53 protein-coding genes, 1 pseudogene and 1 riboswitch (2 of these 55 cut by a window edge) are annotated in these 57,671 nt (G+C 62.6%); of the genes and pseudogenes, 27 read left to right on the top strand and 27 right to left on the bottom strand.

Features of this window, described 5'->3' with window-relative positions:
- From ACFQ6H_RS13280 to def, 3 genes are all read left to right on the top strand, one after another.
- Positions 1–1,093, top strand: partial view of a phytanoyl-CoA dioxygenase family protein gene (locus ACFQ6H_RS13280; RefSeq protein ID WP_378646509.1) — the 3' portion only. It extends 92 nt beyond the left edge of the window; the window shows 1,093 of its 1,185 coding nt (coding positions 93–1,185); its start codon lies off the left edge, out of view; it ends in the stop codon at positions 1,091–1,093.
- Between the two features lie 61 nt (positions 1,094–1,154).
- Positions 1,155–1,472 (top strand): hypothetical protein, encoded by a 318-nt coding sequence (locus ACFQ6H_RS13275; RefSeq protein WP_378646507.1) that lies wholly within the window; start codon positions 1,155–1,157, stop codon positions 1,470–1,472.
- 133 nt (positions 1,473–1,605) lie between these two features.
- Entirely contained in the window at positions 1,606–2,181 is a 576-nt protein-coding gene (gene def, locus ACFQ6H_RS13270; protein ID WP_378636339.1) for a peptide deformylase, read from the top strand.
- 35 nt (positions 2,182–2,216) lie between these two features.
- On the opposite strand, the gene iri is transcribed toward def, so the two are convergent.
- The 4 genes from iri to ACFQ6H_RS13250 all read right to left on the bottom strand — a co-directional run bounded on the left by iri (position 2,217) and on the right by ACFQ6H_RS13250 (position 7,175).
- Positions 2,217–3,644, bottom strand: a complete 1,428-nt coding sequence (iri, locus tag ACFQ6H_RS13265; protein ID WP_378646505.1) for a rifampin monooxygenase Iri — start codon at positions 3,642–3,644, stop codon at positions 2,217–2,219.
- Positions 3,645–3,765: 121 nt separating this feature from the next.
- Complete coding sequence (locus ACFQ6H_RS13260) at positions 3,766–5,151, bottom strand: MFS transporter (protein WP_378646503.1); 1,386 nt, start codon at positions 5,149–5,151, stop codon at positions 3,766–3,768.
- A gap of 30 nt (positions 5,152–5,181) precedes the next feature.
- Positions 5,182–6,330 (bottom strand): Gfo/Idh/MocA family protein, encoded by a 1,149-nt coding sequence (locus ACFQ6H_RS13255; protein ID WP_378646501.1) that lies wholly within the window; start codon positions 6,328–6,330, stop codon positions 5,182–5,184.
- Between the two features lie 107 nt (positions 6,331–6,437).
- Positions 6,438–7,175, bottom strand: a complete 738-nt coding sequence (locus tag ACFQ6H_RS13250; protein ID WP_283303395.1) for a GntR family transcriptional regulator — start codon at positions 7,173–7,175, stop codon at positions 6,438–6,440.
- A 201-nt stretch (positions 7,176–7,376) separates the two neighbouring features.
- Between ACFQ6H_RS13250 and iolC the strand changes: the two genes are divergently transcribed.
- From iolC to ACFQ6H_RS13210, 8 genes are read left to right on the top strand one after another with little or no spacing between them, the layout of a single operon-like run.
- A complete protein-coding gene (gene iolC, locus ACFQ6H_RS13245) occupies positions 7,377–8,381 on the top strand; it encodes a 5-dehydro-2-deoxygluconokinase (protein WP_378646499.1) in 1,005 nt (334 codons plus the stop codon).
- The gene (locus ACFQ6H_RS13240) at positions 8,374–9,273 is read left to right on the top strand and encodes a hypothetical protein (RefSeq protein ID WP_021332504.1); all 900 of its coding nucleotides are present in this window, start codon (positions 8,374–8,376) and stop codon (positions 9,271–9,273) included. Before iolC ends, ACFQ6H_RS13240 begins: the two co-directional genes overlap by 8 nt.
- A 21-nt stretch (positions 9,274–9,294) precedes the next feature.
- Positions 9,295–10,167, top strand: coding sequence for a 5-deoxy-glucuronate isomerase (gene iolB, locus ACFQ6H_RS13235; RefSeq protein WP_378646497.1), 873 nt, complete (start codon positions 9,295–9,297; stop codon positions 10,165–10,167).
- A gap of 14 nt (positions 10,168–10,181) precedes the next feature.
- Entirely contained in the window at positions 10,182–12,137 is a 1,956-nt protein-coding gene (gene iolD, locus ACFQ6H_RS13230; RefSeq protein ID WP_378646495.1) for a 3D-(3,5/4)-trihydroxycyclohexane-1,2-dione acylhydrolase (decyclizing), read from the top strand.
- A gap of 52 nt (positions 12,138–12,189) precedes the next feature.
- Positions 12,190–13,095, top strand: coding sequence for a sugar phosphate isomerase/epimerase family protein (locus tag ACFQ6H_RS13225; RefSeq protein WP_378534265.1), 906 nt, complete (start codon positions 12,190–12,192; stop codon positions 13,093–13,095).
- A 26-nt stretch (positions 13,096–13,121) separates the two neighbouring features.
- A complete protein-coding gene (locus ACFQ6H_RS13220) occupies positions 13,122–14,162 on the top strand; it encodes a Gfo/Idh/MocA family protein (protein WP_378646493.1) in 1,041 nt (346 codons plus the stop codon).
- Positions 14,163–14,165: 3 nt separating this feature from the next.
- Entirely contained in the window at positions 14,166–15,050 is an 885-nt protein-coding gene (locus tag ACFQ6H_RS13215) for a sugar phosphate isomerase/epimerase family protein (RefSeq protein WP_378646491.1), read from the top strand.
- A 24-nt stretch (positions 15,051–15,074) separates the two neighbouring features.
- Positions 15,075–16,580: a CoA-acylating methylmalonate-semialdehyde dehydrogenase gene (locus ACFQ6H_RS13210; protein ID WP_378545140.1), complete on the top strand. Its 1,506-nt coding sequence runs from the start codon at positions 15,075–15,077 to the stop codon at positions 16,578–16,580.
- Positions 16,581–16,642: 62 nt separating this feature from the next.
- On the opposite strand, the gene ACFQ6H_RS13205 is transcribed toward ACFQ6H_RS13210, so the two are convergent.
- The gene (locus ACFQ6H_RS13205; RefSeq protein ID WP_019747666.1) at positions 16,643–17,215 is read right to left on the bottom strand and encodes a dihydrofolate reductase family protein; all 573 of its coding nucleotides are present in this window, start codon (positions 17,213–17,215) and stop codon (positions 16,643–16,645) included.
- A 120-nt stretch (positions 17,216–17,335) separates the two neighbouring features.
- The gene (locus ACFQ6H_RS13200) at positions 17,336–17,734 is read right to left on the bottom strand and encodes a hypothetical protein (protein WP_378646489.1); all 399 of its coding nucleotides are present in this window, start codon (positions 17,732–17,734) and stop codon (positions 17,336–17,338) included.
- Between the two features lie 103 nt (positions 17,735–17,837).
- Between ACFQ6H_RS13200 and ACFQ6H_RS13195 the strand changes: the two genes are divergently transcribed.
- A complete protein-coding gene (locus ACFQ6H_RS13195; protein ID WP_378646487.1) occupies positions 17,838–19,148 on the top strand; it encodes a D-alanyl-D-alanine carboxypeptidase family protein in 1,311 nt (436 codons plus the stop codon).
- Here ACFQ6H_RS13195 and yhjD read toward each other — a convergent pair.
- The 7 genes from yhjD to ACFQ6H_RS13160 all read right to left on the bottom strand — a co-directional run bounded on the left by yhjD (position 19,145) and on the right by ACFQ6H_RS13160 (position 25,787).
- Positions 19,145–20,179 carry an inner membrane protein YhjD gene (gene yhjD / locus ACFQ6H_RS13190; protein ID WP_378447719.1) on the bottom strand — a complete coding sequence of 345 codons (1,035 nt, stop codon included), beginning with the start codon at positions 20,177–20,179 and terminating at the stop codon, positions 19,145–19,147. The two genes, ACFQ6H_RS13195 and yhjD, sit on opposite strands and share 4 nt — an antisense overlap.
- A 51-nt stretch (positions 20,180–20,230) precedes the next feature.
- Positions 20,231–21,265, bottom strand: a complete 1,035-nt coding sequence (trpS, locus tag ACFQ6H_RS13185; protein ID WP_378545155.1) for a tryptophan--tRNA ligase — start codon at positions 21,263–21,265, stop codon at positions 20,231–20,233.
- Between the two features lie 26 nt (positions 21,266–21,291).
- Positions 21,292–21,786 (bottom strand): barstar family protein, encoded by a 495-nt coding sequence (locus tag ACFQ6H_RS13180; protein ID WP_378646485.1) that lies wholly within the window; start codon positions 21,784–21,786, stop codon positions 21,292–21,294.
- Positions 21,786–22,334, bottom strand: coding sequence for a ribonuclease domain-containing protein (locus tag ACFQ6H_RS13175; RefSeq protein WP_378646483.1), 549 nt, complete (start codon positions 22,332–22,334; stop codon positions 21,786–21,788). Before ACFQ6H_RS13175 ends, ACFQ6H_RS13180 begins: the two co-directional genes overlap by 1 nt.
- Before the next feature lie 8 nt (positions 22,335–22,342).
- Positions 22,343–23,188 carry an exodeoxyribonuclease III gene (locus ACFQ6H_RS13170; protein WP_378646481.1) on the bottom strand — a complete coding sequence of 282 codons (846 nt, stop codon included), beginning with the start codon at positions 23,186–23,188 and terminating at the stop codon, positions 22,343–22,345.
- 36 nt (positions 23,189–23,224) lie between these two features.
- Entirely contained in the window at positions 23,225–24,364 is a 1,140-nt protein-coding gene (locus ACFQ6H_RS13165; protein ID WP_378646534.1) for an MFS transporter, read from the bottom strand.
- Positions 24,365–24,563: 199 nt separating this feature from the next.
- Entirely contained in the window at positions 24,564–25,787 is a 1,224-nt protein-coding gene (locus ACFQ6H_RS13160; protein ID WP_378447725.1) for an NADP-dependent isocitrate dehydrogenase, read from the bottom strand.
- Between the two features lie 305 nt (positions 25,788–26,092).
- Positions 26,093–26,233: riboswitch (SAM riboswitch) on the top strand.
- 143 nt (positions 26,234–26,376) lie between these two features.
- Between ACFQ6H_RS13160 and ACFQ6H_RS13155 the strand changes: the two genes are divergently transcribed.
- From ACFQ6H_RS13155 to ACFQ6H_RS13140, 4 genes are all read left to right on the top strand, one after another.
- Positions 26,377–27,702 (top strand): bifunctional o-acetylhomoserine/o-acetylserine sulfhydrylase, encoded by a 1,326-nt coding sequence (locus ACFQ6H_RS13155; RefSeq protein ID WP_378646479.1) that lies wholly within the window; start codon positions 26,377–26,379, stop codon positions 27,700–27,702.
- Positions 27,699–28,835 carry a homoserine O-acetyltransferase gene (locus ACFQ6H_RS13150; RefSeq protein WP_378646477.1) on the top strand — a complete coding sequence of 379 codons (1,137 nt, stop codon included), beginning with the start codon at positions 27,699–27,701 and terminating at the stop codon, positions 28,833–28,835. Before ACFQ6H_RS13155 ends, ACFQ6H_RS13150 begins: the two co-directional genes overlap by 4 nt.
- 118 nt (positions 28,836–28,953) lie before the next feature.
- Entirely contained in the window at positions 28,954–30,783 is a 1,830-nt protein-coding gene (locus tag ACFQ6H_RS13145) for a DEAD/DEAH box helicase (protein ID WP_378646475.1), read from the top strand.
- Positions 30,783–31,358: a hypothetical protein gene (locus ACFQ6H_RS13140; RefSeq protein WP_378646473.1), complete on the top strand. Its 576-nt coding sequence runs from the start codon at positions 30,783–30,785 to the stop codon at positions 31,356–31,358. The genes ACFQ6H_RS13145 and ACFQ6H_RS13140 overlap by 1 nt, the downstream gene beginning before the upstream one ends.
- A gap of 5 nt (positions 31,359–31,363) precedes the next feature.
- On the opposite strand, the gene ACFQ6H_RS13135 is transcribed toward ACFQ6H_RS13140, so the two are convergent.
- On the bottom strand, positions 31,364–31,648 hold the full coding sequence (locus tag ACFQ6H_RS13135) for a DUF3017 domain-containing protein (protein WP_230812347.1): 285 nt from the start codon (positions 31,646–31,648) through the stop codon (positions 31,364–31,366).
- 5 nt (positions 31,649–31,653) lie between these two features.
- The gene (locus ACFQ6H_RS13130) at positions 31,654–32,511 is read right to left on the bottom strand and encodes a bifunctional methylenetetrahydrofolate dehydrogenase/methenyltetrahydrofolate cyclohydrolase (RefSeq protein ID WP_378545179.1); all 858 of its coding nucleotides are present in this window, start codon (positions 32,509–32,511) and stop codon (positions 31,654–31,656) included.
- Between the two features lie 31 nt (positions 32,512–32,542).
- Here ACFQ6H_RS13130 and ACFQ6H_RS13125 point away from each other — a divergent pair, with 31 nt between their 5' ends.
- Both ACFQ6H_RS13125 and ACFQ6H_RS13120 read left to right on the top strand, forming a co-directional pair.
- Positions 32,543–33,055: a GNAT family N-acetyltransferase gene (locus ACFQ6H_RS13125; protein WP_378545182.1), complete on the top strand. Its 513-nt coding sequence runs from the start codon at positions 32,543–32,545 to the stop codon at positions 33,053–33,055.
- Positions 33,056–33,087: 32 nt separating this feature from the next.
- Positions 33,088–33,363 (top strand): DUF1905 domain-containing protein, encoded by a 276-nt coding sequence (locus tag ACFQ6H_RS13120; RefSeq protein ID WP_347872009.1) that lies wholly within the window; start codon positions 33,088–33,090, stop codon positions 33,361–33,363.
- 6 nt (positions 33,364–33,369) lie between these two features.
- On the opposite strand, the gene ACFQ6H_RS13115 is transcribed toward ACFQ6H_RS13120, so the two are convergent.
- On the bottom strand, positions 33,370–33,990 hold the full coding sequence (locus ACFQ6H_RS13115) for a pentapeptide repeat-containing protein (protein WP_003940770.1): 621 nt from the start codon (positions 33,988–33,990) through the stop codon (positions 33,370–33,372).
- A gap of 33 nt (positions 33,991–34,023) precedes the next feature.
- Complete coding sequence (locus ACFQ6H_RS13110) at positions 34,024–34,707, bottom strand: excalibur calcium-binding domain-containing protein (RefSeq protein ID WP_378646471.1); 684 nt, start codon at positions 34,705–34,707, stop codon at positions 34,024–34,026.
- A 135-nt stretch (positions 34,708–34,842) separates the two neighbouring features.
- Here ACFQ6H_RS13110 and ACFQ6H_RS13105 point away from each other — a divergent pair, with 135 nt between their 5' ends.
- Positions 34,843–35,307 (top strand): tRNA (cytidine(34)-2'-O)-methyltransferase, encoded by a 465-nt coding sequence (locus tag ACFQ6H_RS13105; protein WP_019747649.1) that lies wholly within the window; start codon positions 34,843–34,845, stop codon positions 35,305–35,307.
- A gap of 6 nt (positions 35,308–35,313) precedes the next feature.
- Here ACFQ6H_RS13105 and ACFQ6H_RS13100 read toward each other — a convergent pair whose 3' ends face one another.
- The 3 genes from ACFQ6H_RS13100 to ACFQ6H_RS13090 form a co-directional block, all read right to left on the bottom strand.
- Complete coding sequence (locus tag ACFQ6H_RS13100) at positions 35,314–39,498, bottom strand: molybdopterin-dependent oxidoreductase (protein ID WP_378646469.1); 4,185 nt, start codon at positions 39,496–39,498, stop codon at positions 35,314–35,316.
- A gap of 179 nt (positions 39,499–39,677) precedes the next feature.
- The gene (locus tag ACFQ6H_RS13095) at positions 39,678–40,511 is read right to left on the bottom strand and encodes a DUF3626 domain-containing protein (RefSeq protein WP_378545192.1); all 834 of its coding nucleotides are present in this window, start codon (positions 40,509–40,511) and stop codon (positions 39,678–39,680) included.
- A 7-nt stretch (positions 40,512–40,518) separates the two neighbouring features.
- Complete coding sequence (locus ACFQ6H_RS13090; RefSeq protein ID WP_378545195.1) at positions 40,519–41,670, bottom strand: FAD-dependent oxidoreductase; 1,152 nt, start codon at positions 41,668–41,670, stop codon at positions 40,519–40,521.
- Positions 41,671–41,741: 71 nt separating this feature from the next.
- Between ACFQ6H_RS13090 and ACFQ6H_RS13085 the strand changes: the two genes are divergently transcribed.
- The gene (locus ACFQ6H_RS13085; protein WP_378646467.1) at positions 41,742–42,422 is read left to right on the top strand and encodes a TetR/AcrR family transcriptional regulator; all 681 of its coding nucleotides are present in this window, start codon (positions 41,742–41,744) and stop codon (positions 42,420–42,422) included.
- A 12-nt stretch (positions 42,423–42,434) separates the two neighbouring features.
- On the opposite strand, the gene ACFQ6H_RS13080 is transcribed toward ACFQ6H_RS13085, so the two are convergent.
- Entirely contained in the window at positions 42,435–43,346 is a 912-nt protein-coding gene (locus tag ACFQ6H_RS13080) for a LysR family transcriptional regulator (RefSeq protein ID WP_283303336.1), read from the bottom strand.
- 90 nt (positions 43,347–43,436) lie between these two features.
- On the opposite strand from ACFQ6H_RS13080, the gene ACFQ6H_RS13075 reads away from it, so the two are divergent.
- Positions 43,437–44,522, top strand: coding sequence for a TDT family transporter (locus tag ACFQ6H_RS13075; RefSeq protein ID WP_378545201.1), 1,086 nt, complete (start codon positions 43,437–43,439; stop codon positions 44,520–44,522).
- Positions 44,523–44,610: 88 nt separating this feature from the next.
- Positions 44,611–45,252 (top strand): dihydrofolate reductase family protein, encoded by a 642-nt coding sequence (locus ACFQ6H_RS13070; RefSeq protein WP_378646465.1) that lies wholly within the window; start codon positions 44,611–44,613, stop codon positions 45,250–45,252.
- A gap of 48 nt (positions 45,253–45,300) precedes the next feature.
- Here ACFQ6H_RS13070 and ACFQ6H_RS13065 read toward each other — a convergent pair whose 3' ends face one another.
- Positions 45,301–45,609, bottom strand: a complete 309-nt coding sequence (locus ACFQ6H_RS13065) for a rhodanese-like domain-containing protein (protein WP_230813203.1) — start codon at positions 45,607–45,609, stop codon at positions 45,301–45,303.
- Between the two features lie 85 nt (positions 45,610–45,694).
- Here ACFQ6H_RS13065 and ACFQ6H_RS13060 point away from each other — a divergent pair, with 85 nt between their 5' ends.
- Complete coding sequence (locus ACFQ6H_RS13060) at positions 45,695–46,534, top strand: CPBP family intramembrane glutamic endopeptidase (protein ID WP_378545207.1); 840 nt, start codon at positions 45,695–45,697, stop codon at positions 46,532–46,534.
- A gap of 33 nt (positions 46,535–46,567) precedes the next feature.
- Positions 46,568–47,458 carry an alpha/beta hydrolase gene (locus tag ACFQ6H_RS13055; RefSeq protein WP_378545210.1) on the top strand — a complete coding sequence of 297 codons (891 nt, stop codon included), beginning with the start codon at positions 46,568–46,570 and terminating at the stop codon, positions 47,456–47,458.
- Here ACFQ6H_RS13055 and ACFQ6H_RS13050 read toward each other — a convergent pair.
- Positions 47,445–48,656 (bottom strand): NAD(P)-dependent alcohol dehydrogenase, encoded by a 1,212-nt coding sequence (locus ACFQ6H_RS13050; RefSeq protein WP_378646463.1) that lies wholly within the window; start codon positions 48,654–48,656, stop codon positions 47,445–47,447. The two genes, ACFQ6H_RS13055 and ACFQ6H_RS13050, sit on opposite strands and share 14 nt — an antisense overlap.
- A 40-nt stretch (positions 48,657–48,696) precedes the next feature.
- Positions 48,697–49,290 (bottom strand): hypothetical protein, encoded by a 594-nt coding sequence (locus ACFQ6H_RS13045; protein ID WP_378646461.1) that lies wholly within the window; start codon positions 49,288–49,290, stop codon positions 48,697–48,699.
- 207 nt (positions 49,291–49,497) lie between these two features.
- Between ACFQ6H_RS13045 and ACFQ6H_RS13040 the strand changes: the two genes are divergently transcribed.
- A complete protein-coding gene (locus tag ACFQ6H_RS13040) occupies positions 49,498–50,097 on the top strand; it encodes a GNAT family N-acetyltransferase (protein WP_378646459.1) in 600 nt (199 codons plus the stop codon).
- Positions 50,079–50,430, top strand: a pseudogene (locus ACFQ6H_RS13035) (type I pantothenate kinase); the annotation flags it as partial. The gene ACFQ6H_RS13040 and the pseudogene ACFQ6H_RS13035, both read left to right, overlap by 19 nt.
- Before the next feature lie 1,084 nt (positions 50,431–51,514).
- On the opposite strand, the gene ACFQ6H_RS13030 reads toward ACFQ6H_RS13035, so the two are convergent.
- The 3 genes from ACFQ6H_RS13030 to ACFQ6H_RS13020 form a co-directional block, all read right to left on the bottom strand.
- Positions 51,515–52,285 carry an SDR family oxidoreductase gene (locus ACFQ6H_RS13030; protein WP_378447743.1) on the bottom strand — a complete coding sequence of 257 codons (771 nt, stop codon included), beginning with the start codon at positions 52,283–52,285 and terminating at the stop codon, positions 51,515–51,517.
- 14 nt (positions 52,286–52,299) lie between these two features.
- Positions 52,300–52,647: a hypothetical protein gene (locus tag ACFQ6H_RS13025; RefSeq protein ID WP_214886003.1), complete on the bottom strand. Its 348-nt coding sequence runs from the start codon at positions 52,645–52,647 to the stop codon at positions 52,300–52,302.
- Positions 52,648–52,861: 214 nt separating this feature from the next.
- The gene (locus ACFQ6H_RS13020) at positions 52,862–56,149 is read right to left on the bottom strand and encodes an error-prone DNA polymerase (protein WP_378646457.1); all 3,288 of its coding nucleotides are present in this window, start codon (positions 56,147–56,149) and stop codon (positions 52,862–52,864) included.
- A gap of 268 nt (positions 56,150–56,417) precedes the next feature.
- Between ACFQ6H_RS13020 and phoA the strand changes: the two genes are divergently transcribed.
- Positions 56,418–57,671 carry the 5' portion of an alkaline phosphatase gene (gene phoA / locus ACFQ6H_RS13015; protein WP_378646455.1) on the top strand. 279 nt of this gene lie beyond the right edge of the window, so 1,254 of the gene's 1,533 nt are visible here — the first part of the coding sequence; it begins with the start codon at positions 56,418–56,420; the stop codon falls past the right edge of the window.

Raw genomic sequence — 57,671 nt, 5'->3', positions numbered from 1 at the left:
ACACGAGACAGACCTCGCCGATTACCCGTACGCCGATTCTGTGGCCGACGGGGTTCTCTTGTACGACTCGAAGGCATTGGTCGAGCAATCGTCGAATCCTGAAATCCGCGCGGAGATTCAGGACGAGATCGCCCGTGCGTTACTCACCGGGCCCGGCATCACGGTCTTCCAAGGCGCATTCGACGCGGAGGTATTGGATCGCGCCAGTGCAGTCTTTCGTGAACTCATTGCGCGCCAACACGAATCCGGCGTGACCTCCGGGGATCACTTCGCCAAACCCGGAGCAAATGACCGGATCTGGGGAGCACAACTGAAGTTGGCGCTCGAAGATCCCAAGGCTTACGTCGACTACTACGCAAACAGCATTGTCGCTTTAGCTTCGGAAGCCTGGCTCGGCCCCATGTATCAGGTGACGTCGGACGTCAACGTCGTCAATCCCGGTGGCGCCGCACAGAATCCACATCGCGACTACCACCTCGGTTTCATGTCGAGCGACGTCGCTGCGAAGTTCCGGGCGCACGTTCATCGCTTGACCCCCGCCCTCACCTTGCAAGGTGCAGTCGCCCATGTGGACATGCCGGTCGAGACGGGCCCGACAAAATATCTGCCGTACTCCCAACAATTCGAATCCGGATACCTCGCGTTCGAGCGTCCCGAGTTCAAGGAGTTCTTCGAGGCCAATTACGTCCAATTACCTTTGGAGAAGGGAGATGCCGTCTTCTTCAACCCTGCACTGTTCCACGCCGCCGGCCACAACAAATCCGCCAACGTCCTGCGCATGGCAAATCTTCTTCAGGTGTCGTCAGCCTTCGGTCGCGCCCTCGGAACCATTGACCGGGAGGCGCTCGTCAACGCGATCTATCCGGCACTGCTCGCCCTCAGCGAAGCAGGTTCCGACGAGTCCGTTCGCTGTGCCGTCGCCGCTTCCGCTGAGGGCTACGCCTTCCCGACCAATCTGGACCGAGACCAACCGATCGACGGCCTCGCGCCTCAGACGCAGGCCGAACTAGTGATGGAGGCGGTTCGCGAGCGGATCTCGCCTGACCATCTGGCCGAGTTGCTGAAGGCACAGTCCGAGAGACGAATGGCCTGAGGGACGACAGCGCTGACGAGACTTGGACCGCCCAATGCCGGTCAGTCGGTACGCTCGTGGCATGGGGTGGGACTTGTTAGTGCTGTTCGCCATGATCGGCCCGTTGGCGGTGTTCGGGTGGGCGGCTGTTCGGGCAAGGCGCCGCGGGCTTGGGGGGTCGTTCGTCGGGCCGTTTCAGGAGATGTTCGATCCCGGTGCGGCGCGAGCACAGACTGTCATCGAACAGAACGCGGAACTTCCGGATCCTGCGGACTCCGGCGACCCGGACAACGACGACGGTGTGCCGTACACAGTCGCCTACGAGGGTGTTCGGCTCCACATCAATCCCGGTAGGGCTCGACAGCGCGGAGGCGAAGGGACAGCCAAGCACACTGACTGAAAGTTGCACCAGATCCAATGTTCAGACAGCGGTCCGCGCGACGCGGGAGAGTAAACCGGCGCTGCACGGCAGTGAGGTGCATAGCGGCCGAACGCAAACACTCTCGTTGCGTTGGGCAGGAGCAGAGCGGAACATGAACCTCATGCCTGTCTCCGAACTTCTCCGCCTAGGTACCGCGCAACCGATCATTCGCTGGGGCACCCCTGTCCTTCATGCGCCAGCTCGGCCAGTGACTGAATTCGGCAGCGATCTCCAAGATCTGCTGGCAGACATGTTCGCTACCAACACCGCCGCACACGGCGCAGGACTCGCAGCTCAACAGATCGGCGTCGACCTCGCGGTGTTCATCTACGACTGCACTGACGAGGTAGGGACGCAACGCACCGGCGTCGTCTGCAACCCGGTCGTTGACCTTCCTGAAGGAGTCGACCGGCAGCTGGTCGACTACTGCGAAGGCTGTCTGTCCCTACCCGGTGCCTACACAGACCTCGCACGACCCGACTTCTCCACCTGTCGCGGAAACGATCAATACGGCAACCCGATCGAAATCACTGCAGGTGGCACCCTCGGGCGCTGCTTCCAACACGAAACTGACCACATCAACGGCATTGTCTTCGGCGACCGACTTCCAACGCGCAAACGCAAACAGCTCTATCGCGACCACGACGAAGTATCGGATCAATACACAGCCCATTGGCCGGCGTGTTAAGCGACCAGTCGGCTTAGAGGTGGAACCAGATAGCCCTACGCCGTTGGCCGGCCGAACCACTTGGACAGCTGAGTATCCAACTCCGCCTGCGTATCCCCGACCCATGCCACGTGACCGTCCGGCCGAAGCAGGACAGCCGGTGCGTCCAATTCGGTGCTGGTATCGACCACGTGGTCGACTCGATCGCTCCAACCATCTACCGCCAGTTGGCTACCCTGGTCGAGAAGAAGTCCGCGGCCGGATCGCATCAGGTCATAGAGGTTGCCGCGCGTCAACGCGATGTTCCGCAGCCGCCGACCGAGTAGGTCGTCGCCTTCGCCGAAGTCGTAGCGAATCGAGATCGCAGTGATCTTCTCGGTCAGATAACGCTTGACGTCTTCGAAGTCCATCAGCTCGGAGATCAAGCGTCGCACGGCTTGTGGACCGGCCGCGGTGGAGATCAGCTCCGCCTGCGCGCGCGTGTTATCGAGAACGTCGGCAGCCACCGGACGCCGTTCCGATTCGTAAGTGTCGAGCAGGCTCTCCGGTGCCCAGCCGTTGATCTCTGCGGCGAGCTTCCAGCCCAGGTTGAAGGCGTCTTGGACACCGAGATTGAGGCCTTGCCCGCCCATCGGTGGGTGGATGTGAGCGGCATCGCCGGCGAGGAAAACCCGGTCACGGCGGTAGTGCTCCGCCAATCGGGTGGCGTCGCCGAAGCGCGAGAGCCACCGCGGCGAGTGCACACCGAAGTCGGTACCGGCGATGGCCAGTAGCTGCTGCTTGATGTCGTCGAGGGTGGTCGGAACCGCGCGACCGTCGGCAACTTCGGCCGCTGGTACCACGACGCGAAAAGCACCATTGCCGGCGGGACCGACTCCGAATCGTTTGTGCGTTTCCCGGATTTCGGCGACAACGGCGGCCATTTCATCAGCCGGCATGGTCACGTCCATTTCGCCGATCAGCGTGTCGGCGCTCGACGGCTCGCCGGGAAACCCGACGTCGATCAGCTTCCGAACGGTGCTACGCCCACCGTCGCAGCCTACGAGGTAACGCGCATGAAGTGTTGTGCCGTCCGACAATTCCGCTGTGACGTTGTCACTGTCTTGACGGATTGCGACGACGCGCTTCCCTCGCTGAATGTCCGCGCCGACGTCGGTGGCGTGTTCGGCAAGAATCCTGTCGATCTCGGGCTGAGGTATGCCCAGTACGTATCCGTGCGCAGTATCGAGGTGAGCGGGTGCCGGCTTGCTGATCCCCGCGAAGAATCCGCCGAGCGGGTACTTGCGTCCGTGCGCGAGGAACTTGTCCAGCAACCCGCGCTGTTCCATGATTTCGATGCTGCGGACGTGAATGCCGAGGGCACGGACGAACCGGGTCGGCTCCTCGTCCTTGTCAATGACAACGACGTCGACGCCATGTAGCCGGAGCTCGCCTGCCAGCATCAATCCGGTTGGTCCGGCACCGACGATGATGACGTCACTCATGCAAACCCCTCCTCCGGGCAAGGCATTTGCTTGCTCGCAGCAGCCGAGTCTGCACCATCACCCGGGCCTTGCCGCAAGCCCCAGGTCCCGCGTTATGATGAAAGTGGCGGGAGGCCCCTCTTCATCGGCGCGCCAACACCGCAGCGCCTGTACCGTGCGGGAGCCGCCAACTCTCGATCACCGTCGGCACCAGCATGAGCCCGAGAACACCCAGTGTCAGCGAAAACGGCGCTCCTCCGCCAAGATCGCCGGACTCCGCCAGCGGCGTGCAGAGCGTGATCACCAACGCGGACAGCGCAATACCCAGACCGGCCGCCAGCTCCTGCAGGGTTGCGTGCAAGGTATTGGCATCGGTCAGCTCCCCCGAGTCGACCTCGGCGAACGCCAAGCTGTTGTACGCGGTGAACCCGACTGATCGCAGCGCGCCACTGACGAACAGCGCGACAACGACAACTCCGTCCGGTGTCGACGACGAAATCAGCGCCAGCGCACCGAAGCACACCACCGACAGAACGCCGTTTCCCACCAGAACTCGCCTGATCCCGAACCTGCGCATGAGCGGCGTGGTGAGCGGTTTGATGGCGATATTCCCCGCGAACAGAGCCATCACCAGCAGACCGGCCTTGAACGCCGACATTCCGAATCCCACTTGGAACAACAGCGGCAGCACAAACGGCACACCCATGATCACGAGCCGGTACAGCGAGCCGCTCGACGCGACAATCCGAAAGGATCGGAGCCGCAGGACCCCGAGCGCAATGAGCGGGTGATCCGACCGGAGGAGGTGAATGACGGCCAAGGTCAACAAGATCAGAGACACAACGATCCCGAGGCCCACTCGAATCCAATCGGTCCCGGAACTGTGCACGCTGTCGAGTGCCACAACGAGCACGGCGACGCCCGCTCCGATCGCCACCAGGCCCAGCCAGTCGAGGCTTCGTTTCTGCGCTGCCCGAATTTCAGGCACCATGCGCAATGCAAGGAGAAACCCGACGATCCCGATCGGGACGTTGATCAGGAATATCCAGCGCCACGACGCGATCGACACGATGGCTCCACCCAGAGCGGGCGCGAGAACCGGCGCTGTGAGCGCCGGCCACGTCAGGTAGGCGATTGCCCGTACCAGTTCCGCCTTCGACGTCACCCGCAATACTGCGAGCCGCCCCACCGGTACCATCATGGCGCCGCCTACCCCTTGTAATGCGCGCATTCCCACCAGCATCGGGAGGGACGTACTGAGTGCACATCCCACCGATGCCACAGTGAAAACGGCTATGGCGAGGATGAAGACACGCCGCGTTCCGAATCTGTCGGCCATCCATCCGCTCGCCGGAATCAAGACTGCCAACACCAAGAGATACGAAGAAACGGCGACATTGACGTCGACGGCAGCGACTCCGAAGGATTCGGCGATCGACGGCAGCGCCGTTGTGAGAATCGTCGCGTCGAGTATCTCCATGAACAGCGCTGCTGCCACGAGCAGCGCCAGCCCGCGGGGAAATGTCACTGCACCAGAGCCTTTCGGAGACGCTGTCGATCAGCCGAGAGTGATCCAACCGCCGGAGGACACCGAGGCGACCATCGCGTCCAGAGCCTGCGCCGACGCGACTGCATCAGCGATGGTCGCGCCCTGCGGCGCTCCGTCCACGATCGAGGAGATGAAATTGCGAGCCTCGATCACTTTCAGGTCGTCGTAGCCCATCGCGTTGGCCGCGCCGGGCTGGAAGCGGCCGAACTCACCCGACTCTGGGCCGACCAAAACCGTCGTGACGGATTGGTCCTGGTACTTCGAGCCGAGGCTGGTGCCCAGTTCACCCATCCGGCGGTAGTCCCAGAACACGGCGCCCTTCGTGCCGTGAATCTCGAATCCGTAATTGTTCTGCTCTCCCACGGCGACGCGGCAAGCTTCGAGGGTGCAGCGGCCACCCGAACCGAGCCGCAGCAGTGCGCTGACGAAGTCCTCGTTCTCGACAGCCCCCATCTCTCCGCCGCTGGCGCGGGCATGTCCACTGGTTGCGGCGGACGGACGCGCCCGCTCCGGGATGAAGATGGCAGTATCCGCAACGAGGGCGTGGACGTCGCCGAGGAGATGACGGATGAGATCGATACCGTGCGAAGCCAAGTCACCCAGGACGCCGGCGCCGCCGCGCTCACGCTCGTACCGCCAGCTCAAAGCGCCTTCGGGGTGCGCCGCGTAGTCGCTGAGGAAGCGAAAACGCGAATGAGTGATCGTGCCTAGCTCCCCCGACTCGATCAGGCTTTTTGCCAGAGCCACGGCCGGCGCATTTCGATAATTGAAGCCGACGCTCGACTGCACACCGGCCTTCGAGACAGCTGCTGCAACAGCTTTCGCGTCTTCCGTGGACAACCCGACGGGCTTCTCGATCCAGATGTGTTTGCCGGCCTCTGCCATTGCGACGCCGATTTCACGGTGCAAGAAGTTCGGGGTCGTGATGCTCACTGCGTCGATCGCCGGATCGGCTGCGATATCGCGCCAGTCCTGGGTGAAAGCGTCGAAACCGAATTGGTCCGCTGCTTCCTCCCCTCGGCCCGGCACTTCGTCGGCGACGGCAGCGAGGCGGATCACGGGAAGCTGGGGATAGTGCTGCCGCAAACGCAGATACGCCTGCGTGTGTACGCGGCCCATCCATCCGAATCCGGCAACTGCTACAGAAATGCCTGTCATGAGGCTCCGTTCGGGTCAAATGATCGAAGGATCGCAGAAATTCTGGGTTCACGAATCACCCCCCACTGACTCAGTCAGGCGGGTACTCGTGTCACCGGGATCGAGATCTAGCGGTCGACCACAGTGGTGTCGAAGTAGTAACGCGACGCTCGGTAGCAGTGGCTGCCGTACTCGACGGCACTACCTGAATCGTCAAATGCAGTGCGGCTCATGGTCAAGAGGGCAGCACCCACTTTCTCGTCGAGCAATCCTGCTTCTTCGCGAGTCGCCGCCCGAGCGCCGATTCGCTGCCGCGCCACACGGATGTGCACGCCGCGAGTTCGCAAGGTCTGGTAGAGCCCCTGCGTCTCCAACTCCTCGGGATCGGGTGCGATGTCCACCGGAATGTAATTGGTCATCACTGCCAGTGGTTCGCCGTTGGTGCTCCGCAGACGCCTGATGGTGGCAACTTCGGCGTCAGGTTCGAGGTTGAGTTCCGCGGCAACGTCCTCGCCGGGGACTCCCACCGTGAACTCGAGGAGTTTGGTCGTCGGAGCCTGGCCTGCCCTCGCCAGGTCGTCGAACAGGCTGGTGAGCTCGACAGGACGGTGCACCGGACTCTGCACCACCTGAGTTCCGACACCCCGCTTGCGAACAAGTAAGCCCTTGTCCACCAATTCCTGGATCGCGCGCCGTGTGGTCGGACGCGAGAGATTGAGCCGTTTGGCCAACGCAAGTTCGTTCTCGAAGCGATCGCCTGGGGCAAGGTCGCCACCGAGAATAGCGCCCTCGATTGCCTGGGCCAGCTGAAAATACAGCGGCACCGGGCTCGAGCGGTCCAACTCGACGGCGAGTGCTGCGACCACGGTCAACTCCGATCTCCGACTTGGGAAGGCGCCGTATCGACGCTACTTCTCTCGGCAGTGTATGCGAACACTAACATTCACTTGACCGCAAGTCATAATGTCCAGACAAACTATTGACAATCGCTGTGTCGCGGCGCACAGTTTCAGTCATACATCGGTGCCCCACGTGGGCAACCCACCACGAACTCTCGGGAGTCAGTTTTGACAAGCATCAACACTCACCAGAGCGGGTCACACATCCCTGACGCACCCTTCGACGTGCTTGCCATCGGCCGATCAGGTGTGGACATCTACCCACTTCAGACCGGTGTCGGACTCGAGGACGTCGAGACGTTCGGCAAGTTCCTCGGCGGCAGCGCAGCCAATGTCTCGGTGGCGGCCGCGCGCCTCGGTCGGCGAGCAGCATTGATCTCCGGCGTCGGCAACGACCCCTTCGGGAAGTTCGTCACACGCGAATTGGCACGTCTCGGTGTCGACAACAGGTTTGTCGTCACCAATTCGGAGTATCCGACACCGGTGACGTTCTGCGAGATCTTCCCCCCGGACGACTTTCCTCTGTACTTCTATCGCAAGCCGCATGCACCTGATCTTCGGATCACCCCGCAAGACATCGACCTCGACGCCGTTCGAACAGCCTCGCTGTACTGGTCGACTGTGACGGGGCTGTCCGAAGAACCGAGCCGCAGCGCACACTTCTCCGCTTGGGAAGCCCGCGAACGGCGCCCGCTCACCGTTCTGGACCTGGACTACCGCCCGATGTTCTGGTCGACGCGGCAGGACGCGACCACGCAGGTACAGCGCGCCCTCGCACACGTGACGGTAGCCGTGGGGAACCGTGAAGAGTGCGAAATCGCTGTCGGTGAGACCAACCCGAACAAGGCTGCGGACGCGCTTCTCGACCTCGGAGTCGAACTGGCCATCGTGAAGCAGGGCCCGAAGGGTGTACTCGGCAAAACGCGAAAGCAGTCGATCACCGTGCCGCCCAACACCGTCGACGTGGTCAACGGGCTGGGAGCAGGCGACAGCTTCGGCGGATCACTGTGCCACGGACTGTTGGCCGGGTGGCCGCTGGAGAAGGTACTGCGCTACGCCAACGCGGCCGGCGCGATAGTCGCATCTCGACTCGAATGCTCCACTGCGATGCCGACCGCCGAAGAAGTCCACGATCTCGCCGAAGCCACAGCCACGGAGGCAGTCAATGTCTGACAAGCTCGCCGCCCGCCCCCTCGCCACCACCTACGCCGAAGTGACGGAACTGCGTGCGAGCGATCCGCAGATCATCGAAAAGGCTTGGGCTGCACGAACTCCTCGCGCCACTGTTCGAGGCAACGGCCGGCTCATGATCGTCGCTGCCGATCATCCGGCGCGTGGGGCGCTGTCTGTCGGCGGCAAGCCGACAGCGATGAACAGTCGTACCGATCTGCTGGATCGCTTGCGCACTGCTCTCGACAATCCTGGAGTCGACGGCGTTCTCGGTACTGCGGACATTCTCGACGATCTGCTCCTCCTCGGCGCCCTCGACGACAAGGTCGTCTTCTCGTCGATGAACCGCGGCGGCCTGGCAGGCGCAAGCTTCGAACTCGACGACCGCATGACGGGTTACACCGCGGCCGGCACCGCAAAGTTCGGCATGAACGGCGGAAAGATGCTGCTGCGCATCGCACTCGACGACGCGGGCACTCTGCCCACCATGACGGCATGTGCCGAAGCCGTGGACGAACTCGCCGCGGCCGGGCTGATCGCGATGCTCGAGCCGTTCCTCTCCAGTCGCGTAAACGGCAAGGTGGTCAACGATCTCAGCCCCGACGCCGTCATCAAGTCCATCCATATCTCCCAGGGCCTCGGCTCCACCTCGGCGTATACGTGGATGAAGTTGCCAGTCGTCGACGAGATGGAACGGGTCATGGATGCGACGACTCTCCCGACGCTCCTGTTGGGCGGCGACCCGCAGATCGCGCCGGAAGAAACGTACGCAAAGTGGGATGCTGCCCTTCAGTTGCCGTCCGTGCGCGGATTGATAGTCGGGCGCGCGCTGCTCTACCCACCCGACGGTGACGTGACCGCGGCCGTCGACACCGCCGTCAAACTCGTCCACTAGAACCGACCTGGCAGGAGCAAGATGTTCAGCAAGTACTACGTCCCCGCCGGATCGTCCGCCGACGGTGATTTCACGACAGTGGTCACGCCGGAGTCCGCCGGGTGGACCGAATCCAGCTTGTGGACACTCCAACTCGCCCCCGGTGCGAACGTCCACCTGCAGTCCGGCGAGAACGAGATCATCGTCGTTCCACTGGCGGGTTCGGCTGTGGTTGTTGCCGAGGGGATGGAGATTCCCCTGACTGGCCGCGCATCGGTTTTCGACGGTCCAAGCGATTTCGCGTACGTAGGACGCGACGCCGACTACTCGGTCAGCAGCGCTGACGGGGGCCGCTTCGCTCTGTGCGGAGCCCGCGCCGGCGCCAAGCTCCCCCATCGCTACGGTCCCGCATCAGGAGTTGCGGTCGAGCTCCGCGGTGCCGGGAACTGCAGCCGACAGGTTCACAACTTCGCCACCGCAGACACCTTCGAGGCCGACTCCATCATCGCGTGTGAGGTCATCACCCCCGGCGGGAACTGGTCGTCGTATCCCAGCCACAAACACGACGAGAACAGCGACGTCGAATCTGCCTTGGAAGAGATCTATTACTTCGAGATCGACCGAAGCCCGACCGGCACCGAAGGATTCGGCTACCACCGCGTGTACGGAACCGCCGAGAGACCTATCGAGGTGCTCGAGGAAGTCCGCTCAGGCGACGTCGTCCTCGTACCGCACGGCTATCACGGCCCGTCCATCGCAGCGCCGGGGCACCACATGTACTACCTCAACGTCATGGCAGGTTCGGGCGAGATCCGGGCGTGGAACATCTGTGACGATCCGCAACACACCTGGCTGCGCGGAAGCTGGGATCACCAGGACATCGACCCTCGACTGCCGTTGCAGTCCCACAACTGACGGAAGTGAAAGCTGTGGCACCCACCAACAACGCAACCGGCAATCGTCTACCTCGCGACGAGCCGACCGTTCACCTCACCGTTTCTCAAGCTGTCGTCCGCTTCCTCGCCAACCAGTACACCGAACGCGACGGCCAGCGCACCAAGCTGTTTGCCGGCTGCTTCGGAATCTTCGGGCACGGGAACGTCGCCGGATTGGGGCAGGCACTCTTGCAGGCCGAGATCCAGGATCTCGACGCCGGCCGTGAGCCGACGCTCCCCTACGTGCTCGGACGCAACGAGCAGGCGATGGTGCACTCGGCAGTCGCCCACGCCCGCATGAAGGACCGCCTGCAGACGTGGGCGGTCTCGTCCAGCGTCGGCCCGGGCGCCACCAACATGATCACCGGCGCGGCACTGGCCACCATCAACCGTCTACCTGTATTACTTCTGCCCGCAGACACTTTCGCGACCCGAGCCAGTGCCCCGGTCCTGCAGGAACTCGAACTCCCGTCGAGCGGTGACGTCACAGTCAACGACGCTTTCAAACCGGTCTCGCGATACTTCGATCGGGTATGGCGCCCGGAACAGTTGCCGAGTGCTCTGCTGGCCGGCGTGCGAGTTCTCACCGACCCCGTCGAGACCGGCGCAGTCACCATCGCCATCCCGCAGGACGTACAGGCCGAGGCTTTCGACTGGCCAGAGTCGTTCTTCGCCGAACGAGTCTGGCACGTGGCCCGTCCGCTCCCCGAGAGATCGGTGATCGAACGCGCCGCCGCGATCATCCGTTCGGCTCGCAAGCCGCTGATCGTCGCGGGCGGCGGCGTCATCTACAGCCAGGCCACGGACTCTCTGGCAGCGTTCTGCGCGCAGACCGGAATCCCCGTGGGGCAGAGCCAGGCCGGCAAGGGTTCCTTGGAATACGACCATCCACAATCCGTCGGAGCAGTGGGGTCCACTGGCACCACCGCTGCAAACGCTCTGGCCACCGATGCGGACGTCGTCATCGGAATCGGTACGCGGTACAGCGATTTCACGAGCGCATCCCGCACCGCCTTCACCAATCCAGACGTTCGCTTCGTCAACATCAACGTCGCTTCACTGGATTCCGTGAAGCAGGGCGGTGTCAGTGTGGTGGCCGATGCGCGTGAGGCTCTCGACGCCCTGGCGCTCGCGCTGAGCGACTACCGGGTGGACGACGAGTACGCGTCCAGGATCGGTGAACTCGCTCGCGATTGGGATGCTGTCGTCGAATCGGTCTACAACCCGGCCGAGCCTGCAGCCGACGGGTCGCTGAATCAGAATCAGGTGATCGGTCTGGTCAACACTCTGTCCGATCCACGTGACGTCGTGGTGTGCGCTGCCGGGTCCATGCCCGGTGACCTCCACAAGCTGTGGCGTACTCGCGATTCGAAGGGCTATCACGTCGAATACGGATACTCCTGCATGGGATACGAAGTTGCCGGTGGTCTGGGCGTCCGGATGGCTTGTCCCGATCGCGACGTGTTCGTCATGGTCGGCGACGGTTCCTATCTGATGATGGCCACCGAATTGGTCACCGCCGTGCAGGAACGCCTCAAGGTCATCGTCATTTTGGTGCAAAATCACGGATTTGCCTCCATCGGTTCGCTGTCCGAATCGCTCGGTTCCCAGCGCTTCGGCACGCAGTACCGCTACCGCTCGAATGACGGACGTCTCGACGGAGGGGTTCTCCCGGTCGATTTGGCCGCGAACGCCGCCAGCCTCGGTGTCGACGTCATCCGCGCCAACACCGCTGCCGAGTTCGCCGACGCGATCAAGGTTGCCAAAGCAAGCGAGACCAGTACGGTCATCCACGTCGAAACCGATCCGCTGATCGGCGCCCCGGACAGCGAATCCTGGTGGGATGTACCGGTATCGGCCACCTCCGAACTGGAGTCCACCAAGAAAGCACGGACAACGTACGAGTCCTGGAAGAAGATACAGCGATCGTATCTTCGTCCATCCGAATGAAAATTCCGCACAACCACACCCCATAAAGCTTGCCCGCGAAAGGAATCTAGACATGAGCGCGATTCGCGTCGGATCAGCCCCCGACTCCTGGGGCGTGTGGTTTCCGGACGATCCACAGCAGACCCCTTACACACGATTCCTCGACGAGGTATCCGCGTCGGGATACGAATGGATCGAACTCGGCCCGTTCGGATACCTTCCGACCGATCCAGCCAAGTTGACGGACGAACTCGGTGCCCGCGGCCTGAAGCTTTCGGCCGGTACCGTTTTCGAACACCTGCATCAGGACGATTCCTGGGATGCCGTCTGGAATCAGATCAAGGACGTCGCCAAGTTGACCGCAGCCGTCGGCGGCAAGCACGTGGTGGTCATCCCTGAGATGTGGCGCGACCCTTCCACCGGAGCGGTACTCGAAGACCGCAATCTGACGCCCGAGCAGTGGCGTAAGAAAACCGACGGCATGAACGCTCTCGGGAAGGCAATGCTCGAGGAGTACGGCGTCATGGCGCAATACCACCCTCATGCCGACAGTCACGTCGACATCGAGGACAACGTCTACAAGTTCCTCGAAGGGACCGACGAGCGTTTCGTGAATCTGTGTCTCGACACCGGCCACATCAGCTACTGCGGCGGCGACAATCTCGCAATTATCGACAAACATCCGGAGCGCATCGGGTACCTACACCTCAAGCAGGTGGATCCGGCGATCGTCGCCAAGGTTGAGGCGGAGGACCTGCCGTTCGGTGAGGCCGTCAAACTCGGTGCCATGATCGAACCGCCGCGCGGAATCCCCGACATGCCACCGCTTCTGGAGGCCATCGAGAAACTCGGCATCGACGTGTTCGCGATCGTCGAGCAGGACATGTATCCCTGCCATCCCGACACACCGCTGCCCATCGCAGCGCGCACCCAGAAGTACCTGTCCACCTGTGGCGTCCCCGCCGTCCGTTTCAGCTGAGCAACACAATCGAGGAGTACCACCGCATGTCTGACAACCAGGATCTCAGGATCGCAGTGCTCGGCGTCGGCATCATGGGGGCCGATCACGTCGGCCGCATCACCAACAAGATCGGCGGTGCCCGCGTCACCGTCGTCAACGACTACTCGCTGGCCCGCGCCGAGGAAATCGCAGCACTGACGCCAGGGGCGCGCGTCGTCGTCGACCCGTTCGATGCCATCGCAGCCGAAGACGTCGACGCCGTTGTTCTCGCAACCCCGGGCCCGACCCATGAGAAGCAGGTTCTTGCCTGCCTCGAAGCGGGCAAGCCTGTTCTCTGCGAAAAGCCGCTGACCACCGACGTGGACAGTTCGCTCGCGATCGTGAAAGCCGAAGCAGCGCTGGGCAAGAAGCTGATCCAGGTCGGCTTCATGCGGCGATTCGACCACGAATACACCCAGCTCAAGGATTTGATCGACAGTGGCGATCTCGGTCGCCCGCTCGTGGTGCACTGTGCGCATCGTAATCCTGCGGTTCCGAAGGGTTTCGACAGCGCGATGATCGTCAAGGACTCACTCGTCCACGAGGTCGACGTGACACGTTTTCTGCTCGACGAAGAAATCACCTCCGTCCAGATCATCCGACCGGCCGCGAATTCGCTGGCTCCCGCGGGTATTCAGGACCCGCAGATCGCGATCTTCGAGACCGAATCCGGTAGGCACGTCGATGCCGAGGTTTTTGTCACCACCGGCGTCGCCTACGAGGTGCGCACCGAGGTTGTCGGCGAACTCGGCAGCGCGATGATCGGACTCGACGTGGGGCTGATCCGAAAGAGCAAGCCCGGCAACTGGGGTGGGCAGATCACCCCAGGATTCCGCGAACGCTTCGGGCAGGCGTACGACACCGAGTTTGCCCGCTGGATCAAGGCCGCCAAGACCGGCGCCGACACCGGTCACTACATCGACGGCCCCGGCGCCTGGGACGGCTACGCCGCGGCCGCGGTCTGCGCCGCCGGTGTGAAGTCTCTGGAGTCGGGTCAGTGCGTCGTTGTCGACATGGTTCCGCGAACCTCGGTAGCCGGAGCGTAAACGATGAAGGTCGCGCTCGATCCCACACCGTTCCACCACGATTACTCACTGCTCGAGCTTCCTCAGGTTGTTGCCGATCTCGGGTACGAGTACCTGCAACTCACACCGCACGTCGACATGATCCCGTTCTTCAATCACCCGAAAGCTGACGACGCACTCGTTGCCAAATTCCGGAAGGCTTGCGCGAGTGCGGGAGTCTGCATCGCTTCGGTGCTACCGGTCCTTCGCTGGTCCGGCCCGGACGAGGACGCCCGCGAAGCAGCAGTGCGGTACTGGAAACGGGCCATCCAGATCACCGTCGACCTCGGCGTCAACGTCATGAACACCGAATTCTCCGGCCGCCCCGAAAAAGCCGAAGAGTCCGAGCGTGCGTTCTATCGTTCGATGGAGGAACTGGTTCCGATCATCGAGCGCGAGGGAATCGACGTCCTGATCGATCCACACCCGGACGATTTTGTCGAAGACGGACTTGCCGCGATCCGCACGATCCGCGGCGTGAACTCCAAGAACCTCGGCATGGTGATCGTGGCGTGCCACCAATTCCATATGGGTGGGAACCTTCCCGCTATCATGGAGGCCGCCGGCGACATGGTCCGACTCGTTCATGTGGCGGACACCATGGACCATCACCGTTCCCACGGACTGCGCTACATCACCAACCCGCCAGGCAACGCCGTTCGAGTGCATCAACATCTCAAGATCGGTGACGGAGACGTCAACTGGGACGAATTCTTCGGAGGCCTGGGAAAACTCGGCTTCTACGAACGTGAGAACACCGTGATGGTGTCGAGCGTCTTCGCCGAGAACGAAAACGCGCACGAGGTTTCCCGATACCAGCGCGAGACGATGAACGACTACGTCGCCAAGTACACCTCCCCGAACTCCTGAGTCACCAGACCACTAGGAAATACCATGACCAGCACTGATACTCGTGTCATCGCGCACTGGTTGGACGGCAAGCCGTTCGCCGGAACGTCCGAGGACACCGCCCCCGTCACCAACCCCGCCACCGGACAGATCACCGGCCGACTGGCCCTGGCGAACCTCGAGGACGCCCGCACCGTCATCGACGCGGCTGCCGCAGCCTTCCCCGCCTGGCGTGACACCTCATTGGCCCGGCGCACACAGATACTGTTCAGCTTTCGCGAACTCCTCAATGCTCGCAAAGGTGAACTCGCCGAGATCATCACAGCCGAGCACGGCAAGGTTCTCTCCGACGCCCTCGGCGAAATCAGCCGCGGGCAGGAAGTGGTCGAATTCGCTTGCGGAATACCGCATCTCCTCAAAGGCGGATACACCGAGAACGCCTCGACCAAGGTCGACGTCTACTCCATCCGCCAACCCCTCGGCCCCGTCGGCATCATCTCCCCCTTCAACTTTCCCGCGATGGTCCCCATGTGGTTCTTCCCGGTCGCCATCGCCGCCGGGAACACCGTGATTCTCAAGCCCTCGGAGAAGGACCCCACTGCCGCTATCTGGCTCGCCGAACTCTGGGCCGAAGCCGGTCTGCCTCCCGGCGTCTTCAACGTCCTCCAAGGTGACAAACTCGCCGTGGACGAGCTCCTGGAAAACAAAGCAGTCAAAGCGATTTCGTTTGTCGGTTCCACCCCTATCGCCCAGTACGTCTATGCCACCGGCACCGCCAACGGCAAACGCGTCCAAGCACTCGGCGGCGCCAAGAATCACGCGATCGTTCTACCGGACGCAGACCTCGACCTCGCCGCCGACGCAATGGTCAACGCGGGATTCGGTTCCGCCGGCGAACGCTGCATGGCAATCTCCGCCCTCGTAGCGGTCGGCGACATTGCAGATGAACTCGTGGCCAAGATCGTCGAACGCACCACTCCCCTCGTCACCGGCGACGGCACCAAGAACTCCGACATGGGTCCGCTTGTCACCCAGGCCCACCGCGACAAGGTCGCCTCCTACGTCGATGCAGGTGAGAAGGACGGCGCCACCATCGTGGTCGACGGACGCACAGTTCAGGCCGATGGTGGAGCTGACGGCTTCTGGCTCGGGCCCACCCTCATCGACCACGTCACCACCGACATGTCGATCTACACGGACGAAATCTTCGGACCTGTCCTGTCCGTCGTGCGTGTCGACACCTACGACCAAGCCCTCGAACTGATCAACAACAATCCGTACGGAAACGGCACCGCCATTTTCACCAACGACGGCGGCGCTGCCCGACGCTTCCAGAACGAGGTGGAGGTCGGCATGATCGGCATCAACGTCCCCATCCCGGTTCCCATGGCCTACTACAGCTTCGGCGGCTGGAAGAACAGCCTCTTCGGCGACACCCACGCACACGGGACCGAAGGTGTTCATTTCTTCACGCGGGGTAAAGCCGTCACCAGTCGCTGGCTCGACCCCAGCCACGGCGGTATCAACCTCGGCTTCCCCGAGAACAGTTAGCCGGAAAGACATCTGTGGCCGAGACTCTCGAAGAGGCTCGGCCACAGATGTTTTCGAGAGGTCTACGCGACCGTAGGGTGGTACGTCAGTACCTGAACTCCGGATTCGTACCGACGATCGTCCTTCAACTCGAGGTCGATCTTGTCGGCCGATTCGGGGAACACTCTCCCGCCGGACCCGAGAATGACCGGGAAGACCATCAGTCGCAGCTCGTCGACCAGACCGGCCAGCAACAACGCGTGGACGAGCGTCCGACTTCCCGCGACCAGGATTTCGCCGTCGATCTGCTCCTTCAGCTTCGGAACGGATTCCTCGATGGGACCGTCGAGCGCCGTCGAGTTGTTCCATTCGAGCGGTTCGGTCGAACTCGTGACGACGTACTTGGGCATCTCGTTCATCTTGTCCGCAAAGCCCTGGTCGTCTTCGCGCTCAGGCCAGGCACCGGCGAAGCTCTCGTACGTCCGCCGACCGAGTAGAAGCACGTCCGCGGCGAGGGTTTCGTCGAGTTTGAACTTCATCTGATCGCCCTCCTGGTATGGAAAGACCCATCCAGTGTGCGCATAACCCGGTTCACCACCGGGCGCTTCCATCACCATGTCCAAAGACACGAATTCTGTCACCACGATCTTGCCCATACCGATCCCCTGTCGTCAGTGCGTGTGCGCCATTCGAGTAGTCGACTACCCCACTGTTACAGACTCTGCGTGGTCGGGGAACTCATCGACGGCAATCGGCAACGTCAGCATCCGAAGACGTCAGCACACAACCCAGGCGCCGTTCTCCTTGATCAATGTGATGTCCTCGCGCATCATCGCGGACGGATCCTCGGTGCTGTAATGGCGAGTGTTGGCCGTCGCCGAATCCCCGTTCACCACGATGTTCTCAACACCGTCCAGTCTCAGACTGGCAAGTGCGTCGTCGAACGGCGACTCTTCGACTCGCGGACTCTCGCTGCGCATCGAACTGCATTGAGTGCTGTCCACTGCCTCCCAGTCCCTGTCGGCCATGAATTCGAAACTCTGACCGACGACGGCAGAGATTTGGCTCTCGGCCGACGGTTCCGAATCGCCGGAACATCCGACGACAGCGGCCAACGCTCCGACGAGCGTCATTGCCGCGAGCGTCCGGCGTCCACGCGTACCTGCGAAGTTCATCCGTCCACTATGACCGATGTACAAACCGAATCGTCTGTTTTCGGTCCCCGCGCTTGCGTGGCGATTCGGACGTTCACTCTGGTTCGCATACCCTCGTATATCGATGATGTGGCGTCGAAAGTGTGCAGTGGCAGTGGCCGGAACAGTGCTCTCAGGGAGCATTGCGTTTTCCGGTGTCGTAGGTAGCTCGGGAATCGCCGGCGCCCAACCGGCCCCGCCGCCGCCGACCACCACCGAGGCGCCGTTCACCACACCCAACACCGACAGCTGCCCCTTCACGAGTAGCCCGGCACCGGCGATCGATCTCTCCGAAGCTCCCGCGCCCGGATCCACGGTCCCGACTGCTGTCCCGATTCCGGAGAGCCCCGTCGGTGGAGGCAAGCTCGGCGAGTGTGGTGTTGTGCTCCCAGACGGCGCTGCCCCGCTCCCGGCCGACATCGCGGCATCCGGATGGGTACTCGCGGATGCTGACACCGGCGAGGTCCTCGCCGCCAAAGACCCGCACGGTCGCTACCGACCGGCCAGCACCATCAAGATGCTGTTGGCTCTCGTCGCTCTCGACGAACTCGATCTCGACACCGAAATCACTGCAACGGCCGAGGACGCGGACGCTGAAGGTAGTGCCGTCGGCATCGGCAAGGGCGGTAAGTACACCAACCGACAGCTGATGCAAGGTCTGGTAATGGCGTCGGGGAACGATGCAGCGCATGCTCTTGCCCGTCAACTCGGCGGTGATGCTGCAGCCGTGTCGAAGATGAATGCCCTCGCCGCCGACCTCGGCGCCCTCGATACTCGCACGGCAACTCCGTCCGGACTCGACGGCCCGGGGATGAGCAGCTCACCGTACGACCTGGCCGTGATATTCCATACCGCACTGCAGAACCCGACATTCGCCGGTCTGATCCATACCGAGACCGTCGAGTTCCCCGGCTTCCCCAAGGACCCGACAATTCCCGACGATCAGGACCGGCCCGGATTCACTCTCGCGAACGACAATCAGTTGCTCTACAACTACGACGGTGCATTGGGCGGCAAGACCGGCTTCACCGACGACGCGCGCCACACGTACGTGGGTGCCGCGGAGCGTAACGGCCGGAAACTACTGGTGACATTGATGGGCGGCGAAGCCAAGCCGATCCGTCCGTGGGAGCAAGCCGCCCGTCTACTCGACTACGGATATGCACTCCCAGCGAGCACAACCGTCGGCTCGTTGACGGACCGATCGACCGAAGACGCCACGCCCGACGTCACCCGCACACCGTCTGCCGCTGCACCAGGCTCGATCTCGGCAGCACCCACTGCCACCGACAGCGAGTCGGACACCACGGACCGCATCCTCATCGGCGCGGTCGGTGGAGTAGTGGTGATCGCGCTGGTGGCGGGAGCAGTCGCCCTCAACCGTCGACGGCGCTAACGCGGCCGACGACGCAGGAAGCCCGAAAGACCCAGGCCGGCAACCGCACCCGTGGCGATCAATGCAACGGCACGCGACGGTGAGGCACCATCGCTGACAACCACGCGCGGCGAGATCACTGCGGGATCGGGCGGAGGAACGAAGGCCAAAGCCATACTTTCCTTTGTCGTCGCCGCCCACGCCGTGCAGAAAAGCAGCATCCTCGACGCCGTGAACACGAACACCAGCAAACCGATGATCGGGCCGAATGCCACACCCGCGGGGCCACCGGTGACGGCAGCGAGGTAGATCGCACCCACCTGCTTGAAGATCTCGAACACAACCGCGGCGATGAGCGCTGCCTGCGCGGCGCTTCGCAGCGTGACAGGCTCGCGCGGTAGCCGGGCGATCACCCACAGGAAGACCGCCCACGTCGCGAGGAGTGAGAGCAACAGTGAAACGACTCTGAGCCCCACACCGACACCGGTGATGTTTTCGAGGTTGAGCCACTTCACGATCTGAGTGGCTACCGGCCCGCTGCTCAGCGCCGACATTCCGAGCGAGACGACCATGGCGAGGGCGAGACCGATAAGTGCCCCCGCGTCACCGAGTTTGGTACGCACGAAACCCTTCGGCTCGCGCTTGCTCTCCCACATGGCCGTCAGCGCGTCGCGAACGTTTGCCATCCAACCCAGACCCGCGTACGCGGCACCCAGGAGACCGAAGATTCCGACGCTGGCGCGCGAATCGATAGCCGAATCGATCAGCGTGTTGATGGTGTCACCCAAGCTGCCAGGAATGCTCTTGGTGATCTGCTCCTGAATCGACTCCAGGTACTCGGGATGCCCGGCCAATACGAAACCAGCCACGGCAAACGCGACCATCATGATCGGAATCAGTGCCAGAACGCTGAAGTACGTGATTCCCGCAGCGTAGTAGTCGCCCTTTTGCTCTTGGAACCGTCCAGCAGCGCGAACCAGATGATCGAGCCAAGGTCGCGCTGCCCGTTGCTTCTCCAGAAAGCTGGGTGCGTCGTCGTCCGTGTCAGCCATTGCCGTCCCCCTCATGTTCGGTCAGGCGTCGTGAGTCCGAATTCGCGTCGGTCAGCCCTTCGGTGCCAGGAATCCGACCTTGTCATAGACAGCGGCGAGAGTGCGTGAAGACACCTCGCGGGCGCGGTGCGCTCCGGCCGCGATGATGCGATCCAGCTCCGCCTCGTCGGCGAGGTAACCGTCCACCTTCGCTTTGAGCGGGGTGACGAACTCGGTCAGGACATCAGCGGTATCGGTTTTGAGGTCGCCGTACCCCTTGCCTTCGTAACCGGCCACCAGAGTCTCGATCGGTACTCCGGAGAGCGCCGACTGAATGGTGAGTAGGTTGCTGACGCCCGGCTTGGCCTGCGGGTCGAAGCGAATCTCGCGCTCGTTGTCGGTGACGGCCGACTTGATCTTCTTCGCCGACACCTTCGGATCGTCGAGCAGATTGATCAGTCCTGCCGCACTGGCAGCGGACTTGCTCATCTTGGCGGTCGGATCCTGCAGGTCGTAGATCTTTGCCGTGCCCTTGATGATCTGCGGCTCGGGAACGACAAACGCCTTGCCGTAGCGGGTGTTGAACCGGCCGGCCAGATCGCGTGCGAGTTCGAGGTGCTGGCGCTGATCCTCACCCACCGGGACTCGCTGCGGGCGGTACAGGAGGATGTCCGCGGCCATCAGAACCGGATACGTGAACAAACCGACACTGGCGTTGTCGCTGCCTTGCTTGGCGGACTTGTCCTTGAACTGCGTCATACGGCTGGCTTCACCGAAACCGGTGATGCAATTCAGGACCCACGCCAACTGCGCGTGCTCGGGAACCTGACTCTGCACGAACAGCGTCGCCCGATCGGGATCGATACCCAGCGCCAGAAGTTGAGCCACCGCAACCTTGGTGCGACGACGCAGTTCCTTCGGGTCCTGCGTCACCGTGATGGCGTGAAGATCCGGAATGAAGTAGAACGCGTCGAAATCGTCCTGCAACGGAACCCACTGCTGCAGCGCACCCAGGTAGTTGCCGAGGTGGAAAGAATCCGACGTCGGCTGGATTCCGGAAAGCACGCGAGGCTTTGCGGTGGGCTTCTGTTCTGCAGGGGTCGACATGGTTCCGATCTTTTCACGAGTGGAAATCAGTGCGGTGGCGTGGTGCCCGGGTAGTCGAGTTCGACGAGGTCTTCACCGGGGGCGCTCAGGTCGTCTTCACCGAACTGGTAGACGGTCCGGAAAACGACGGGTTCCCATTCTTCGGTGTAGAAGTCCATCGTTTCGCGGAACCACTCCAACTGATCCTGTTGCTCGGACAGTAGAGAACCCGCACCTCGGATCACAACTACATATCCGGCGCCCAATCCGAGTACGTCGTCGAGATCGCGCATGACGTCGTCGAAAGCATCCTTGTTTCGCCCGAAGTGGGACGGAAACTGGAAGGCCGCCGCGAACTCGTCGAAGACCTGCGACGTAGTCCGCATGTTCTCGCCACGAACCACCCGAACGACAAAATTCTCGCCACGGAGTTCACGTGCAAGATCATCTGCAACGGCCGGGTCGCCCTGCAGCGCCACCGAAGCGACATCCGAAGACGGATCCAGCCACTGCGCCACGCTGACCGTAGACGAATCGGACATCAGCGAATCCTCACAAACGTGTCGTAGTGATCGAGGGTGTACCAGGCCGAACCGTCGTTGCCGGTGACGATTCGCTCGGCGTCGCGGCCTTGGCCGTTCTTCTTCGCGTTGACGTCCCATTCCTGATATAAGACACGTCCACCACCCGCCCCGACAGCAGGCAGACGCCCCTCGCTGTTGCGGAAGGTGATGCCGCCCTTGGTTCCCGGCGCGTTGGCGGAATCCGGCCACCTCCCGGCGTCGATCTCCACGAGCGTGGCGAGAACTCGCGCCGGCGCATCGCTGTTTGCCTGCTGCGTTGTCTTGGCAGCGGAACTCGACGGCGCGGAACTCGACGGCGCAGCCTTGGTGGTGGCGCCAGGCTTGGCTTGAACACTCGAGGACTGGACGCTCGAGGACTTGGTGACCGACGACGTCCCGGACGACGCCGAACTGTCGGAGTCGCGTGAAGAAAGCGTCACCGCCAGCACAAGCGCCACCACGGCAACGACGACGGTGATGATGGCGTTGCGCGTTTTTGCGCTCGGCATCTTCAGACCTTCAGGCATGCGCGTTCCTACCGGTACGAGACGGTGACAGGTGCGTGGTCCGACCAACGGAGGTCGTAGGACTCAGCGCGTTCCACGAGGGCAACCTTGGCCCGCTCGGCGTAGCCGCGGGTGGCAACCTGGTAATCGATACGCCACCCCGAGTCGTTGTCGAATGCCTTGCCGCGGTACGACCACCACGAGTAAGGACCATCGACACCAGGGTGAAGGGTGCGGAAGACGTCCACCCACGCGGAATCGTCGGCGAACAGAAGGTCCATCCATGCGCGCTCCTCCGGGAGGAATCCCGAAGACTTCTTGTTGGTCTTCCAGTTCTTGAGGTCGAGTTCGGTGTGCGCGATGTTCCAGTCGCCGCTGACCACCACGTGGCGATCGGCAGCCTCGGCCGCTGCGGCGGTGGAGGCGAGGTGAACCGCGAAGGACGCCATGAAGCGTTCCTTCTCCTCCTGCTTCGGTGTGAGTGCCTCCCCGGAGGGCAGGTACAGGCTCGCGACGGTCAGATCGGCGAAGTCGGCTTCGATGTATCGACCGGCGTCGAGAAATTCGTCGTCTCCGTGACCGATCCGCACCGCGTCGGGTTCGGTGCGTGAGAGCACCGCGACTCCGTTGCGTCCCTTCGCGGACGGCTCGGCCGAGACCAGGAACCATCCGTTGCCGAGCGCTGGCTCGAGGGTCTCACGAAGCTGATCGTCCGACGCACGCGTTTCCTGAAGGCAGATGAAATCCGCCGACGTCTTCTCCAGCCAGTCGAGCATGCCCTTGCGGGCCGCTGCTCGAACGCCGTTGACGTTCACGGACGTGATGGTGTGGGGAGCAAGAATGTGGGAGTCAGCAGTTTGTGGCACGGCAAGCACCGTAGCCGATTCCACCGACGTGGATCGGCGCCCAGGTCAGCGTACGGCCCTACGCTGCAGAATCGCTGCAATCGCCAGCACGGCAAGACCCGCGACCGCCAGCAAAGACCCCACTGCCGCGGGCGCCGTGTACCCGTAACCGGCCGCGATCACGACGCCGCCGATCCACGCTCCGAAGGCGTTGGCGATGTTCAGCGCGGCGTGATTGAGGGAAGCAGCCAGGGTCTGAGCGTCCTCGGCGACGTCCATCAGCCGTGTCTGCAGACCTGGAACCATCGAGGACCCCGCGAGACCGATGAGGAAGACGAAGATCAGTGCCGTGTAGGGATTGCGCACAGCGATCACGAAGACCGCGAGGATCACCACGAGGGATCCCATCGACAAGAACAGGCCCTTCATCAGGGCACGATCCGCGAGGTATCCGCCGACGAAGTTGCCGGCCACCATGCCCAGTCCGTAGAGCATGAGTGCCAGGGGAATGAACGAAGCGCCGAGCCCGGACACGTCGGTGAGCGTCGTACTGATGTAGGTGTAGACGGCAAACATGCCGCCGAACCCGACCATGCCCACGATCAGCGTCATCCACACCTGGACGCGGCCCAGCGCTCCGAGTTCGGTGATCGGATTCGTCACCGGCATGCCGTCCAAACGCGGAATCCAGACGAAGAGCGAAGCAACGGTTGCCACCCCGATCACGGCGACCAAAGCGAAGGCGCTGCGCCAGCCGAGTGCCTGACCGATCCAGGCGGCGACCGGTACCCCGATCACGTTGGCCACGGAAAGACCCATCATGACCATCGCCACGGCCTTGGCGCGTTTTCCGGGTTCGGCCAGGTGAGCTGCGACCAACGCGGCGACTCCGAAGTACGCGCCGTGCGGCAATCCGGCGACGAAGCGAGCCATCATCAGCGTCGTGTACGAGGGAGCGAAAACCGAGGCGGCATTGCCGACGGTGAAGGCGACCATGAGCGCGATCAACAGTGTGCGGCGCGGTACCCGGGCGGTGAGAGCAGCGATCAGCGGAGCGCCGACGACAACCCCGAGCGCGTACGCGGAGATCACGTGGCCTGCGATGGGTTCCGAGACACCGAGCCCGGATGCCATTTCCGGGAGCAGTCCCATGGCGACGAACTCGGTGGTGCCGATACCGAAACCGCCGAGGGCGAGAGCGAGCATCGCCGGACCTCTGGCGGAACGAACCCCGGGTGTCGAGGCGTCAGAACGGGAGAGGGTAGACGAAGTCACTGATCAATTGTGATCTCACACCTGGTTGAACTTCCAAGTGAGAGCGGGTGAGTTCACTCACGTGAGACCGCGAACACAAATGGGACGCCCGGTTTCCCGGACGTCCCATTCGAAAGGTGAAGCGGTGAATCTACTTCGCGGCCATGGCCTTCTGCAGGTTCACGTCGAGTGCGCCGAGGAACTCCTCGGTGGTCAGGTAGCCCTGATCTCCGCCGACCAGCATCGAGAGGTCCTTGGTCATCTGGCCGCTTTCGACGGTCTTGATGACAACGTCTTCGAGCGCCTGCGCGAAGCCGATGACCTCAGGAGTGCTGTCGAGCTTGCCACGGTGCTCGAGCCCGCGGGTCCACGCGAAGATGGACGCGATCGGGTTGGTCGAGGTGGGCTTGCCCTGCTGGTGCTGACGGTAGTGACGCGTCACGGTGCCGTGAGCAGCCTCTGCCTCACAGGTCCGTCCGTCCGGTGTCAGCAGAACCGACGTCATGAGGCCGAGCGAGCCGAAGCCCTGGGCCACGGTGTCGGACTGGACGTCACCGTCGTAGTTCTTGCATGCCCAGACGTAGCCGCCCTCCCACTTGAGTGCGGAAGCGACCATGTCGTCGATGAGGCGGTGCTCGTAGGTCAGACCTGCGGCATCGAACTCAGCCTTGAACTCGGTCTCGTAGATGTGCTGGAAGATGTCCTTGAAGGCACCGTCGTACGCCTTGAGAATGGTGTTCTTGGTGGACAGGTACACCGGGTAGTTCTGCTGCAGACCATAGGTGAGCGACGCGCGAGCGAAGTCACGGATGGAATCGTTGAAGTTGTACTGCCCCTGAACGATGCCGCCGTTCTCGGGGAAGTTGACCAGTTCGTGCTCGATCGGTGCGCTGCCGTCCTCGGGCGTGTAGGTGATCATCACCTTGCCGGGGCCGGGCACCTTGAAGTCTGTGGCGCGGTACTGGTCGCCGAATGCGTGACGGCCGATGATGATCGGCTTGGTCCAGCCCGGAACGAGTCGCGGAACGTTGGAGATGATGATCGGTGCGCGGAAGATCGTGCCGCCGAGAATGTTGCGGATCGTTCCGTTCGGGGAACGCCACATCTTCTTGAGACCGAATTCCTCGACACGTGCCTCGTCCGGCGTGATCGTGGCGCATTTGACGCCGACGCCGTGCTTCTGGATCGCGTGCGCTGCGTCGATGGTGACCTGGTCGTCGGTCTCGTCGCGGTACTCGATACCGAGGTCGTAGTACTCGAGGTTCACATCGAGATACGGATGGATCAACTTGTCTTTGATGAACTGCCAGATAATGCGCGTCATCTCATCGCCGTCGAGTTCGACGACGGTGCCCTCAACCTTGATTTTGGACATGGGTGCTTCGCGTCCTCCTAGGAAGTTTCCCTGGTTACACGGTTGCGGTCACACTTTGTGAGTGGGTCCGCGAACGGTTCGATTATCAAACCTAGACGGTGTGGACTGATCTCGGGAGATGAGTCCCAAACAAGACAAGCGTACTGCTAACCCGTGAGGCCGCAACCGGCAGGTCCACCCATCGGTCTCTACTCGCGAGTAACTTTTGCCTGCTAGTGGGCTGCGTCGCTCTGCCTCGCGTGCGGTTGCGGCTCACATTTCGCCCCATGTCAGGACTGCGCTCACTTCCCGGTAGAATCCGACTTGGTCATGAGTGCCAGCGTCAAGCCCCGGCTCGCTGGACGGCAACCCTCCAACCGCGGTGGGGTGCCCCGGGTGATGACCAGGTTTCCCGACGTGGATCTGCTCACGCAGTTCCACCGCAATTCGGGTGACAAGCGCGGGTCCGACAGGGACGGACCCCAGACCGGGCCGAGCCCCACGGAGGTATTTCAGTATGTGTCGCACTTGTAGATAGACCCCAGCACGGGGCGGCGATCATTCGCCCCCGTCCGACATCTATCCGTCAGACCACTGGAGTGAACAAATCATGACCGACAACACAGCCGACGCCGCAGCAGCTTCGGATCCGACCGCGAACTGGTCGTTCGAGACCAAGCAGGTGCACGCCGGGCAGACAGCGGACACCGCCACCAATGCGCGCGCTCTGCCGATCTACCAGACCACCAGCTACGTCTTCGACAGCACCGATCACGCTGCCGCACTGTTCGGCCTGGCCGAGCCGGGCAACATCTACACGCGAATCATGAATCCGACGCAGGACGCCGTCGAGCAGCGGATCGCCGCCCTGGAAGGCGGAGTCGCCGCACTCCTCCTGTCCTCGGGTCAGGCTGCCGAGACCATCGCGATCCTCAACATCGCCGAGGCCGGCGATCACATCGTCTCGAGCCCGTACCTGTACGGCGGCACGTACAACCTCCTGCATTACACACTTCGTAAGCTGGGCATCGAAGTCACGTTCGTCGAAGATCCCGACGATATCGACCAGTGGCGCGAGGCCATTCGCCCGAACACGAAGGCGTTCTACGGCGAAACGATCGCCAATCCCAAGAACCACATCCTCGATCTACCTGGCATCTCGTCGCTGGCCCACGAGAACGGTCTTCCGTTGATCGTGGACAACACCGTGGCGACGCCGTACCTGCTCCGCCCACTCGAGCACGGCGCCGACATCGTCGTTCACTCCGCCACCAAATACCTTGGTGGACACGGCACCGCGATCGCCGGCGTCATCGTCGACGGTGGCACCTTCGACTGGACGCAGGGTCGCCACACCAACTTCACCACCCCGGATCCCAGCTACCACGGCGTCACCTTCGCGGACCTGGGTGCCCCGGCGTTTGCACTCAAGGCGCGCGTCCAACTGCTGCGCGATCTCGGCTCCGCCGTGGCACCGTTCAACGCGTTCCTCATCGCGCAGGGCATCGAGACCTTGAGCCTGCGCATCGAGCGCCACGTATCCAACGCACAGAAGGTCGCCGAGTTCCTCGACGGCCACGGCGAGGTGGCCTCCGTCTCCTACGCGGGACTCCCCTCCTCACCGTGGTTCGAACGTGGAAAGCAGCTGACGCCCAAGGGAACCGGCGCCATCGTCACCTTCGAGCTGCCCGGCGGGATCGATGCGGGCAAGAAGTTCGTCAACGCCCTGACGCTGCACAGCCACGTCGCCAACATCGGTGACGTTCGCTCACTCGTGATCCACCCCGCCTCGACGACGCACTCGCAGCTCACCCCCGAAGAGCAGCTCGCTTCGGGTGTCACGCCCGGGCTCGTCCGCCTCGCGGTCGGCATCGAAGGAATCGACGACATCCTCGCTGATCTCACCGTCGGCCTGGCTGCGGTGGCAAACTCGTGACCGTGAACGAATTGGAGCCCAGGATCGACCTCCTGCCCCCGGCCGACGGCCAGGTGGGGGTCGTCGACATCGGCGCCCTGGAACTCGAGAGCGGCGCGGTACTCCCCTCGGTTTCGCTCGCCGTTCAGCGGTGGGGTGAGCTGTCGCCGAACCGCGACAACGTCGTACTCGTCGAGCACGCGCTGACCGGAGACTCACACGTCACCGGTCCGATCTCCGCAAATCAGCCCTCCCCCGGCTGGTGGAACGGGATGGTCGGCCCCGGCGAACCGATCGACACCGGCGAATGGTGCGTCATCGCAACAAATGTCCTCGGTGGTTGTCGCGGCACGACCGGTCCCAGTTCACTGGCCGACGACGGCAAGCCGTGGGGCAGCCGCTTCCCGGAGATATCCATCCGGGATCAGATCGCGGCGGAGAAGAAGCTCGTCGATCTCCTCGGGATCGACCAGTTGGCCTCTGTGGTCGGCGGATCCATGGGCGGCATGCGCACCCTCGAATGGGCAGTTACCTACCCGGACAGCATTCGCTCCGCGTTGGTTCTCGCAACCGGTTCACGGGCCACCGCCGATCAGATCGGCACCCAGACGACGCAGATCGCTGCCATCGTCTCCGATCCCGAGTGGCAAGGCGGTGACTACCACGGATCGGGCCGGGCACCTCGCGCCGGACTCGGCATCGCTCGCCGCATCGCGCACCTGACGTACCGCACCGAGTCCGAACTGGATGCGCGCTTCGAGAACTCCGCCCAGAACGACGAAAACCCGTGGAACGGTGGACGATACGCTGTGCAGAGTTACCTGGAACACCAGGCGGACAAGCTGGTCGACCGCTTCGACCCGAGCACGTACGTCCTCCTGACCGAAGCCATGAACCGGCACGACATCGGTCGAGGACGCGGCGGCGTTGCAGCGGCGTTGGCATCGATCACGGCACCGGTCGTCGTGGGCGGCGTGGATTCGGATCGGCTGTATCCCCTCCGTTTGCAGGAGGAGATCGCCGACGGAATTTCCACGTGCAGCGGCCTCGAGATTCTCAAGTCCAAGGACGGCCACGACGGCTTCCTGACGGAGGCGGACGCCGTCGCCGGACTGCTTCGCCGAACGATGGAGTTCGCACGCACGGCTCGCTGATCCGGCACAGAGCCACATTTTCAGAATTCGTCAATGTCGGGAAAACCACAGCTGATCTGCGGGTTTTCCCGACATTTTCATTGGCGAACGTGAACCGGCGCGGCTAGCATCGGCGAACGTGAATCAGCCATGCTCGACGCGCCTGCAGGCTACGTACCTTCCCGAGCACATGTCCTTCGCGTTCTGGGGTGACGCAGACCCGGCAGCGCGACTGTCGGCACTGGGGATGCCGACCGGGTCGCCGGGCGTGTGCAGGCTTGCGATCCCGGTCGACGAGTCGATCACAGCAACCGACGTCGAAGCGCAACTGCTCGACCTCACCACCGCGATCGACGCCTTCCACAACCTCGATGCAGGTCGCGGCGACCTCGGACCGTCGTTGCTCGCGTGGAAGCGAGTCGTCGAGACCGGCGCACATGACATTCCGACCGCGGCGCATGCAGCGATCGACCGCGACGACACGAAGATCCGAAGCGCCCGGTCCACGGTGCGGTTGTTCACGGATGCGCGTACAGCCGTGGACAGCCTTCGCCGAGCAAAGATTCAGGCGACTCTGCGCCCGTATCAAATGCAGGGAGTTGCCTGGCTGACGGCGCTGTCGGGTTCGGGCGGTGGGATCTTGGCCGACGAGATGGGTTTGGGTAAGACACTGCAAGCGATTTCGATGATCGCGATCCGCGCCGACGACGGTCCGCATCTGGTTGTGTGTCCCACCTCGGTGATCGGGAACTGGCGCCGCGAGATCGAGCGATTCGCTCCGCATCTACCACTGCATGTTCATCACGGGACTGCTCGCGCACTTCCCACTCGTATCCCCGCCGGCACCACTGTTCTGACCAGCTACAGCGTCTTGCGTTCCGACACGGCCCACTTGACCCCGATCCACTGGAGTTCGGTGATCTTCGACGAGGCGCAGCAGATCAAGAACCCGTCTTCCCTCGCTGCGAAAGCGGCAATGCGGTTGTCGGCCGACGTCAAGGTGGCGATGACCGGCACGCCGGTGGAGAACCGCCTCGAAGAATTGTGGTCACTCTTTCGTGTCGCCAATCCCGAAGTCCTCGGAACTCGCGCGCGTTTTCGTCAACGCTTCGCCGTCCCGATCGAATCCGGTCGATCCGCCACTGCGGCGACCAGGCTTGCCGCGGTCATCGATCCTTTCATTCTGCGCAGAACCAAAGACACAGCGGCCAAGGATCTTCCGCCCAAGCAGTTCTCCAATGTCTCGTGCACTCTGACATCGGAACAGGCGCGGATCTATCGGTCGGCAGTTGCCGATGCTTTCGACACCGGATTGGGCACGGGAATTGCCCGACGCGGCAACATCCTTGCGCTGCTGACCACCCTCAAACAGGTATGCAATCACCCCGCACAGGTGACCGGCGATACGGACGACCTTGACGGAAGATCCGGAAAGCTCGACCGCGCAACGGAAATGATCGCCGAGATCGTCGACGACGGCGATCGCGCGCTGATATTCACGCAGTACCGGACGATGGGCGAGATGCTCTCCCGGCACCTGGGATCCGAATTGGGAATCGGTGCCGTGCCTTTCCTTCACGGTGGCCTCAACACCGACAAGCGCGACGGGATGGTCGACGCGTTTCAGAACGACGCGGATTCCCCGCCGGTTCTGATTCTGAGCCTGCGCGCCGCCGGCTTCGGCCTCAACCTCACTCGCGCGAGTCACGTCGTGCACTACGACCGGTGGTGGAACCCAGCCGTCGAAGATCAGGCAACCGACCGGGCACACCGCATCGGCCAGAAGCGCACCGTCAACGTCCACACCTTGGTGACGGGCGGAACCGTGGAGGATCACATCGCAGCGATGCACGAGTCGAAACGAGCTGTAGCCGATGCTGTTTCCGGCAACGTGGAGGCCGCCCTGGCGGATCTTCCCGACACCGAATTGCGTGAACTTCTCGAACTCGACGGCGCGGTGATCATCTGATGGCCAACGAATTCGGTGTCACCGCTTGGGGTCGGGCGTGGCTGCGCACGGTGGAGCGGACAGCGGCATCCGGTCCGAACCCGTCCCTGCCGACGGCTCGTGCCCTCGCACGCAACGGGTCGGTGGAATTCACCGTGGTCTCATCGGGGACCGTCGTCGCCGAGGTGAGCACCAAAGCAAAAACCTCGTCGGTGACGATTGGTGTCCCGCTGTGGACCAAATCCGAAATCGCTGCAGTGAAGAGCCTTCTCCGCTCGGCGGGAAAGGCCAACAGATCCGTCTCCACCGGCGAACTACCGGACAGCGTCGCCACCGAACTGCAGGCTCGAAATATCGCAGTAGCCGTTGATCTTTCGGAGTGCATTGCCAGCTGCGACTGCTCAGGTCGACGCTCGCCGTGCGTTCACCATCTCGCCGCGATCTACGCCCTGGCCGGGCGAATCGACGAGGAACCGGTCCTCGCAGTTACGCTGCGAAGCGTACCGGACAAGGCCGGAAAGAAGTCGGCATCCGCACAGTCACCGGAGTGGATCCCTTTGAGCGACATCGACATCCGCTCGTTCTACGGGGACTGACCTTCTCAGTCGGTACCGAGCGGATCGATGGTCAGGGCAAGCGTCGCGATCAACGCTCCCATGACGCCCATCGCCGCAGTGTCGAAAACCCTTCCACGCACGGCAAGCAACCCCACACGATTCTCGGGAACGAACCACCGCGCGGCAGCACCGATGATGACGGCAACACCGAAGACGAGAGCACCGCGGCGCCACCGGTCGGCCAGCACGAGAACAACAGCTGCCGCGATCACGGCAAGGACCGCGAGCATGGGCAGATTCTTCTTCGCGAGGCCGACCAGTGAGGACATCGGACTCAGACTCCGGCCAGAACCCGCTCGGCACGCTCGACCACGTTGGTGATCAGGAACGCGCGGGTCAGCGGCCCGACACCACCGGGGTTGGGTGAGACGAACCCGGCAACCTCGTTGACGTCGGCTGCGACGTCGCCGCGCAGGCCGTCGTCGGTGCGACTGACACCGACATCGAGAACCGCTGCTCCGGGCTTGACCATGTCGGCGGTGATGAGACCGGGAACGCCGGCGGCAGCGACGATGATGTCGGCGCGGCGAACCTCGGCTGCGAGATCGCGGGTACCTGTGTGGCAGAGGGTGACCGTGGCGTTCTCACTACGACGCGTCAGCAGGAGTCCGATCGGGCGACCGACCGTGATGCCTCGTCCGACGACCACCACGTGTGCGCCTGCAATCGGCACCTCGTAGCGACGCAGGAGATGCAGGATTCCACGCGGGGTGCACGGAAGGGGCGCTTCCTTGCCCAACACCAGGCGACCGAGGTTGACCGGATGCAAGCCGTCGGCATCCTTGTCTGGGTCGATGCGCTCGAGGGCCGCGTTCTCGTCGAGGTGCTTGGGAATCGGCAACTGTACGATGTAGCCGGTGCACTCGGGATTGGCGTTGAGCTCGTCGATCGTCGCATTGAGCTGTTCCTGCGTGATGTCGGCAGGCAGGTCGCGTCGCAAAGAATTGATACCGAGCTTGGCGCAGTCGCCGTGCTTGCCGCGCACGTAAGCAGCGGATCCGGGGTCGTCGCCTACCAGAATGGTGCCCAAGCCGGGCGTGATGCCCTCTGCCTTCAGAGCGCTCACCCGCACCTTCAGGTCTTCGAAGATTTCGTCGCGGGTAGCTTTGCCGTCGAGGATCGTTGCAGTCACGGCGACCATTGTTCCAGGTTAGGGTCGATGAGTGACAACGGCTCCGGAACTACGCGGCCCGAGAGTGGTCCTCTCCCCGCTCGCGCCCGATCATCACGCCCGTCTGCGGGCAATTCACCTGCACCCGGACGTCGTGCAGTGGTGGCAAAATCCCGATGACGACTGGCCTGCGGCGCCGGAGGCCGGCACCACGCGCTACAGCATTTTCTACGGCGACCAACTGATCGGCTTCATCCAGTGGTACGAAGCTGAGGACAACCCCGACTTCCGCCACGCCGGGCTCGACTTGTTTCTCGATCCCGACTTCCACGGCCAAGGGTTCGGTCGCGAATCGATACGGGTGCTGTGTGCCCATCTGATCGACGACCTCGCATTCCACCGTCTTGTCATCGACCCCGAGGTCGACAACTCCGTCGCCATCGCGTGCTACCGATCTGTGGGATTCAAGGACGTCGGGGTGATGCGCGAGTACTCGCGAGATCGCCACGGTGTGTGGAAGGACGGACTGTTGATGGATCTCCTTGCTCGGGAATTCATCCGCTGATCGACTGGGACGAGCTCGAAAGGACCGACATCATGTTGCTGGACAAGGAATTCACGGCCACCCTGCAGAAGAGCGACGCCAAGGGCGGGTGGACTTATGTGATCTGGCCGGAGTCCGCCGAGTTCTTCGGCACCCGCGGCCTGGTCAAGGTGCGCGGGACGATCGACGGACATCCGTTCCAGAGTTCGTTCATGGCGTTGGGAGACGGTAACCACAAGCTGCCGGTCAAAGCCGATCTGCGCAAAGCCATCGGCAAGGACACGGGCGAGCGGGTGACCGTGCGCCTCGAGGAGCGCTTGCAGAGCTAGGCGTCACTACTTCATGTCGACGACAAGACCGTGCGCCGACGCGTACGCCACCGCCTGCATCAACTCGATCTGTGCGTTTCCGACGGATGCGGACGTCCACAGGCTCGGATCGATCCGCGCACCGCGCAGGTCTGCACCTTCGAGTTTGAGTCCACCCGTGCGAGCACCGGACAGATCCGCGGACGCCAGCACCGCGCCCCGCATGTCGGCCCGAACCAGGTTCGCTTCACGGAAGCGGCATGAGGTGAAGTCGATCTTCCTCAGGTCCGCCCCGCCGAGTGAGGTCAACGAGAAGTCGACTTCGTCGAGCGTCAACGGCCGGATGCGGCAACCGTCGAACGTCGACCCGAGCAGACTGCAGTTCCGGAACGTGCTGTGCCACAGGCTGGTCCGCGCAAAATTGCAGGATCGGAACGCCGTTCCCGTATGTACGGACTCCCCCAGATCGGTGCCGGTGAAATCACAATCCGTGAATACCACCGACTCCGTCGTGAGGCCGGTAAGGTCGGCGTCTCGGAAATTGCAATTGGTGAAAGTGCGCTGACGCCACTTCTGCCCGGCCAGCCGCGCGTCTGAATAGTCTTCGCCGACGACATCGTCGGATTCTTCGGGGAGCATGCCGTCCATACTGCCCCGCCGCACCGACACCGTGTCGACCGCCTAGGTCTCGCAGGCCACGCCGTCACCGTCGCGATCGAGCTTGGACGAATAGCCCGGATCGCCGCGGTAGATCGGGGCAGCACCGGCCGCTCGCACGGCTGCACAGTTGGCGTAAGACACCCCCGCGTCAGGCACCTTGGCCGGCGGTGGAATGTACGCCGGTTCCGTTGTCTTCGGGGGCGTGTAGGCCGGAGCGGGCGGAACGTACGGCGTTGTCGTGGTCTCCGGAACCTGAGGCACCAGCGGCACGATTGCCACGGTGGTGGTCGTGGTCGGCAGCGTCGTCGCCGTGGTCGTGGTCGGCGGGGCGGACGACGTTGTGGTCTTTGTCGTCGACGGGACAGTGCTCTTGGTTGTCGTCGCTGCAGCTGTCGCCGAAGAGGTCACAGCGGGCGTCGTCGATTCCTCCGACTTGCCCGCCCCCGTCGCCGCAGCGATGGCCACCAGCCCCACGACTGCTGCGCCGGCGATCCACGGCCACTTCCGCCGCTTGCTTCCTTCTTCGGCGTTTGTGTCCGGCGCCGCCGATCCCGGTGCACCGAAGACCTGCGTCGGAGTACCGAATGCTTGAGTAGGTGCGTCGACGCCCTTGGGCCGTGTCTGTGCGGTCCACTGCTGACCGTCCCAGTAACGGTCGATCGTGGGGTCGAAGGGGTCGGGGTTCCAACCGGCGGGAGGGTTCATGAAAAGTCCGTTCTGAGAAGAGTGCCGGAAATAGGTTCGCACGGACTGGCCGGTTTGTTACCAATTCGCCCACACTTCTCGACCGCTCTTCTCGCAGACGCGGGCGCCGATATGCCGCCCGGTACAGTTCCTCGAGTGTTCCGAGTGATGTTCCACGAGCCCCGCATCCCACCCAACACCGGAAACGCGATCCGCATGGTCGCAGGCACCGGTTGCGAACTCCACCTGGTCGGCCCTCTCGGGTTCGACTTGTCGGAGCCGAAGCTCAAGCGCGCAGGCTTGGACTACCACGATCTGGCGACTGTCACGGTCCACGAAAACCTGGCCGCTGCCTGGGAAGCCGTCACCCCCGCTCGCGTGTTCGCCTTCACCGCACACGCGACCACGTCGTATGCCGATATCGCCTACCAACCCGGGGATGTCCTGCTGTTCGGGCCCGAACCCACCGGATTGTCCGAGGAAGTGCTGGCGGACGAACACATCACCGAGCGTCTGCGTATCCCGATGCTTCCCGGACGCCGGTCCCTCAACCTGTCCAACGCTGCCGCCCTGGTGACGTACGAGGCCTGGCGTCAGCACGGGTTCAAGGGCGCCGTCTGATCGACGTCAGTAGACGTCTCGGACGTAGCGCTTCTCCGCCGAAAGAGCCTTCACATACGCCTCGGCACTACGAGGGGCCAGTTTTCCGTGTTGCGCGACTACACCGTTGAGGGCGTTGTCGACGTCCTTGGCCATCCGGTTGGCATCGCCGCAGACGTAGAAGTGTGCACCCTTCTGCAGCCACTCCCACAGCAGCGCGCCCCGCTCACGCATCCGGTCCTGCACGTAGACCTTGTCGGCTTGATCCCGGGAAAATGCGAGGTCGAGTTCGGTCAGGAAACCGTCTTTCCGCAATTCTTCGATTTCTTCGCGGTAGTAGAAGTCGGTCGCCGCATGCTGTTCCCCGAAGAACAGCCAGTTAGGACCCGTGTGCCCCAACGCCCTCCTCTCGTGCAGGAAAGCGCGGAACGGCGCGATGCCGGTCCCCGGACCGACCATGATCATCGGGGTCTCGGGATCGGACGGAGGCCGGAAGTGAGTCGACTTCTGCACGTAAATTCCGATGTCGTCACCGTCAGCGTGATCTGCGAGATACGTCGAGCACACTCCGCGGCGTGGGACGCCTGCCACGTTGTACCGAACGGCGGACACCGTCAACTGCACTTCGCGCGGGTTCTCTTTCGGACTGGAAGAAATCGAATACAACCGCGGCTGAAGCGGTTTGAGTAACGAAAGCCATTCGTCGGTCGAAGCACGAACCGGCGACTGCGCAAGTACGTCGACGGACTGTCGTCCCCACGACCAGTCTTTGAGCGTGGAGATGTTCTCCGGCTTCATCAACTCGGCCAGGTCCGCATCGCGCGTTCGTTGATGCACGAACCGAATCATGTCGCTCGAGATTCGCGTGATCTCCAGGCGTTCCGTCAACGCGGTACGCAAGGTCATCGCGCCGTACTGCCCCAGATCGACGGTCTCCTCACCGTCGAGGCTGGTAAGGGTAAGCCACTCGTCGACAAACGGGGAGCTGTTTCGCGGCCAGACTCCGAGAGCGTCGCCGGCTTCGTAACTGACCGTGTCGTCCGGAAGGTGAAAACCCAACTGCCGCACGTCTTTGGAAGAGCCTGGCCGGTTGAGCACGACATTGCGCGTCAAAGCGGTGGTCAGTGGCGCCTTCTTGTTGTACTGCAGCGGCGCCGACATCGCCGGTGAAATCGACGCGGCCACAGCAGTTGTGCCGGAGTTCTTCATTGCGACGACGACGTCGGTCGGCTCGCCAGCCTCCGTGCTCTGAAGTTCGGCCGTGACCGCGTCGAGCCATCCAGCAGCAGTGTCTTCGAAATCGGGCTCGCAGTCGGCACGTTCGACGATACGACTGGCTCCCAGTTCAGCAAGGCGAGCGTCGAGTTTTCGTCCGTGTCCACAGAAGTCGTCGTAGTTCGAGTCACCGAAAGCGATGACTGCATACCGTGTTTCGCCCATCCGAGGCACTGTGTCAGCAGCCAGGGCATCCCAGAAACCGCTGCCGTTGTCCGGGGATTCGCCGTCACCGGAGGTACTGGTGATCAGCAGGACCTCTCGGGTGGCCGCCAGGTCGGCAGCCGGGAACTCGTCCATTGCGTGCATCACCACGGGTAAGCCGACTTCGCTGAGTCGAGCGGCGCAGGCAGCGGCAAACTCCTCCGCGTTTCCGGTCTGCGATGCCCAGAGCACGACGATCGGCGCCCGCTCGGAGGTAGTGTCCGGACCCGGCGACAACACGGGCCCGTCAGTGCCAGGGAGCGAGGTCCGCGAGTACAGGCCGGCCAAGACACCGTCTACCCACATCCGCTTTTCGGCATCGAAGGGTGCGGCCGGAGGCAAGGTCGGCACCCCGGGAGTGCGATCGGCATCCGCACGCAACGCCGCGAGAAGACCTGCCAGATAGCTCTGCTGGAGCGGATCGAATACCACTGCGGGTGTTCCTGTTTGGCCGATGACATCGGCGAGGACATCGGTTCGCGACAAAGCCCGATCAGCCGCCTCGGGAGCCACCCGCGGCGATTCGGCGAACTCCGCTTCGGGCGTGTCCACGGCGACCTTCGTCATAGTGACGGCACAGGCTTTGAACTCCGGTTGCTGGGAGGCAGGGTCAATGGCGTCGTTGGTGACGGCGTTGATCGAGAGGTACTCGCCGAAGGCGTCGTTCCAGTGAAACGGCGCGAAGCAGTTTCCCGGACGCACTCGGTCGGTGACCACGGCCGGGAGCACGGCGCGGCCACGGCGTGAGGCGACCTCGATCGCGTCCTTGTCTACGACGCCGAGCCTGGCGGCGTCGTCGGGATGGATCTCGACAAATGGCCCGGGGTTGAGTTTGTTCAGCTTGGCCACCTTGCCTGTCTTGGTCATGGTGTGCCACTGGTGCGCAAGACGACCGGTGTTGAGCAGGAACGGGTAATCGTCGTCGGGCATTTCGGCGGGAAGCATGTGTGGCCGGGCGAAGAACATCGCACGCCCCGTGGCGGTGGGGAACGCGAGGCGCGGAGTGCTGCCGTCCTCTCGGACCAGAAGTCTCTGACTGACACCGTCATTGAGGTATCGGATGGGATGACGGTCTTGCTTACTCTCGGGCGGGCACGGCCACTGGATCGGCGACTTGCGGAGGCGCTCGTAGGTGACGCCGCGTAAGTCGTAGCCGGTCTTCGGATTCCAGAACTGCTTGATCTCCTCGAACACCTCCTCGGCGCTGGTGTAGGTGAATGCCTCGGAATAGCCCATCTCGCAGGCGATTCGGGCGATGATCTGCCAATCAGGCAGCGCCTGCCCGACCGGATCCAGTGCCTGTTGGAAGAGCGTCAGGTTGCGTTCGGAGTTGATCATCACTCCGTCGGACTCTGTCCACAATGACGCCGGCAGCAGGACGTCGGCGTATTCGTTGGTCTCGGTGCCCAAGAACGCATCCTGGGTGATGACGAGGTCAGCCTTCTCCAATCCGTCGATGACGGTCTTGCGGTTGGCTACCGTCGCAACAGGATTGGTGCAGATGATCCAGCACGCCTTGATTTCACCCGCCGCCATTCGGGAGAACAGGTCGATGGTCCCACCGCCGGTTTCGGTGCGCAGCGAACCCTGCGGGATCCCCCATCGCTCCTCGACGAAGTCGCGATCGGCGTCGACCATCACGGCGCGCTGACCTGGCAAACCTGGCCCCATGTAGCCCATTTCACGCCCACCCATGGCGTTCGGCTGACCGGTCAACGAGAACGGGCCGCTGCCAGGCGTGCAGATCGCACCGGTCGCCAGATGAAGGTTGCAGATGGCGTTGGTGTTCCACGTGCCGTGGGTGCTCTGGTTCAGACCCATTGTCCAACAGCTCATCCAGTTGTCGGCCTCACCGATCCATTGCGCTGCGGTGCGAATGTCGACTTCGGGGATGCCGGTGATCTCGCTGACCTTCTCCGGTGTGTACTCCGCGAGGAAGCTGGGCATCACCTCCCAGCCTTCGGTGAATTCGGCGATGAAGTCCGGATCGGTGTGCCCGTTCACGACGAGTAGGTGGAGAAGTCCATTGAGTAGTGCGAGGTCGGTGCCGGGGGCGACCTGCAGGAACAAGTTCGCCTTGTCTGCGGTGGCGCTGCGTCGAGGATCCACGACGATCAACTTCGCGCCCGCCTTGACCCGCTCCTGCATTCGAAGGAAGAGGATCGGATGGCAGTCCGCCATGTTCGCGCCGGTCACGAAGAACACGTCGGCATGTTCGAAGTCCTGATAGGAACCGGGCGGTCCGTCGGCCCCGAGCGATTGCTTGTATCCGGTGCCGGCACTGGCCATGCACAGTCGGGAATTCGATTCGATCTGATTGGTGCCGATGAAGCCCTTGGCCAGTTTGTTCGACAGGTACTGGGCCTCGAGAGACATCTGCCCGGACACGTACAACGCAAATGCGTCGGGGCCGTGCTCGTCGATGATTGCCCGCAGGCGGTGGGCAGTTTCGGTGATGACTGCGCTCATGTCCGCAGCTTCGATCGCCTCACCTCGGTGCGGACGCCGATACGCAGATTCCATGCGCCCCGGGCCGGCGAGCATGTCCGCCGTCGTGGTGCCCTTGGTGCACAAACGTCCGAAATTGGTGGGATGTGTCTTCAATCCGAACGACTTCGCCGCCTTCCGACGTCCGGTCTCGGGATCGGTGATGATGTCGAGGACAAGTCCACAGCCCACCCCGCAGTACGCGCAGAGGGTGTCGACACTGGTGGTAGTGAGTTGAGCGCCCATCGATTCATGCATCCCTTCGACCGAGGATCAAGGTCGACTTCCATCTTCGGATGCAGTTGTTTCGGGAGTTCATGCCCGATGTTGCGTATCAATCACTCTTTCCTCACCGCCGCCTTCGGACTGATGTGCGGTCCCGGAACCAGCAGTCGTTGACGGGCGGGATACGCGAATGCCCAGTTCTACGCCCTGCCGCCGAATCGAGCGATGTAGTGCCAGACCTTTTTGACGTCCTGCGGATCGTAGGAGCCGCGCCGGGCGAGACCCAGGATGGCAGGCGTCAGTCGACCGTCGAGCGCAACCTCTCTGGCAAGGTCGACGATGGTTGCTCCCCGATAGTCGGGATGTTCGGCGACCTCGTCGGCGTCGACCGCGTAACCGTCGTGCCACAACACCGGGCACGTGAGCGAGTGGGCGACCTCTTCGACCTGTGTGCCCCGGTAACTCGGATCCAGAACGAGTGCCTCGACGTCCGTTCCGATGTCGACGACGCCGTGAACGTGCGCCTCGATGTAGTGGTCGAGCGGATCCGCGAACTCGGTGGCTCCTGCGGCGTCGACCAAGCTCATCGCTTCCGCCGTTCCGAAGAGGCTGGGCTCGAAGACGCTGTCCGGGAAGCAGAAAGTGGTGCGGTCGAGCGTGTGCTCGGCAAGCCGGAAGTAGGACGAGCCGAACCGAGGAGATGCCCCGTACGGATCGGCGGAAAAGTTCAATGATCCGTACTTCGGCCGTTCCGACGGCTCTCGCTCGTCGTAGGCTCGGCCGAAAATCCGACTCTCCCAGCGCCAACGGTCGCCGCCGTGTTGTGCCGTCAGTCCCCCGTTGCTCGTACGAGTCTCGAACTGGGTCACGTAGGTGCCCTGACGTGCGATCGAGGCCAGTGTCAGGCCACTTTCAAATGGGAGGTCTGGATGAAAGTGCAACGTCACCCGGTGATTTCGGTCCAGCGGGCCGCCCTTCGAGAGGTCGTGCACGTGTGCAATCGCGGCAGACGCGGGAGAGGAATCGACAGGCATTCGCCCATTATCCGGATACGGAAGCAGCACCGGTGAAGAAGTCGACCAGTGAGTACGGTGCATGGTCACCGAGGCAGAGATCAAGGATCACGTGCGAGTCCGCGGCCTCGGATGCGCTGCGCACGAACATCGCTTCTTCGTACTCGGCGAGTGCCGCTTCGATGTCGTCGGGGTGCGCGGCGATCACCTTTCCCAGTTCGGCTCCGTCGAACATGGCCAAGTTCGCGCCCTCACCGGACGGGGTCATCAGGTGGGCCGCATCACCGAGGAGAGTCACCCCAGGCACGCGATCCCACCGGTGCGCGTCGGGAAGGGCGTAGATCGCCCGCGGAATCGGAGCGGTTTCGCCGTCTGTGATCAGCGCCGTGAGTTCCGTTGCCCAACCGTCGAACTCGGCCGCGATCCGCGCTGTCGCAGCGGGAGCGTCGTTGAAATCGATACCGGCAAACCATTCCGCCGAACGGTTCAACTGAACGTAGGTGTGCAGGATGTCCCCCGCCTCTCGATGCGCCGCGATCGCTTGTCCGGGCGCGGGCGCGTACATCGCCCCGTCACCGACCGCTGCGGCTGCAGCCGAGTGCTTCTCGTCGACGTCGTAGAGGTAGGTCTCGACGAACGTGGTTCCGACGTAGTCGGGCTTTGCATCGGAGAGCAGCGGCCGGATTTTCGACCAGGCACCGTCTGCACCGACGAGGAGGTCGGTGGTCACTGTCGAACCGTCGGCGAAGGTCAACTCGTGGCGGCCGTCGGCTGTGTCGGGTGAGCCGAGCAAGCGCACACTTTCGACCTTGCGTCCCCATTCGATCGTCCCGTCGGGAAGGGAATCGAGCAGGATCCGACGGAGGTCTCCGCGGAGCACTTCGGGACGTGTTCCCGTGCCGTCGTCGGGTTCGTCGAGGAGCACGGCGGCGTGTTGATCGAGTACGCGCGACGCGGCGCCGCCCTCGTGGATGATCGCGCGAAATTCGTCGGTGAGGCCGGCCGCCTCGAGCGCTGCCTGGCCGTTGTGTTCGTGGATGTCGAGTTGTCCGCCCTGCGTACGGGCCTCTGCCGACGGTTCCGCCTCGTAAATTTTCGCGGGAATTCCGTGGACGTGGAGTACGCGCGCGAGGGTCAGGCCGCCGAGGCCTGCCCCGATGATCGAGATTGACGTGTTCATGTTGATTCCTTCCAATGAATTGGAACGGCGTTCCAACAACAATCTTGGAACGCCGTTCCAGATATGTCAAGATGGTGCGTATGGCGACCAGAAATCAGCGGGCCGAACGACGCACGGATGCGCTCTCGAAGGAGCGCATAGTGGAGGCCGCGATCGAGATCCTCGATTCCGAGGGTGAAGGCGCGCTGACATTCCGTGCTCTCTCCGCACGCCTGACAACAGGCAGTGGGGCGATCTACTGGCACGTTGCCAACAAGAGCGACCTGCTCGCGGCGGCGACCGACGACGTCATCGCCCGCGTGACAACCGAAGGAACCGAGAGCGCAACACCGCGTGAGGCGATCCGGATCATCACCCTCGGCGTGTTCGACGCGATCGACGCCCACCCCTGGATCGGCACCCAACTCTCACGTGAACCGTGGCAATCAGCGGTGATGCAGATCTTCGAAAGTCTCGGCGAGCAACTCCAGGCGCTCGGCGTTCCCGAATCGGCACAGTTCGACTGCGCGTCCGCGCTCCTGAACTACGTGCTCGGTCTCGCCGGACAGTACGCCGCGGGCGCCCGTCTGCTCCCCCGTGAGACAGATCGGTCCGCATTCCTCGCGGGCGTCGCCACGCGGTGGGAAGAACTCGACTCTGCGAAGTACCCGTTCCTCAATCAGGTGACTGCACAACTGCGCGATCACGACGACCGCGAGCAGTTTCTGGCAGGCATCAACCTCATCCTCGCGGGGATCGACACCGTCACTTAACCGCCGGACCCGTCAGCGCGAATGAACAGCGGTGTTGGAACCGAGCGCGATGTCGAGGAAATCTCTTGCTGCACCGCGTAATCCGCGATCGGGATCCCAGACGGCCTGCAGTCGCCGCGGCATCCGCAAGCCGTCGACGTTGACCGCGACCAGTCGGCCGTCCGTCAGGTCGGCGGCAACAGCCAGCGACGACAGAACGGCCGGGGCGTTGCCTGCCACCACCGCCGCCTTGACGGCGGTGCACGAGGTGAGCTCGAGCAACGGCGGCACACAATCGGGAACAGCGTTCTCGAGCGTCAAACGTGTACCGGACCCTGACTCACGCTGAATGAGCGGTGTGCGCGCGAGGTCCGCGACCGGAACAGGCACTCCGTTCGCCCAGTCATGCCCCGGTGGAACCACCACCACGAGGTGATCACGCGCCACCTCGCACGACGCAAGCGCCGACGGCACATCCGGCCCTTCGACAAATCCGATATCAGCCTTGCCTGCCTGGACTTGAGCGGAGACGTCCGAGGAATTGTGCAGACTCACCGACGCCACGACGTTGGGGAACTTGTGGCGCATCGCAACCGTCCACCCGGGGACCAGATACTCGGCAATGGTCATGCTGGCCGCGACCGTGACGGCTGCGTCGCGTTCACCGCGAAGAGCGGCAACTCCCGACGCCATTTCCTCGGCACTGACCAAAATATGGCTGGCCCATTCGAGAATCAGTCCGCCCTCGGCAGTGGGCCGTACACCCGTCGCTGCGCGATCGAAGACCTTGATTCCGAGCTGACGCTCGACCGAACGCACCCGGGCGCTGACTGCCTGCTGACTGAGCCCGTGCTCCCGGCCGGCAGCACCCATGCTGCCCAGACGCCCCACGGAAAGCAGGACGTCGAGGGCACTGAGTTCCGGCACCCGAGGAGACAACGACATAACCCAAGATTAGACCCACAAGGCGAGTTTGTGGGCATTCAAGGACAACCGGTCTACCGGTACGAACCGGATGAGACGACAGTGAAATACATGACCACCACCACGAGTCCCACCTTCGCCCACATCACCCCGAACTGGTTCGCGGCAGCGATGGGAACGGGAATCGTGTCGGTGGCCGCGGCTTCGCTCGAACCGGAGATCGAGGGCTTGAAACTGGTCTCGGAGATCTTCTGGGTCCTGGCGGTTCTCGTACTGTGCGCCCTGATCGGAGCATTCGCCACCCATTGGTCACAACATCGATGTCAGGCCCTCGCATACCTGCACAGCCCCGCGATGTTCCCCTTCTACGGCGCCGTCGCAATGGCACTTCTGACCGTGGGATCCGCAACCGGCATCACGGGCCCGGACTTCCTCGGCCACGACGTCGCGATCACCGTGTCGCTGACACTGTGGACACTCGGCACGGCACTCGGCCTGATCACCTACGTCGTGATGATGATTCGCCTGGTTCGAGATGCGGGAATGGCAACGGCTATGCCGTTCTGGCTCATGCCCGTCGTACCTCCGATGGTCTCGGCCACCACCGGCGCAGCGGTCAGCACCCACATGCCTGAAGGTGCACTGCGCATCGCGGTACTGGTCTTCTGCTACATCCTGTTCGCTCTGGCGCTGACCGCCGCCATCGGCATTCTGGTGGCCGTCGCCCGGCAGTTCGCACGCAACCGCTCGGCCGGCGTTGACGTGATCCCGTTCAATGCCATTCCGTCACTGTGGATTCCTTTGGGCGTGATCGGACAGTCGATCGCTGCATCGAACTTGTTGGCCGCCGCCTCCCGGCATGCACTCAGTACCCATCATGCCGACGCCTTGCACGAATTCGGAATCGCGTACGGAACCGTCGTCGGAATCATCGGCGTGATCGCCTTTGTCACGGTCACCACCGTCACCGTCCACGCACTGCGCCGCGGCTTGGACTTCTCACTCGGGTGGTGGAGCTTCACCTTCCCGATCGGAGCCTGTGCTGTCGGCGCGAATGCCTTCGGAGTCGCCACTGGTTCCACAGCAATCCTGGGTATCGCGCTTGCACTGTTGACTGTGCTCATCCCGATCTGGGCAACCGTCGCGGTACGGACCGTCCGCTCGATCCGCAGTGGCGCTCTCCCCGCGGCAGCATGAATTTGTATCGACGAGTTTGCACCGATGAGTTTTGGCTCGCCGTACGGTCTGTACTCACGTAGACCATTGTCGAGAGCGGGAGTACACGGTGAGTCAGTTATTGCGAGTGCAGAATTTCGGCGTTTCCAGAGACGGAATAGCATGCGGTCCGGACCAAAGCTTCGAGAGCCCGTTCGGCCTCGACCACGGTGAAATGTTTGCGTGGGCGGGAGCTACGGCCAGCTGGCCCAATCGCACCGATCCCGGCGGCAGCCGAGGCCTCGACGACTATTTCACCCGGGACTTCTCCAACAACATCGGTGCCGAAATCATGGGCCGCAACAAGTTCGGCCCTCAACGTGGTCCTTGGGAGAATCTCGAGTGGCAGGGCTGGTGGGGCGACGAGCCACCGTTCCACACCCCGGTTTTTGTATTGACCCACCACGTGCGGCCCTCGTTCACCCTCTCGGACACGACATTCCACTTCGTCGACGCCGACCCCGCGACGGCCCTCGAGCAGGCACGTCAGGCGGCGCAGGGCAAGGACGTTCGGCTCGGCGGTGGAGTCAGCACTATCCGTGAGTTCCTCGACGCGGACCTTGTCGACGCCATGCACGTGGTGGTCTGCCCGGTCGAATTCGGATCCGGTCTACGACTGTGGGAGTCACCCGACGAGCTACGAGACCGCTTCAACCTCGAAATAGTGCCGAGCCCGAGCGGCGTGACGCACCACTTGTTCTGGCGAAAGTGACCTGGTGGGGCAGCTCCGGAAAACTGGAGTTGCCCCATCAGTTGCGCCTTAGGCCCCGGTCTCGACCTGGCGCCCCGACTGATACCACGCCATCGTTCCACCTGCCACCGAAACCGCATTGATGCCGCGAGCCTGCAAATACTCTGCCGCTTGCAAGCTACGGCCACCGACAGCGCAGATGACGTAAACAGTTTCGGCGTCCGGAATCTCGCCTACACGAGCGACGAATTCGCTGAGCGGAATGAGCGTCGCACCCGGAACTCGAACCTGAGCGAACTCGTCGGCCTCACGGACGTCGATCAACGGCTCACCCGCTGCCAAAGCCGTGTCCAGTGCATTCAAATCGACTTCCAACATTATTTCTGCGCCCGCCTTCATATTCGCTGCTGTCCGGATAGACGGTACCCGCGCGCGTTCCTGCGACTCCCTTTACGATCTGACAATGACCAATACGATTCCCGAAAAGTCCGGTTTTTGGAGTCGCCCCACGGTGTGGAAAGTACTCCTGCTGATCGTCGGCTACCTGGCCTTCTATCTCGCTGTCGGGCAGGTTACCTCTCGGGTTTTTGCAGACCAGATCGACACGGACAACGTCGTCGCGAGCGCCTCCAGCATCATCTTCGGCGTCGCATTGCCCATCGCGATCGGCGGAATCGCCCTGCTGGTTTTCGCGACCAAGGTCGGCTGGCTGCGCGATATCTTCGGTCCACAGCCCATTCGTGGGCGGGGTTGGATGTGGATCGGTCCGATAATCGTGGTCGCCGCCATTGTTGCGCATCTCGCGGGAACTGACTGGAGCGCGTGGACCACCGGCGAGATAATCGCCCTGCTGGTACTCGGTGCGTGTGTCGGACTGACGGAGGAACTGGCCACACGCGGTCTGGCAGTGAAGATGCTGCGCGACGCCGGCCACCGCGAGCGCTTTGTCGCCGTCGTGTCTTCCCTGGTCTTTGCACTCATGCACACGGTCAACCTGATCGCCGGGATGAAGCCGTCAACCGTCCTTGCCACCGTTGTCTTCACCTTCGGATTCGGCATGTGCATGTACCTGACCATGCGTGTGACGGGCACGATCTGGGCCGCAATCGTGCTACACGGCCTCACCGACCCCACCACCATTCTCTCGACCGGCGGGCTGGACACCTCGGTGACGACGGAGGTGAGTGGCGCCGCCGCCGTCGCCCCTCTACTCACGATCTTGTTGATCGCTTTCGGTGTCATCGCCATATTTCTCATCCGGGATCGAATCGGCGAAGAACGGCCCACACGCGTCTCGGCCTGACCACTCGCGACCGTACAAGACATACTTGTGCCCATGCCTTCTCGAACCACATACTCGATCGCCGTCGTGACTGCATCGTGTGTACTGGCGCTCTCGGGTGCCGTCACTCATGCCACCGCGGGGGTTCCGACAACTTCCGACGTGTCCACGACCGAGGCCGTCGTACAGCAGTCGGTCAGTGAGATATTCGCGAATCCGGGTTCCCACGAGGTCACCGAAGAATCGGTGACGGGGTATCAGCTCTTCTATCCCACCGATATCGCCACAGGCGAGGAACGGCATCCCGTCGTCACCTTCGGCAACGGCAGCTATGCGACTTACGAGGAGTACAAAGCGCTCCTGCAGCATCTCGCTTCTTGGGGTTTTGTCGTTGTGGTGGCCGACAGCAGCGTCACCGGCGACGGGACGGAGATCTTGGGGGCTGCCCAGTACGTCGTCGATCAGAACACCAACGCTGAGAGCATTTTTCACCAGCGGATCGACACCGACAACATTGCCTCGGTCGGACACTCCCAGGGCGCCGGTGGCGCGATCAACGCGGCAACCCAGTCCGAAAATCTGATCACCGCCACGGCGGTACTCGATTTGCCTGACCCGTGGTGGGCCTCGCGACCTGTCGACGTGATCGACGTGGCCCAGTTGACCGGACCGACGTTCTTCATGACCGGCGCCGACGACCCGGTCTCCACCGCCGATCCGCAAGCTGAGTACTTCGACAAAACCACTGGGCCGGCGGTCCGCGGCAGACTGCTTGGAGTCAGCCACAATTGGGCCGCAGACGGTGAAGGATTTCGTGGCTACCTCACCGCGTGGCTGAGGTTCACCCTGAGCGGCGACCAGACTGCTGCACCAGCCTTTGTCGGCGACTCGGCGGAAATTCTCACCGATCCCCACTGGGACCGGCAAGCCGTCAAGGGTTTGTGATGACGATCTTGCCGTAGGCCTGCCCTGATTTCTGTTGCTCGAATGCGTCAGCGAGGCGGTCGAGGCTGTAGGAAGAATCGATGACAGGACGAAGCGCGAGGCTCTCCAACCCGGCGACCATCTCCTCCTGGTGGGCACGACTGCCCACCAGGACGCCTTCGATGGTGACCTGTTTGGTCAGTAGCGAAGTCAGGTCGATCGACGACGAGGGTCCGTTCATGATGCCAAGCGCGCAGATCCGCCCGCCTGGTCGGACTGCCGCCAGAGATTGGCCGAGGGTGGACGGCCCGCCGACGTCGAGGACGAGGTCGATCCCGCCGCTGAGCCGCATCGCTTCCGTTCCCCAGTCCGGGCGCTCACGGTAGTTGACCACGTGATCGGCACCTAGTTCGACCAATCGTGCCATCTTGTCGGGGGCCGACGACGTTGCGATCACCTGAGCTCCAACAGCTTTGGCCAGCTGGACGGCAAACAGCGCTACCGTGCTGGTCCCAGGGATCAACACCGACGATCCGGGGATGATCGGGACGCCCGCGAACAGTGCACGCCACGCAGACAATCCCGCGGTAGGCAGGGTGGCGGCTTCCTCGTAGGTGTAGTTTCGCGGCATCGATGTTACTGCCGACGCCGACACCGTTGCGGCGGCGCGGGCGAACCCGTCGACGCCGTCACCGGGCGAGTTTCCGAAACCGTCGAAATCCGGTGCACCGCTGCGCCAATGCGGCAGGTAAGTGCTCATCACACGATCTCCGACGCTGAACTGCGTTACGCCGTCTCCGACGGCAACGACCTCCCCGGCAGCATCGGACAACAGGATCCGCGGACCGTCGGTCGTTATCTCGCCGATCGCTACGAGGTAGTCATGGTGATTGAGCGAATTCGCGTGGATCGCGATCGTCACCTCACCCACACCCGGCCCGGGGGTCTCGACCGTCCTCGATTCGAGGTTGTTCAATCCTCCAGGCGGAAGTACGTACACGGCGCGGTTGGTCATGGTGTGGATCCTCGCACGAATGATGATCGGGTGATGTGCGGAAAGGTGCGCGAAGTTCTCGAGTCTGTCGAGCATTTCCTGGGTGACCACGGAGAACCCTTGCTGCTTGTACTCGGCTTCGACGGCTTTGTTGGCCGTGCGCTCGTCGGTTTGTTTGCGACGAACCCACGCTGTGTACGCGAAGCGATCCGGATCAATGCTCAATAGTTCGCAGACCCGCGAACCATCCTGGCATTGAGAACCGCTACGACTGGGAACGTGCAGCCAGCCTGCGGCGGGTCAGCCAAGCACCCCGAGCGAGCATCAGCACGCCCAGAGCGAGACCCCACCCGATCTCCGCGAGCACTACGCCCACTCCGGCCTGGCCTGTGACGTCGGCGCTGGCGTCCACGCTGAACGCGGTTGTGAATCCTGCCGCCGTACCCGCGGCGGCGGCGAGCCCGCCGGCCACCACCCAGCGAGACAGGTGAGCCGCGGCAAGACACACCATCACCGTCGTTACTCCACAGGCGATCACTTGCCAGGTGGGGAACTGGTTCGGTGCCGGTAGTCCGGGGCCGCGGAACTCTCCTTTGTCGTCGGCAGACCAGCTCAGCCAACCCATACAGGACAAGAATGCCAGGGGAAACGCGATCAAACCGGTTGCCCACAGCCCCAACCTGCCACTGCCCGTATGTATCTCGGCCGAACTCTCATTGCCCGGAGTGTGATGCATTCCGGCCTGCTCTGACCGCAAGGCAGACCAGATAACGCCGACACCGATCATGGTGGGTACACCCACGAAGATGAATACCATCCAGAGGAACTGCGACCAGGAAAAGTCGGGATCAACATCCATCGCTGGAGTATGCACCTGTACGACACCGGGTCCGGTCATGTCTTCAGCTGGCTGAGCGTGTTGCAGTTTCCGTCGCGGGAGACTCTGCGTAGCGGAAATCACGTTCTTCGTTGTCGATCGACTCAGCGATGACGACTCTTACCTGCATCAACGGCGTCAACACCTTGTCACAACACGAGAACCGCCACACACCGCTGGCATGAAAGGATGCTATTCATGCCCGCTCTCGTCGGTCCAGATTCCTCGCCGAATATGTTGAGCTGCCGCAACCAACCCGTCCTGTCGGATCCCAAGATTCTCCTGCGACCGTGGGTCGACAGCGACGCGAGCTCCTTAGTCGATGCGTACTCCGACCCCGACATCCAGCGGTGGAACATGCGCGCTATGAACGACATCGACGAAGCCCGAAGTTGGATCCGATCATGGCGGGCACAATGGTCGGCTGACAGCGATGCGGGCTGGGCCATCATCACCGACAGCGGTGAGGTCGCCGGATCTGTCTCACTACGAACCGTGCATTCACCATCGTCGAGCGCACAGATCTCGTACTGGCTCCGGCCGGCAATGCGGGGCTCGGGCCTTGCCGTCCAAGCGGTCGAGACAGTGAGCGCGTGGGCCTTCGGCACCGCAAATTTTCAGCGGTTGTGGTTGACACATTCGGTACACAATCATGCCTCCTGTGCAGTCGCCCACCGCGCTCACTACCTGCAGGAAGGCACGTTACGGAGGTACATGCTGCACGCAGACGGATGGCACGACGTGCACCTGCACGCCAGAATCGCCGCAACAGAGTCGGGCCACGGCTGATGGTCTCGGATCTGTTGGACTTTTACATCTACGTCGACGCACGCACAGAAGACATTGAGTCGTGGTTCGTACGGCGCTTCCTCGCGTTGCGCGGCACCGCCTTCGCGAACCCAACGCGCATTTCCACCGCTACACGCAGCTGTCCGATGAGGATGCGACCCGCAAGGCAATAGATATCCGGCACTCGATCAACCGACCGAATCTGATCGAGAAATCCTGTCCACCAGGCCCCATGCCGCTCCGGTGCTACGAAAAGGCTCAGATCACACCATCAGCGGGCTGCGCCTGCGCAAGCTCCAGGAAGATATGGGCGGAGCATGGTCGGACAGGTGAAGGTTGTGGCGTCCGAGTCGCGTGATGTCCTGAACTACTTCGGTAGATGCCCTGTATGTGATCACCCGGCTCGGGCGGTATGCATCACTGCTGAGTTCAGTGACGGACGAATCGAGAGCCAAGTCGTAGCGTCCTGTGGAGGATGGTGCGGATGGAAGGGGCCAGTCGAGCCCACCACAATGACAGGCTCCACTCCCGTGATGACGCCAGGTCAGGGGGTGGTGCCAACCGCTGGTGCACGTCCCACACCGTGCTGCGGCCCTGAACTGGACTTATAGTCTCAGTACATCTCAGGCCGGTCACTTTAGTGCACTTAACAGACAGGATTGGGAAGGCTTCGGAAATGACGTCGAGGTCGAAACGATGGCCAGTGAAGAGGTCGTCTGGAAATACAGTTGTCTTTGAAACCGTCACCGGCAGTGTCCGATAAACGATCGATTGAGAAACACACCAAGTCAGGTATGGGGTCGCCTGACCAAGTCGAGCAGACAAACAGGATCTAGTCAGTACCGATCGTGCGTTCTCGCCGTACGAGATTCCACCCTGTCATGGAAACGAGCACCCCGACGGCCGCCCCGAACAGGGGTCCGCCAATGATCAGTCCAATTATGAATCGGTCAACCGAGACCGTCTCGATATGGATCGATTGGAGATCGTGCGGCTGGTAGCTGGCTGTGTAGATCGTGAAGGGTTGGGAGGCGTACCACCACAACACGGCAGCACCTACGAGACCACACACCAAGCCGAATCCAGCGAAGACCAGCACAGTAGCGGTCGCCGAGCGACGTTGCGCCTTCAAAACTTCTCTTCCAGAGCCACACACGCACGCTACCTAATGAGATGCATCCGGTCAGGAGCTGGCAATAACTCCGAGTCTTTACGCACCCTGGAAACGATCCCTTCTCGGACAGATAGCCGCCAGAAGATAGGGGTGGTATGACCATGCGATTCACGTCCAGGACGATGCAGTTAGTACCCGGTCACTGGGCCCAATGCCCAACATGGTTGGGACAGTTGATAGATGGAGGCTTCGAAGCGTTAAGAATCGTCCGAATGAGTGAGGGTCTGAATGCCCACCAATAACTCAGAGTAGGGAGGCAGTAAAGCCTCCGTCGAGAACCAGACTGCTGCCGTTGCACCACGACGACTGGTCGCTCGCAAAGAACACTGCTGCGGCCGCCACTTCCTCGGTCCGCCCGTAGCGTGTCTGCTTAGTGACCATCAAGTCGTCGAATCCCCCGGACTCGAGGCCGAGGGCGTTCTCGAAGTCTTGCTGGTGACTCTTGACCAGGTCGGTATCGATGAATCCGGGCAGCAACGCGTTTGCGCGGATTCCATGGAAGCGAAGTTCGGCCGAGAGGGTTTCGGTGAGATTGCGAACCGCAGCCTTGGCGGCGGCATAGCTGCCGATCAATGGCGAGCCGGTGGTCGACGAGATCGACGAAATGTTCACGATCGAACCGCCACCGGATGCGACGAGCGCGGGTAGCGAATGGCGGACGGTCAAGAACACTCCGTCGAGGTTGACGGACATGACTTTCCGCCAGTCCTCGAACGAGGTTTCGATCAGTGGAGTCGTGGTGGCGATGCCGGCGTTGGGTACTACGACGTTCAGTCCGCCGAACTCTTCGACCGCTCTGGCGACAAGATCTTTGACCTGCTGTTCGTCGGTGACGTCCGTGGTGACCGCGATGGCGCCCTCGATCGAGTCCGCCACGGTCTGTGCTGCGTCACCGTTGATGTCGGAGACTACGACGCGTGCACCCTCCGCCCCGAATGCCCGGGCAATGGCCGCACCGATGCCTGCGCCTGCTCCGGTGACGATCGCAACTTTGTTCTCGAGTAGATCTGACATGTCGGCTGCTTCCTTCAGTTCTCGGTCGGGACGTAGAAGAGCAATTCGGGTCCGGTGTCACCGGTGGTCGCGATGGCCTCGGACATGTCGAGAGTTCCGTCGCCCAAAGCACTTCCCAATGCCTGGGCGGTGCCTGCGAGATCTTCCGTGTCGAGTTGATAGATGCTCAGGTAGCGGCGAGCGGGCAAGGCTTCCTCGGGCAGCAACTGCACATCCGCGAGAGAGAATCTGGAGGCGGAGACAACGCCGGGCACTCGTTCGACGACCTGCGGAATATGCACGTCGTCGTACCAGCGGTTGAATGCTTCCTCCGAAGACGGATCGGCGGGGTGTACGTGTGCGACGAGGATCGCTGTGCTCATGGAGTTCCTGTTCGATTCGAAGTGCTTTGGGTTCAGCGTGTTTGGAAGGCGACGATATTCACCTGCAAGGCAACTGGCCGTGGCTGCGTGTGGTGAATCGATCGCGCTCAAGCGACAACCCTAGGGAGTAAATGTGACCCGCGCCATATGCTCGGAGGTCAGAGTTGCGCTCGACATTTGTCCCCTCGGCACAAACTCCGATCAGAATCTGGCATTAGCGAAAGTCTCGCGATTTGGCCGTGACTCGGAGATCCATCAGCTGCATCCGGTCTGCTACGACGGTGACAGCGCCTTCTGCATTCTGCACCTTTCCTCGAATAAGCAACGCCGGCGCCGTATTTGCCAGTTTTCGGTACTTTGCCCACAACCCCACCGAACACACCACGTTGACCATGCCGGTTTCGTCCTCGAGGTTGATGAACGTGACGCCCGCAGCTGTTGCCGGACGCTGCCGGTGCGTGACCGCTCCCCCCACCAGCACACGGTCACCGTCCGGGATGTCGAGAAGTCTCGACGCCGGCACCACGCCGAGCGCGTCGAGCTGCGGGCGGAGAAACTGTGTCGGGTAGGTGTCGGGAGATACTCCTGTCGCCCAGACATCCGCTGCCGCCAGTTCGACGTCGCTCATGCCGGGCAGAGTGGGAGCTGTGACCGATGCACCGATACCGGGCAAGCGGTCGGGACGCTCCCCCGCAGCAGCGCCCGCTGCCCACAGCGCTTCTCTACGCGAGATACCGAAGCTGGCCAGCGCCCCGGCGGTCGCCAGCGATTCAGCTTGTGCGGTAGTCAGTTCCACCCGCCCGGTCAGATCGAGAAACGACGTGAACGGTCCACCGAGGTCGCGCTGTTCGACGATCTTCTCGGCCAGTGCATCGCCGATGTTGCGCACTTCCCCTAATCCCAGCCGAACCTCGAATCCACCTGCCTCGACGGTGGCGTGCGCGAGGCTGACGTTGATATCGGCACCGTGTACCTGCACTCCGTGCCTGCGCGCATCGGCAACCAGGGACTGCGGTGAGTAGAAACCCATGGGCTGCGCGCGCAGAAGCCCAGCGCAGAACGCAGCGGGGTGATGGAGTTTGAACCACGAGGAGTAGAAGACCAGCGCGGCAAAACTTTGTGAATGGCTTTCCGGGAAACCGAAATTGGCAAACGCATACAGCTTTTCATAGATCCGATCGGCAACCTCGTCGCCGATACCGTGTAGGTCTCGCATGCCCTGGTACAGCCTCGCCCGCAGTTGCTCCATCTTCTCGGTCGAGCGTTTCGATCCCATTGCCCGACGCAATTGGTCGGCCTCGGACGGTGTGAAACCCGCAACGTCGACGGCCATCTGCATCAACTGTTCTTGGAACAGTGGAACTCCCAGCGTGCGTTCGAGTGCCTTCTCGAGCGATGGATGGTCGTAGGACACAGGTTCGAGTTTGTTGCGCCGACGAATGTACGGATGCACTGATCCGCCTTGAATCGGCCCCGGACGGATGAGCGCGACTTCGACCACCAGGTCGTAGAAGTTTCGAGGCTTCAGACGCGGCAGTGTCGCCATCTGCGCACGTGATTCCACTTGGAATACCCCCACCGAATCTGCCCGCTGCAGCATCTCGTACACCGCTGTTTCCGACAGATCGAGTTGCGCCAGATCGACTGTGATGCCTTTGTGTTCGGCCACCAGATCCATCATGTAGTGCAAAGCGGAGAGCATGCCGAGGCCGAGCAGGTCGAACTTGACCAGCCCAGCGGCAGCACAATCGTCCTTGTCCCATTGCAGGACACTGCGATTGGCCATCCGCGCCCACTCCACCGGACAGACGTCGGCGATGGGACGATCGCAGATGACCATGCCGCCTGAGTGGATGCCCAGGTGCCGCGGATAGCCTTCGATCTGCGCTGCCAGTTCGAGTACCGGACGCGGAATATCGGTATCCGCGTTCTTGTCGATACCACCCCACCGGCCGACCTGCTTACTCCACGCATCTTGCTGGCCCTGCGAAAAGCCAAGTGCCCGAGCCATGTCCCGCACCGATGATTTTCCTCGATAGGTGATGACATTGGCGACCTGCGCGGCATACGTACGCCCGTACTTCGCGTACACGTGCTGGATCGCCTCTTCCCGGCGATCGGACTCGATGTCCACGTCGATGTCGGGCGGGCCGTCACGCTCGGGCGCAAGAAACCTCTCGAACAGCAATTTGTTGCGAACCGGATCGACATTGGTAATGCCGATCGCATAACACACCGCCGAGTTCGCGGCGGAACCTCTTCCCTGACAGAGGATGTCGTTGTTCTTGCAGAACGAGACGATGTCATGCACCACCAGGAAGTATCCGGGAAAATTCAATCCCGCGATGATGGCAAGCTCGTGTTCGAGCTGTTTGTATGCCTTCGGTGCACTTTCCGGTGGACCGTAGCGCTCCATGGCTCCCACCATGGTGAGCTCACGTAACCACGACGCCTCGGTATGCCCGGCGGGAACGTCGAACGGCGGCAATTTGGGTGCGATGAGTTTGAGGTCGAAAGCGCACTCACGTCCCAGATCGGCGGCACCACTGACGGCCTCGGGATAGAGCGAGAACAGTGTCGCCATCTCCGCGCCGGACCGCAGGTGCGCTCCGCCGGTAGGGGCCAGCCATCCGGCCGCCTCGTCCAAACTTTGACGCGATCGCACAGCTGCCATCGCCATGGCAAGGCGTCGACGCGGCGGAGCGGCGAAGTGCGCGGCGGTGGTCGCCACCGTGCGTAATCCACGCTCTCTCGCCAGTTCGGCCAGAACTGCATTGCGCTCGTCGTCCTCCGCCAGCCCGTGATAGGTGAGCTCCACCGACACTCGCTCCGCCCCGAAACGCTCGACCAGATCCTGCAAGGCCTCCGCCGCAGCTTTGCGACCACCCGACGTCAAGGCCTGCCGCACATGACCTTTGCGGCACCCGGTCAGGATCTGCCAGTGCCCACCGGCCGCTTCGGTCAGCACGTCGTAGTTGTACTGCAGTTTGCCCTTCTCACCGCCGGCCAAATGCGCGGCGGCGATCTCCCGCGAGAGACGGCGATACCCTTCCTGCCCACGGGCAAGTACCAGGAGGTGCGTTCCACCGGGATCAGCCGTCCCGGTCCTGGGTACCGAATCCAGGGACAACTCGGCCCCGAACACGGTGCGCATTCCCCATTCACGTGCGGCTTCCGCAAACCTCACCACGCCGTAGAACCCGTCGTGATCGGTGACGGCGATAGCTTCGAGCCCGAGACGCACTGCTTCTTCGACCAGCTCTTCCGGCGGCGATGCGCCGTCGAGGAAACTGAAGGCCGAGTGAGCATGCAACTCTGCGTAAGGAACCACGCCGGTACCACGGGTGAGCTCGCCTGCGTGGTACTCGCCGCGCTTTCGCGACCAGGCGGGGCTGTCGCTTCCATCGCCAGGGAACAAATCCTCGTGTTCCACGCGGCCGGGCCGCCCTGAAAGCACCCGTTCCATCTCGGACCACGTCGGCGGCCCATTTCCCCAACCCACACTGACCTCGCACCTGATCGAGCCGGCCGTCACGGACGACCGACTGCTCGAGGATGCCGAAAGGGAAGACGCACCACATGCATCGAACTGGCGTTCGATGCAGTTTCAGTCTGACAGGTCACTCACTCGCAGTCAACAGAGCGAATCCCAACCCTCACCGTCTCGTCACATTCAGATGTACGCATGTCTGCACTCCGTTCACTTTGGACCCAGATCATTAGCGGCGTTCATCATCTCCATCCACACTGTTTCCAGGAGTACTACTCGTATGTCGTTCTCGCGCAACACACGTAGGTTGACGGCCGTCGCCGGCGCCGTCGCCGTTCTGGCCGCTGCCGGCTGCAGCAGCAGTGCCGACGAGGCAACAGGCTCGAACGGCACGACCGTCGATCGAGCCGCGACCGGCGAACTGTCCTCGAACGGTGGTGCTCGTCGTATCGACGGTGATCAGTCGGCCGCAGTGCGCGACGCCGTCAACGCTTCCGGCGCGAAGAACGTCATTCTCTTGATCGGCGACGGCATGGGCGACTCGGAGATCACCGCCGCGCGCAACTACGCCGAGGGTGCTGCCGGCAGCTTCCCCGGTCTCGACGCCCTGGCGATCACCGGCCAGTACACGCACTACGCACTGACCAAGGACGGCAAGCCCGACTACGTCACCGACTCCGCAGCCAGCGGATCGGCGTGGTCCACCGGCACCAAGACCTACAACGGCGCGATTTCCGTCGACATCAAGGGTCAGGCCCAGTCGACCGTCCTCGAGATCGCCAAGGCGAACGGCAAGGCCACCGGCAACGTCTCCACCGCCGAGGTGCAGGACGCCACCCCCGCAGTGCAGGTCGCGCACGTCAGTGGCCGCAAGTGCTACGGACCGGAGGCGACGTCCAAGTCCTGCCCGGAGAACGCCCTCGAGAACGGCGGCAAGGGATCGATCAGCGAACAGCTCCTCGACACCCGCGCCGACGTCACCTTCGCCGGTGGTGCCAAGTCCTTCGCCGAGACTGCGAAAGCCGGTGACTGGCAGGGCAAGACACTCAACGAGCAGGCCGCGGCTCGCGGCTACCAGCTGGTGAAGAACGCCGCCGAGATGAACGAGGTCGGCAAGGCCGATCAGGATGCGCCCGTGCTCGGCCTGTTCGCCGAGGGCAACATGCCCGTCCGCTGGGAAGGATCCGTCGCCACCCGTGACGGTTACCTGCAGCCCGCCGAAACCTGCGTCGACAACCCCAAGCGAACCTCCGACGTACCCAAGCTCGCGGACATGACTCAGAAGGCCATCGATCTGCTGAAGGTCAACGACAACGGTTTCTTCCTTCAGGTCGAAGGTGCCTCGATCGACAAGCAGGATCACGCAGCCAACGCGTGCGGTCAGATCGGTGAAACTGTCGACCTCGACGAAGCTGTGCAGAAGGCACTCGAATTCGCGAAGACCGACGGAGAAACCCTGGTCATCGTCACGGCCGACCACGCTCACACCAGTCAGATCGTCACCAATGTCAGCGCCGACGACATCGCCACCATC

Origin of the sequence: Rhodococcus sp. NPDC056506 (assembly GCF_042794945.1) — a bacterium.
Classification (GTDB): domain Bacteria; phylum Actinomycetota; class Actinomycetes; order Mycobacteriales; family Mycobacteriaceae; genus Rhodococcus_F.
This window is presented reverse-complemented; position numbering and strand designations above follow the sequence as displayed.

Bases quoted from the DNA above. Each gene is read 5' to 3' on its own strand.
- ACFQ6H_RS13275 (WP_378646507.1), top strand. From the start codon at position 1,155: ATGGGGTGGGACTTGTTAGTGCTGTTCGCCATGATCGGCCCGTTGGCG.
- def (WP_378636339.1), top strand. From the start codon at position 1,606: ATGAACCTCATGCCTGTCTCCGAACTTCTCCGCCTAGGTACCGCGCAA.
- iri (WP_378646505.1), bottom strand. From the start codon at position 3,644: ATGAGTGACGTCATCATCGTCGGTGCCGGACCAACCGGATTGATGCTG.
- ACFQ6H_RS13255 (WP_378646501.1), bottom strand. From the start codon at position 6,330: ATGACAGGCATTTCTGTAGCAGTTGCCGGATTCGGATGGATGGGCCGC.
- ACFQ6H_RS13240 (WP_021332504.1), top strand. From the start codon at position 8,374: ATGTCTGACAAGCTCGCCGCCCGCCCCCTCGCCACCACCTACGCCGAA.
- iolB (WP_378646497.1), top strand. From the start codon at position 9,295: ATGTTCAGCAAGTACTACGTCCCCGCCGGATCGTCCGCCGACGGTGAT.
- ACFQ6H_RS13225 (WP_378534265.1), top strand. From the start codon at position 12,190: ATGAGCGCGATTCGCGTCGGATCAGCCCCCGACTCCTGGGGCGTGTGG.
- ACFQ6H_RS13220 (WP_378646493.1), top strand. From the start codon at position 13,122: ATGTCTGACAACCAGGATCTCAGGATCGCAGTGCTCGGCGTCGGCATC.
- ACFQ6H_RS13215 (WP_378646491.1), top strand. From the start codon at position 14,166: ATGAAGGTCGCGCTCGATCCCACACCGTTCCACCACGATTACTCACTG.
- ACFQ6H_RS13210 (WP_378545140.1), top strand. From the start codon at position 15,075: ATGACCAGCACTGATACTCGTGTCATCGCGCACTGGTTGGACGGCAAG.
- ACFQ6H_RS13205 (WP_019747666.1), bottom strand. From the start codon at position 17,215: ATGGGCAAGATCGTGGTGACAGAATTCGTGTCTTTGGACATGGTGATG.
- ACFQ6H_RS13200 (WP_378646489.1), bottom strand. From the start codon at position 17,734: ATGAACTTCGCAGGTACGCGTGGACGCCGGACGCTCGCGGCAATGACG.
- ACFQ6H_RS13195 (WP_378646487.1), top strand. From the start codon at position 17,838: ATGATGTGGCGTCGAAAGTGTGCAGTGGCAGTGGCCGGAACAGTGCTC.
- yhjD (WP_378447719.1), bottom strand. From the start codon at position 20,179: ATGGCTGACACGGACGACGACGCACCCAGCTTTCTGGAGAAGCAACGG.
- trpS (WP_378545155.1), bottom strand. From the start codon at position 21,265: ATGTCGACCCCTGCAGAACAGAAGCCCACCGCAAAGCCTCGCGTGCTT.
- ACFQ6H_RS13180 (WP_378646485.1), bottom strand. From the start codon at position 21,786: ATGTCCGATTCGTCTACGGTCAGCGTGGCGCAGTGGCTGGATCCGTCT.
- ACFQ6H_RS13175 (WP_378646483.1), bottom strand. From the start codon at position 22,334: ATGCCTGAAGGTCTGAAGATGCCGAGCGCAAAAACGCGCAACGCCATC.
- ACFQ6H_RS13165 (WP_378646534.1), bottom strand. From the start codon at position 24,364: ATGCTCGCTCTCGCCCTCGGCGGTTTCGGTATCGGCACCACCGAGTTC.
- ACFQ6H_RS13160 (WP_378447725.1), bottom strand. From the start codon at position 25,787: ATGTCCAAAATCAAGGTTGAGGGCACCGTCGTCGAACTCGACGGCGAT.
- ACFQ6H_RS13155 (WP_378646479.1), top strand. From the start codon at position 26,377: ATGACCGACAACACAGCCGACGCCGCAGCAGCTTCGGATCCGACCGCG.
- ACFQ6H_RS13140 (WP_378646473.1), top strand. From the start codon at position 30,783: ATGGCCAACGAATTCGGTGTCACCGCTTGGGGTCGGGCGTGGCTGCGC.
- ACFQ6H_RS13135 (WP_230812347.1), bottom strand. From the start codon at position 31,648: ATGTCCTCACTGGTCGGCCTCGCGAAGAAGAATCTGCCCATGCTCGCG.
- ACFQ6H_RS13120 (WP_347872009.1), top strand. From the start codon at position 33,088: ATGTTGCTGGACAAGGAATTCACGGCCACCCTGCAGAAGAGCGACGCC.
- ACFQ6H_RS13115 (WP_003940770.1), bottom strand. From the start codon at position 33,990: ATGGACGGCATGCTCCCCGAAGAATCCGACGATGTCGTCGGCGAAGAC.
- ACFQ6H_RS13110 (WP_378646471.1), bottom strand. From the start codon at position 34,707: ATGAACCCTCCCGCCGGTTGGAACCCCGACCCCTTCGACCCCACGATC.
- ACFQ6H_RS13100 (WP_378646469.1), bottom strand. From the start codon at position 39,498: ATGGGCGCTCAACTCACTACCACCAGTGTCGACACCCTCTGCGCGTAC.
- ACFQ6H_RS13095 (WP_378545192.1), bottom strand. From the start codon at position 40,511: ATGCCTGTCGATTCCTCTCCCGCGTCTGCCGCGATTGCACACGTGCAC.
- ACFQ6H_RS13090 (WP_378545195.1), bottom strand. From the start codon at position 41,670: ATGAACACGTCAATCTCGATCATCGGGGCAGGCCTCGGCGGCCTGACC.
- ACFQ6H_RS13085 (WP_378646467.1), top strand. From the start codon at position 41,742: ATGGTGCGTATGGCGACCAGAAATCAGCGGGCCGAACGACGCACGGAT.
- ACFQ6H_RS13080 (WP_283303336.1), bottom strand. From the start codon at position 43,346: ATGTCGTTGTCTCCTCGGGTGCCGGAACTCAGTGCCCTCGACGTCCTG.
- ACFQ6H_RS13075 (WP_378545201.1), top strand. From the start codon at position 43,437: ATGACCACCACCACGAGTCCCACCTTCGCCCACATCACCCCGAACTGG.
- ACFQ6H_RS13065 (WP_230813203.1), bottom strand. From the start codon at position 45,609: ATGTTGGAAGTCGATTTGAATGCACTGGACACGGCTTTGGCAGCGGGT.
- ACFQ6H_RS13060 (WP_378545207.1), top strand. From the start codon at position 45,695: ATGACCAATACGATTCCCGAAAAGTCCGGTTTTTGGAGTCGCCCCACG.
- ACFQ6H_RS13055 (WP_378545210.1), top strand. From the start codon at position 46,568: ATGCCTTCTCGAACCACATACTCGATCGCCGTCGTGACTGCATCGTGT.
- ACFQ6H_RS13045 (WP_378646461.1), bottom strand. From the start codon at position 49,290: ATGGATGTTGATCCCGACTTTTCCTGGTCGCAGTTCCTCTGGATGGTA.
- ACFQ6H_RS13040 (WP_378646459.1), top strand. From the start codon at position 49,498: ATGCTATTCATGCCCGCTCTCGTCGGTCCAGATTCCTCGCCGAATATG.
- ACFQ6H_RS13030 (WP_378447743.1), bottom strand. From the start codon at position 52,285: ATGTCAGATCTACTCGAGAACAAAGTTGCGATCGTCACCGGAGCAGGC.
- ACFQ6H_RS13025 (WP_214886003.1), bottom strand. From the start codon at position 52,647: ATGAGCACAGCGATCCTCGTCGCACACGTACACCCCGCCGATCCGTCT.